This window comes from Bacillus yapensis (assembly GCF_005280205.1).
Taxonomy (GTDB): domain Bacteria; phylum Bacillota; class Bacilli; order Bacillales; family Cytobacillaceae; genus Robertmurraya; species Robertmurraya yapensis.
The window spans coordinates 1-57,671 of sequence record NZ_SUND01000022.1 but is presented as its reverse complement, the minus strand read 5'-3'; the positions used below and the strand labels follow the sequence as shown (position 1 = coordinate 57,671).

At 37.5% G+C, this 57,671-nt stretch carries 50 protein-coding genes (1 of these 50 running past the window's edge); 42 read left to right on the top strand and 8 right to left on the bottom strand.

What is annotated here, in order from left to right; genetic code table 11:
- Positions 1 to 29, bottom strand: the 5' end (the start) of a protein-coding gene (locus FAR12_RS20805) for a hypothetical protein (protein ID WP_126410692.1). 247 nt of this gene lie to the left of the window's left edge; 29 of the gene's 276 nt are visible here — the first part of the coding sequence; it begins with the start codon at positions 27 to 29; its stop codon lies off the left edge, out of view.
- 229 nt (positions 30 to 258) lie between these two features.
- Between FAR12_RS20805 and FAR12_RS20800 the strand changes: the two genes are divergently transcribed.
- The gene (locus FAR12_RS20800) at positions 259 to 1,158 is read left to right on the top strand and encodes a hypothetical protein (protein WP_126410691.1); all 900 of its coding nucleotides are present in this window, start codon (positions 259 to 261) and stop codon (positions 1,156 to 1,158) included.
- A 97-nt stretch (positions 1,159 to 1,255) separates the two neighbouring features.
- Here FAR12_RS20800 and FAR12_RS20795 read toward each other — a convergent pair whose 3' ends face one another.
- The gene (locus tag FAR12_RS20795) at positions 1,256 to 1,714 is read right to left on the bottom strand and encodes an SRPBCC family protein (protein ID WP_126410690.1); all 459 of its coding nucleotides are present in this window, start codon (positions 1,712 to 1,714) and stop codon (positions 1,256 to 1,258) included.
- Positions 1,715 to 2,288: 574 nt separating this feature from the next.
- Between FAR12_RS20795 and FAR12_RS20790 the strand changes: the two genes are divergently transcribed.
- From FAR12_RS20790 to FAR12_RS20765, 6 genes are all read left to right on the top strand, one after another.
- Entirely contained in the window at positions 2,289 to 2,612 is a 324-nt protein-coding gene (locus FAR12_RS20790) for a PadR family transcriptional regulator (RefSeq protein WP_126410689.1), read from the top strand.
- Between the two features lie 2 nt (positions 2,613 to 2,614).
- Entirely contained in the window at positions 2,615 to 2,992 is a 378-nt protein-coding gene (locus FAR12_RS20785; protein ID WP_425456219.1) for a DUF1048 domain-containing protein, read from the top strand.
- Positions 2,993 to 3,009: 17 nt separating this feature from the next.
- Complete coding sequence (locus FAR12_RS20780; protein ID WP_126410687.1) at positions 3,010 to 3,354, top strand: DUF1048 domain-containing protein; 345 nt, start codon at positions 3,010 to 3,012, stop codon at positions 3,352 to 3,354.
- Between the two features lie 142 nt (positions 3,355 to 3,496).
- Complete coding sequence (locus FAR12_RS20775; protein ID WP_126410686.1) at positions 3,497 to 4,258, top strand: ABC transporter ATP-binding protein; 762 nt, start codon at positions 3,497 to 3,499, stop codon at positions 4,256 to 4,258.
- 1 nt (position 4,259) lies between these two features.
- Complete coding sequence (locus tag FAR12_RS20770) at positions 4,260 to 5,009, top strand: ABC transporter permease (RefSeq protein WP_126410685.1); 750 nt, start codon at positions 4,260 to 4,262, stop codon at positions 5,007 to 5,009.
- Between the two features lie 179 nt (positions 5,010 to 5,188).
- Positions 5,189 to 6,397: a translocation protein TolB gene (locus tag FAR12_RS20765; protein ID WP_170972276.1), complete on the top strand. Its 1,209-nt coding sequence runs from the start codon at positions 5,189 to 5,191 to the stop codon at positions 6,395 to 6,397.
- Positions 6,398 to 6,573: 176 nt separating this feature from the next.
- Here FAR12_RS20765 and FAR12_RS20760 read toward each other — a convergent pair whose 3' ends face one another.
- From FAR12_RS20760 to plsY, 4 genes are all read right to left on the bottom strand, one after another.
- Positions 6,574 to 6,882, bottom strand: a complete 309-nt coding sequence (locus tag FAR12_RS20760; protein WP_246010466.1) for a hypothetical protein — start codon at positions 6,880 to 6,882, stop codon at positions 6,574 to 6,576.
- Positions 6,883 to 7,002: 120 nt separating this feature from the next.
- Positions 7,003 to 7,443: a MarR family winged helix-turn-helix transcriptional regulator gene (locus FAR12_RS20755; protein WP_126410684.1), complete on the bottom strand. Its 441-nt coding sequence runs from the start codon at positions 7,441 to 7,443 to the stop codon at positions 7,003 to 7,005.
- A gap of 69 nt (positions 7,444 to 7,512) precedes the next feature.
- A complete protein-coding gene (locus tag FAR12_RS20750; RefSeq protein WP_126410683.1) occupies positions 7,513 to 7,869 on the bottom strand; it encodes a DoxX family protein in 357 nt (118 codons plus the stop codon).
- A 397-nt stretch (positions 7,870 to 8,266) separates the two neighbouring features.
- Entirely contained in the window at positions 8,267 to 8,884 is a 618-nt protein-coding gene (gene plsY, locus FAR12_RS20745; protein ID WP_126410682.1) for a glycerol-3-phosphate 1-O-acyltransferase PlsY, read from the bottom strand.
- Positions 8,885 to 9,062: 178 nt separating this feature from the next.
- Between plsY and FAR12_RS20740 the strand changes: the two genes are divergently transcribed.
- The 6 genes from FAR12_RS20740 to FAR12_RS20715 all read left to right on the top strand — a co-directional run bounded on the left by FAR12_RS20740 (position 9,063) and on the right by FAR12_RS20715 (position 13,854).
- Complete coding sequence (locus FAR12_RS20740; RefSeq protein ID WP_246010467.1) at positions 9,063 to 9,608, top strand: RNA polymerase sigma factor; 546 nt, start codon at positions 9,063 to 9,065, stop codon at positions 9,606 to 9,608.
- Positions 9,605 to 10,048 (top strand): anti-sigma factor, encoded by a 444-nt coding sequence (locus tag FAR12_RS20735; RefSeq protein WP_126410680.1) that lies wholly within the window; start codon positions 9,605 to 9,607, stop codon positions 10,046 to 10,048. Before FAR12_RS20740 ends, FAR12_RS20735 begins: the two co-directional genes overlap by 4 nt.
- Positions 10,048 to 11,133 carry a hypothetical protein gene (locus FAR12_RS20730; protein WP_126410679.1) on the top strand — a complete coding sequence of 362 codons (1,086 nt, stop codon included), beginning with the start codon at positions 10,048 to 10,050 and terminating at the stop codon, positions 11,131 to 11,133. Before FAR12_RS20735 ends, FAR12_RS20730 begins: the two co-directional genes overlap by 1 nt.
- The gene (locus FAR12_RS20725) at positions 11,130 to 12,029 is read left to right on the top strand and encodes a hypothetical protein (RefSeq protein WP_126410678.1); all 900 of its coding nucleotides are present in this window, start codon (positions 11,130 to 11,132) and stop codon (positions 12,027 to 12,029) included. The genes FAR12_RS20730 and FAR12_RS20725 overlap by 4 nt, the downstream gene beginning before the upstream one ends.
- 177 nt (positions 12,030 to 12,206) lie before the next feature.
- Complete coding sequence (locus FAR12_RS20720) at positions 12,207 to 13,121, top strand: diacylglycerol kinase (RefSeq protein ID WP_126410677.1); 915 nt, start codon at positions 12,207 to 12,209, stop codon at positions 13,119 to 13,121.
- Between the two features lie 169 nt (positions 13,122 to 13,290).
- On the top strand, positions 13,291 to 13,854 hold the full coding sequence (locus tag FAR12_RS20715) for a tyrosine-type recombinase/integrase (RefSeq protein ID WP_126410676.1): 564 nt from the start codon (positions 13,291 to 13,293) through the stop codon (positions 13,852 to 13,854).
- Between the two features lie 512 nt (positions 13,855 to 14,366).
- On the opposite strand, the gene FAR12_RS20710 is transcribed toward FAR12_RS20715, so the two are convergent.
- On the bottom strand, positions 14,367 to 15,059 hold the full coding sequence (locus FAR12_RS20710) for a universal stress protein (RefSeq protein WP_126410675.1): 693 nt from the start codon (positions 15,057 to 15,059) through the stop codon (positions 14,367 to 14,369).
- A gap of 143 nt (positions 15,060 to 15,202) precedes the next feature.
- On the opposite strand from FAR12_RS20710, the gene FAR12_RS20705 reads away from it, so the two are divergent.
- The 26 genes from FAR12_RS20705 (at position 15,203) to FAR12_RS20575 (ending at position 51,210) form a co-directional block, all read left to right on the top strand.
- Positions 15,203 to 17,611, top strand: a complete 2,409-nt coding sequence (locus FAR12_RS20705) for a Na+/H+ antiporter subunit A (RefSeq protein ID WP_126410674.1) — start codon at positions 15,203 to 15,205, stop codon at positions 17,609 to 17,611.
- A complete protein-coding gene (locus tag FAR12_RS20700) occupies positions 17,595 to 18,020 on the top strand; it encodes a Na(+)/H(+) antiporter subunit B (RefSeq protein WP_126410673.1) in 426 nt (141 codons plus the stop codon). Before FAR12_RS20705 ends, FAR12_RS20700 begins: the two co-directional genes overlap by 17 nt.
- Positions 18,020 to 18,358, top strand: coding sequence for a Na(+)/H(+) antiporter subunit C (locus tag FAR12_RS20695; protein WP_126410672.1), 339 nt, complete (start codon positions 18,020 to 18,022; stop codon positions 18,356 to 18,358). Before FAR12_RS20700 ends, FAR12_RS20695 begins: the two co-directional genes overlap by 1 nt.
- Positions 18,351 to 19,841: a Na+/H+ antiporter subunit D gene (locus FAR12_RS20690; RefSeq protein ID WP_126410671.1), complete on the top strand. Its 1,491-nt coding sequence runs from the start codon at positions 18,351 to 18,353 to the stop codon at positions 19,839 to 19,841. The genes FAR12_RS20695 and FAR12_RS20690 overlap by 8 nt, the downstream gene beginning before the upstream one ends.
- A gap of 33 nt (positions 19,842 to 19,874) precedes the next feature.
- Positions 19,875 to 20,354, top strand: coding sequence for a Na+/H+ antiporter subunit E (locus tag FAR12_RS20685; RefSeq protein ID WP_126410670.1), 480 nt, complete (start codon positions 19,875 to 19,877; stop codon positions 20,352 to 20,354).
- A complete protein-coding gene (locus tag FAR12_RS20680) occupies positions 20,351 to 20,635 on the top strand; it encodes a Na(+)/H(+) antiporter subunit F1 (protein ID WP_126410669.1) in 285 nt (94 codons plus the stop codon). The genes FAR12_RS20685 and FAR12_RS20680 overlap by 4 nt, the downstream gene beginning before the upstream one ends.
- Positions 20,613 to 20,981: a monovalent cation/H(+) antiporter subunit G gene (gene mnhG, locus FAR12_RS20675; RefSeq protein ID WP_126410668.1), complete on the top strand. Its 369-nt coding sequence runs from the start codon at positions 20,613 to 20,615 to the stop codon at positions 20,979 to 20,981. The genes FAR12_RS20680 and mnhG overlap by 23 nt, the downstream gene beginning before the upstream one ends.
- Before the next feature lie 89 nt (positions 20,982 to 21,070).
- On the top strand, positions 21,071 to 22,456 hold the full coding sequence (gene rlmD, locus FAR12_RS20670; protein WP_126410667.1) for a 23S rRNA (uracil(1939)-C(5))-methyltransferase RlmD: 1,386 nt from the start codon (positions 21,071 to 21,073) through the stop codon (positions 22,454 to 22,456).
- Positions 22,457 to 23,132: 676 nt separating this feature from the next.
- Positions 23,133 to 23,537, top strand: a complete 405-nt coding sequence (locus FAR12_RS20665; RefSeq protein ID WP_126410666.1) for a hypothetical protein — start codon at positions 23,133 to 23,135, stop codon at positions 23,535 to 23,537.
- Positions 23,537 to 24,796, top strand: coding sequence for a hypothetical protein (locus FAR12_RS20660; protein WP_126410665.1), 1,260 nt, complete (start codon positions 23,537 to 23,539; stop codon positions 24,794 to 24,796). Before FAR12_RS20665 ends, FAR12_RS20660 begins: the two co-directional genes overlap by 1 nt.
- Before the next feature lie 1,582 nt (positions 24,797 to 26,378).
- Positions 26,379 to 28,940, top strand: coding sequence for a type I restriction-modification system subunit M (locus tag FAR12_RS20655; RefSeq protein ID WP_126410664.1), 2,562 nt, complete (start codon positions 26,379 to 26,381; stop codon positions 28,938 to 28,940).
- A complete protein-coding gene (locus tag FAR12_RS20650) occupies positions 28,940 to 30,202 on the top strand; it encodes a restriction endonuclease subunit S (protein ID WP_126410663.1) in 1,263 nt (420 codons plus the stop codon). Before FAR12_RS20655 ends, FAR12_RS20650 begins: the two co-directional genes overlap by 1 nt.
- A 15-nt stretch (positions 30,203 to 30,217) precedes the next feature.
- Positions 30,218 to 33,301, top strand: a complete 3,084-nt coding sequence (locus tag FAR12_RS20645; RefSeq protein WP_126410662.1) for a type I restriction endonuclease subunit R, EcoR124 family — start codon at positions 30,218 to 30,220, stop codon at positions 33,299 to 33,301.
- 533 nt (positions 33,302 to 33,834) lie between these two features.
- Positions 33,835 to 35,889: a RecQ family ATP-dependent DNA helicase gene (locus tag FAR12_RS20640; RefSeq protein ID WP_126410661.1), complete on the top strand. Its 2,055-nt coding sequence runs from the start codon at positions 33,835 to 33,837 to the stop codon at positions 35,887 to 35,889.
- Between the two features lie 15 nt (positions 35,890 to 35,904).
- Positions 35,905 to 37,032, top strand: a complete 1,128-nt coding sequence (locus tag FAR12_RS20635; RefSeq protein ID WP_126410660.1) for a DNA-processing protein DprA — start codon at positions 35,905 to 35,907, stop codon at positions 37,030 to 37,032.
- Between the two features lie 481 nt (positions 37,033 to 37,513).
- The gene (locus FAR12_RS20630) at positions 37,514 to 38,068 is read left to right on the top strand and encodes a hypothetical protein (RefSeq protein ID WP_126410659.1); all 555 of its coding nucleotides are present in this window, start codon (positions 37,514 to 37,516) and stop codon (positions 38,066 to 38,068) included.
- Positions 38,069 to 38,766: 698 nt separating this feature from the next.
- A complete protein-coding gene (locus tag FAR12_RS20620) occupies positions 38,767 to 38,955 on the top strand; it encodes a hypothetical protein (RefSeq protein WP_126410658.1) in 189 nt (62 codons plus the stop codon).
- Between the two features lie 96 nt (positions 38,956 to 39,051).
- Complete coding sequence (locus tag FAR12_RS20615; RefSeq protein ID WP_126410657.1) at positions 39,052 to 40,185, top strand: HesA/MoeB/ThiF family protein; 1,134 nt, start codon at positions 39,052 to 39,054, stop codon at positions 40,183 to 40,185.
- Positions 40,172 to 41,263, top strand: coding sequence for a HesA/MoeB/ThiF family protein (locus tag FAR12_RS20610; protein WP_170972275.1), 1,092 nt, complete (start codon positions 40,172 to 40,174; stop codon positions 41,261 to 41,263). The genes FAR12_RS20615 and FAR12_RS20610 overlap by 14 nt, the downstream gene beginning before the upstream one ends.
- A gap of 19 nt (positions 41,264 to 41,282) precedes the next feature.
- A complete protein-coding gene (gene uvrA / locus FAR12_RS20605; RefSeq protein ID WP_170972280.1) occupies positions 41,283 to 43,721 on the top strand; it encodes an excinuclease ABC subunit UvrA in 2,439 nt (812 codons plus the stop codon).
- A gap of 403 nt (positions 43,722 to 44,124) precedes the next feature.
- Entirely contained in the window at positions 44,125 to 45,216 is a 1,092-nt protein-coding gene (locus FAR12_RS20600) for a DNA sulfur modification protein DndB (RefSeq protein ID WP_126410654.1), read from the top strand.
- Positions 45,217 to 45,218: 2 nt separating this feature from the next.
- Positions 45,219 to 46,250: a DNA sulfur modification protein DndB gene (locus tag FAR12_RS20595; protein ID WP_170972274.1), complete on the top strand. Its 1,032-nt coding sequence runs from the start codon at positions 45,219 to 45,221 to the stop codon at positions 46,248 to 46,250.
- 172 nt (positions 46,251 to 46,422) lie between these two features.
- On the top strand, positions 46,423 to 46,986 hold the full coding sequence (locus tag FAR12_RS20590) for a competence protein ComK (RefSeq protein WP_170972273.1): 564 nt from the start codon (positions 46,423 to 46,425) through the stop codon (positions 46,984 to 46,986).
- A gap of 300 nt (positions 46,987 to 47,286) precedes the next feature.
- The gene (locus FAR12_RS20585; protein ID WP_126410651.1) at positions 47,287 to 48,627 is read left to right on the top strand and encodes a DUF262 domain-containing protein; all 1,341 of its coding nucleotides are present in this window, start codon (positions 47,287 to 47,289) and stop codon (positions 48,625 to 48,627) included.
- Positions 48,624 to 50,471, top strand: a complete 1,848-nt coding sequence (locus tag FAR12_RS20580; RefSeq protein ID WP_126410650.1) for a GmrSD restriction endonuclease domain-containing protein — start codon at positions 48,624 to 48,626, stop codon at positions 50,469 to 50,471. Before FAR12_RS20585 ends, FAR12_RS20580 begins: the two co-directional genes overlap by 4 nt.
- A gap of 97 nt (positions 50,472 to 50,568) precedes the next feature.
- Positions 50,569 to 51,210 (top strand): NAD(P)H-binding protein, encoded by a 642-nt coding sequence (locus FAR12_RS20575; protein WP_126410649.1) that lies wholly within the window; start codon positions 50,569 to 50,571, stop codon positions 51,208 to 51,210.
- Positions 51,211 to 51,283: 73 nt separating this feature from the next.
- Here the strand turns inward: FAR12_RS20575 and FAR12_RS20570 are convergent, their stop codons facing one another.
- Positions 51,284 to 52,837 carry an ABC-F family ATP-binding cassette domain-containing protein gene (locus tag FAR12_RS20570; RefSeq protein WP_126410648.1) on the bottom strand — a complete coding sequence of 518 codons (1,554 nt, stop codon included), beginning with the start codon at positions 52,835 to 52,837 and terminating at the stop codon, positions 51,284 to 51,286.
- 480 nt (positions 52,838 to 53,317) lie between these two features.
- On the opposite strand from FAR12_RS20570, the gene FAR12_RS20565 reads away from it, so the two are divergent.
- The 3 genes from FAR12_RS20565 to FAR12_RS20555 all read left to right on the top strand — a co-directional run bounded on the left by FAR12_RS20565 (position 53,318) and on the right by FAR12_RS20555 (position 57,524).
- Positions 53,318 to 54,382, top strand: coding sequence for an HD-GYP domain-containing protein (locus FAR12_RS20565; protein ID WP_126410647.1), 1,065 nt, complete (start codon positions 53,318 to 53,320; stop codon positions 54,380 to 54,382).
- A 63-nt stretch (positions 54,383 to 54,445) separates the two neighbouring features.
- Complete coding sequence (locus FAR12_RS20560; RefSeq protein WP_126410646.1) at positions 54,446 to 55,780, top strand: methyl-accepting chemotaxis protein; 1,335 nt, start codon at positions 54,446 to 54,448, stop codon at positions 55,778 to 55,780.
- Positions 55,781 to 56,255: 475 nt separating this feature from the next.
- On the top strand, positions 56,256 to 57,524 hold the full coding sequence (locus FAR12_RS20555; protein WP_126410645.1) for a mechanosensitive ion channel family protein: 1,269 nt from the start codon (positions 56,256 to 56,258) through the stop codon (positions 57,522 to 57,524).
- Positions 57,525 to 57,671: the final 147 nt, after the last annotated feature.

The following is a 57,671-nucleotide window of genomic DNA, read 5'->3' as shown; positions in this document are numbered from 1 at the left end:
ATAAAGCCACCAATAATGGTTCTCTTCACGAACGTTTCCCCCATTTAATTCTAAGATACGGTACTTCATAAAACGACAAATCAATAAAACATCATTATGAAAAGATTATTTAATTAAATATATTCGATAAATATACCTACTTTCCTTTTAAATCATTTTTCAATTTGCTTTCTTAAATTAAAATTAGATTATTTCAAAAAAACTTTAAACACATTACCATTTTTTGTTAGAATGGATAAGATGAAAGGAGTTTTTGAATTGAAAATCTTTATCTCTATCATTTTATCCGCTGTTTTATTATTGGCTATGTCAGCTTGTGAATCTTCATCTGAGGAAGCAGCGAAGCAAAGTCAGTCACAGCCTGAAACATCAAGCAAAAAAGATAGTGGTTCCAAATCAGATGAAAGCTCAATGTCAAAAACATCGAAAAACACCATTAATGGATCCGACACAGATCATTCATCTGGAAGTACAAATAGCTCAAAGACAAATAGTTCGAACGAAAAGGAAGAAGTTTTTTATGGTCAGTGGCAAATTAATAAAGTCATAGCCTATGGTCCAGCCGGAACTTACAGTAGTGACGACGTCACAAAATTAATGGGTAAACAATTAACGTTTTCAAAAAATAGTGCGACTAGCTTTGGAGACAAAATCGAAGATATGGACGAGAGCGTATCCGATCCAATTTATAAAAAAACTGAGGTTGCTAAAAATGAATTTGCAACTAATTATCGAGTTACATTTGAACAACTAGGTATTGATGGTGACACTGTTACCGAGGTAGATGCAACTAGCACACAAGGAATTGGCACAGTAATCTTCATTACGGACAAAAATAAGCTCATTTTATTTGGTGGTGGTACATTTTTTGAACTAGCAAAAACTGATGAGCCTGCCCAAAACCAATTCACATCCGAAGAAATCAACCAAAATGCAGCTGTTTCCTTAGTTGAAGATTATTTAAGTGATAAAAACGAGTTAGTACAAGACGAGAATCACTTTGTACTATTTGAAGAAATGTATAATGACTACTACATGGTAAGATATTCAACATTAGTATCGGGCCATTCTTCAACCAATGGACGTTATGCAGTAGATATTGAGAACGGGGAAGTCACAGAAATAACGGATGCTGCTGATTTAGACGAATTAAAATAATCCCTATGAATGTAAAAAGCAATGGAGTACAAATTCCATTGCCTTTTACTTTATGAATATAGATTGAAAATCTCAACCTCACAGACAATTCTTTACTTTATACGTGAGCGTCAGGAAACCTATCGGAAACAAGATTCAAGCTAATGTTATGCTCAAGAAGTGCCTTTAAACCAGAGAGAACAATCGTATAACCTCCTGTTGAATCGATCACTTGATTAACGATTTCTTCTGGACTTCCTTTAAATCCTGCGTTAATAATCGTGACAAAAGTGCCTTCTGACCTAGGGATAAAAATCCACTCCACGGTCGTGTCATCGTCAAATTTGATGAGAATTCGATTGTTTTGTTCTACTTCTTTTACATCAAGTTCAGCAGAGACGCCATACATCTCCCAATCCCAACGGATACGTTTCCCTGCTTCTAATCTTCCGCTGCTCTTAGTAAACCAGAATTTTGTCGTAATGGCAGGATCGATAAAAGCATCGAATACCTCTTCAACAGGTTTTCTGATTAACATTTCTACTTTTGAAATTGATACTTCTTCCAGAGTCGTCATTATGCATTCTCCTTTTCATGTTTATATCGATTACAATCAGTGTATACTTTAAATAAAATCACCCTAATAAATTCAAATTATCGGCTTCTTCAGTACAATCATTTCAACAAAAGTAAGCATGAATCCTTCTTAGATTATTACTTAATTTCCATCTTCACATACATAACTGCTGAAAGGGCGACAGGAACTCTCCACCAAGAAAATTGGCTGTATCCAATAGGCGATTACTGATTTTAAAAAAATGAAAAATAGCAGTTGACTATCTCGCTACTGCGTGTTACGATATACCTGTAATAAGTCACACGAAATACCGAAACCACTGAATAGATAAGCAACGAAAATAATTTTTAGAAAAATAGTTGACGCTCTTGCTACTTGGTGATACAATGTACTTGTAATAAGCAATACTGAATAGCCAATGGTTATTCGGTAAAAATTTCACTCGGTACTAAGTTATACTGAATATAAGTCAGACAAAATAGAGGAGGCGTTGAATGTGGAAAGTTTAACTCAGACAAAATAGGGAGGCTCGACATGGAAATTTAAACTCAGACAAAATATGGAGGCAAAGAACATGGAGAATTTAACTGAAATGCTGAAGGGTTCTCTCGAAGGCTGCGTACTGGAAATCATCAGCCGACATGAAACCTATGGCTACGAAATTACTCGTCGCCTAAACGACCTTGGATTCACCGAAGTTGTGGAAGGGACGGTCTACACGATCCTTGTGCGACTAGAAAAGAAGCAACTGGTGAACATTGAAAAGAAACCGTCAGATATGGGGCCACCCCGCAAGTTTTACACACTTAATGAGGCTGGTCGTCAGGAACTTGAATTTTTTTGGAAAAAGTGGGATTTTTTATCTTCGAAAATTAATATGTTAAAAAGGGAGGAATAATGATGAAGAATTTTATAGAGCTAATCGTTGGTGATTTAGAAAGCAAAAAGGAATACAAAGCATTTATGAAAAAAGTAAATTCCCTACCGAAAGATTACGCTTTTGTGTTCAAGAAGATCCAAAAGTATATGTGGAATTTTGGATACGGATTTGGAGAAGAAATCATCAATTTATATGAACTGTTTGAAGCTAGTGCTGCAGAAGGAAAGCATGTGCTAGATGTTACTGGTGAAGACGTGGCAGCATTTGCCGACGAATTGATGGCTCTCTCTAAGCTTGATGGAGAATCGGCGAGTGTAGTAGGAGGGCAAGTCGATTTGAAAAAAGAAATTGATAGTAGAGTGGAACAGCAAGTAAAAATATGGACGAATAAAAAATAAGTAGGAGGTTATAAACAATGGTAAATTTCATCAAAAAGATACTTGACGATAAGAAAGAATACAAGGAAATGATGGCGCGTGTAGAAGCATTACCAGGTGACTACCCGAAGGTCTATAAAGAAATCTGTAACTATATGTGGAGTTTCGCCTCTGGAAGTGGCATGGATATGCTGAGAATCCAGTACGATCTTATAGACTTGTTTGAAGCTGGTGCGGCAGATGGCAAAGACGTATTGGAAGTGACAGGAAAAGACGTGAATTCATTCGCAAATGGACTTATCGACCAAGCGAAAAGATGGGATGATAAGTTACGCAATAATTTGAACAAAAGCATCTTTGATCGTGTAGGTAAGAAAAAATAAAGCAACAACTGACTGAATAGCTAGCTATGTGAAATGCTACCTTCGTTATTCAGTTATATTTTCACCTTAGTAGTAAGTTATACAGATTATCAGTAAGGCTAGATAGTGGGTTAAATGTTTTTATTATAAGGAGGAAGAAAGTATGAGTAATGTAGCCATTTCTGTAAAAGGGTTAAAAAAATCTTTTAAAGACAAAGAAGTATTAAAGGGAGTAGATTTTGATGTGCGGCGTGGCGAAATTTTCGCCCTGCTAGGCTCAAATGGAGCGGGCAAGACGACGACAGTCAATATTCTCTCAACGCTAATGAAGCCCGATGGTGGCGAAGCAAGTATTTGTGGCCATGATGTCCAACGTCAATCAGATCATGTTCGCCAAAGCATCAGCCTGACAGGACAGTTCGCAGCAATAGACGGGATGCATACAGGAAGAGAAAACCTGATTATGATTGCGAAGTTGAGAGGAGTTTCCAAACCAGCTCAAGTCGCTGATGAACTACTTGCGAAATTCAGCCTGACTGATGCGGCCAACCGCCGGGCAGAACAGTATTCCGGTGGGATGAAGCGCAGACTAGACATCGCCATGAGCCTGATCGGGAGTCCAGATGTCATTTTTCTCGACGAACCAACGACAGGACTTGACCCTGAAGCGCGGATTGAAGTCTGGAATACTGTCAAGGAGCTTGCTGGCAGTGGCACGACCATCTTGCTGACGACCCAGTACCTGGAGGAAGCCGAACAATTGGCGGATCGTATCGCCATCCTGCATGGCGGAAAAATCATCACGACTGGTACCCTTGCCGAACTTAAAGAGATGTTCCCGCCAGCGAAAGTGGAATACATTGAGAAGCAGCCGACTTTGGAGGAAATCTTCCTCGCGATCATCGGCAAAAAGGAGGAGATGTAAAATGAAAAGCAGAACAGGAGTATTACTAGGACGTTTAATGCGCAACATCATGCGCAGCCCGGATACAATTATTACGGTGGCGATTACGCCGATTGCAATGATGCTGCTGTTTGTCTACGTATTTGGCGGAGCCATAAATACTGGCACAGGAAACTACGTCAATTATTTATTGCCGGGAATCTTGTTGATGGCGATCGCATCTGGGGTCTCTTACACAGCCTTCCGGTTGTTTGGGGATATAAAGAGCGGGCTGATGGCACGATTCATAACGATGCCAATCAAGCGCTCGTCGATATTGTGGGCTCATGTGTTGACATCACTTGTTTCCAATATGCTGACAGTCGTAGTGGTCATACTTGTTGCGCTCTTGATGGGCTTCCGCTCAAGTGCCGGTATCTTGGAATGGCTTGCGGCAGCTGGGATACTCGGATTGTTTACGCTAGCACTTACATGGTTAGCTATCATTCCTGGATTAACAGCAAAGTCTATGGAAGGGGCAACGGCTTTCTCATACCCGCTAATATTCTTACCGTTTATCAGTTCGGCCTTTGTCCCTACCGAATCCATGCCTAAAATTGTCCGTGCGTTCGCGGAGAACCAGCCCGTGACTTCCATCGTGAATTCAATTCGTGCACTTTTAAATAACGGGACTGTGGGCAATGATATCTGGATCGCACTTGCTTGGTGCGTTGGCATCATGATTATCACTTACTTCATCGCCAGTAAAGTATTTAAGCGGCAGTTAGGGTAAGCATTTCATTATTTGATTGGTCAGATGGATGATGAAAGGTAAGGATAGGAAAACGCATCGTTAATTCGATGCGTTTTTTCTAGCATTTCAGGAACTTAAAAACCACAATTGGAACTGAAGTAACTTCCCTTAATACATTTGACTCCACAAGGCAAATCTAATGAGTAGGAGGGAGTGCTGTGCCAATAAAAATCTTATTACTTATGATGTTTTTCCTTTTCCAATTCGTTCCTGTGACAAAGGCGGAAGCACCGCCTAAGGCTGCCTTTGTTCGTGACCACCAGTTATGGATGAAAGAGGGAGACAAAGAAATTCAACTGACCAAAGATAAATATGTTCATTCACCGGAGTGGTCCTATGATGGTAGATTTATTGCTTACATAGACGGTGATGATAAGGGAGAGAAGTCTAACCTCTGGGTTTATGATACAAAGAGGAAGGAAAACTATGAGCCATACACTTATATACAGACTTCTTATTTTTCATGGTCGCCAGTTGCAAATGAGCTAGCCTATATATCTGGATGGGTCCTTAATGTGACAAAAACAAAGGATGGAAGGCCAGATGGATTTGAAAATGTGGCTTTAGGTGTTAGTGGCTTTGAATGGTATCCAAATGGGAAGGAGTTTATTGTTTCTGCTAGTTCAAATCGCCTCCCCACAGGTTGGGAGCCCATTAAGTTGTATCGTCTACCAAAAGATATGAATCTTGATGAGAACAAATCGAAATTATTGTACTCCATCCCAATCGATGAAAATCGAATATTTGCGGTTACTGTTAGTGACTTTAAGTGGAGTCATGACGGCAAATGGGTTAGTTTTCTTGGTACGCCAACAGCATCTTGGGCGATGGACAGTAATCCGTTATGTGTCTTATCTGCAGATGGAAAAGTGTTCAAGGACATCGGTAGGATGCTAGGATATCGTGACTGGATTAAATGGGCACCACAAGCAAACCAATTAGCTTATATTTCAGGGGAAGGTAGATTCTTTGTTGAAAATAAAATCACAAAAATTGCTGAAATTGAAGCATCCACTAAGCAAAAAGAATATACGCCAAAAGGATATGTAGACTTAGATTTGGAGTGGCTGTCACCCTCAGAAGTAATCGTTGCGCGAGCCCCTGAAAACAAAGAGTGGAAAGAGGGGCCAGTTCCTACAATGTACACCTCTCTATACGCGATCAATTTGGACTCTGGTACTCAGAAACAAATTACATTTCCAAAAGAGAATGAGTTAGATTTAGAGCCGCAGGTTGTTGGCTCTTATCTCACATGGATACGTGGGACAGACGAAATGGGCAAAGGGGATGTGTGGATAAAGCAGGATAAGCAAAAAGAGGCGAATATATGGATAAAAGATGTTGATTTTGCACCTGTTCTATTTTAAAAGTCGGCGTTCGTAGTCTCTATTGAAAGGAATTCCGGAACATTTGCCAACCATTCCGGAAAAATAATATTAATTCCGGAAAACCCACCACTTATTCCAGAAATTCAAAAAAACGAATTTGGGGCAGTTGTTAAGAAAAACTGCCCCTTTTTATAGCTGTATTCCTTTAATTACATCTACTCCTTGTTTTCGTCTTCTAATAAGGGAGTTTCCTCTTCTTTACTTTCCATTTCATAGAGTTCAAACAGCTGAACAAATTCATCAATGACCATGTCAATGGCCTTTAGCTCACCGACTAAGATTGGATTAATGGACTGTAACTCCGGTGTCTCTAATTGTTTCATAAGTGTAGAACGTTTAAGATTCAGAGTTTCTAAAAATGAAATGGCTCTTCCGCGGCGAAATGTTTTTGCACCATGATGGCCCTTATGATGATGACTAGCGCCCTGGTGGTGTCTGTTTTCACCATGACCTCTATTTTTCATAAAAAAGCTCCTTTCGTTGTATACGTTTGTATACGTATTGTTATACTTCAAATGTATACATTTGTATACGGAAAGTCAATAAAAAAAGACATAACATCGAAATGTTATGTCCCTTAAGCTCTAATCTAGATTCTCCGCACCCATGCCTACTCGCTTTAATAATTCAATCAACTGCACTTTTTCATCATCGGTGATAGAAGAAAAGTTTTGAGAAATGGTTGCCACATGTTTTGGAAAAATCTCATCAAAGAGTGTTCGGCCTTCTTCTGTCAAAACAACATTAGAAGCCCTTCGATCATTCGGGTTTGGTTGCCTTGCTACAAGGCTTTTCTTTTCTAACTTATCTACTACATAAGTAATACTTCCGCTAGGAATAGAGAAGATTTCACTAATCTTTTGAACAGGGTGAGGGCCCTTACTATAAAGCAATTCAAGAATCATAAAATTTTCCCGACTAAGATTATGACTTTCAACATCTTTGATGATGTTTTCCATAATCGCTTTTGAAGCCTTCATCCAAACGCGAAACAATCTCAAATCCAAATTACTTTGATCTGGCATGAAACCAACCTCCAAATCATTAAGGTTCTGTCTTAAGAATAATCAACTTCTGTTGGAATCTCAATGGTTTTAGAGGGACAATGAGCCGAAATTAATGATTAATACAACCAATCCTAATACTAATAGAATGATCGGCATCATCATGGCTTTAGCAGGATCCTTAATTTTGATATGTGTAAAAATGGCCCCGATCATCGTTACCACGATCACTAATCCACCCCAAGCAGCTAACGTTTCGTTCCAAATACCTGCAATCACGAGGACAGCTGCAACAACTTCTACTAACCCTGTGAAAATTCTAAACCAGCCTGGATAGCCATAAGTTTTGAAGCCTTCCACCATTTGTTTGGAACCGAATTTCATGGAGCCAAACATTAAGAAACCCACGCCTAATAAAACTTGAAGAATAATAGATAATATCGTCATTTATTTCTCTCTCCCTTTATCCTAATATTATTTATCCTAAATTTAGGACTTATTTATCCTAACATTAGGATAAATTCTCTGTCAACAAAAAAACCAACCCAATTTAAGGTTGAAGCAACTAGAAAAAGGAATATAAGCGGATTTTCTCCGGTTATATTCAGAATGAAAGTCGTTTTGGGATATTTAAACGGAGTTTTTCCGACTATACAAAACAAAACCCTTCATTTTCACGTTTTTTGGGTCGATAAGCGGAATTCCTCCGTCTATATAAGCCTTTTTTTATAAAAAACCCAAAATAAGCGGAAATTTTCCGTCTGTATAACATAAGATCGGTGCGTTCGCCGAGACCAAATCAGTAAATAAAGAAAAGACATATGCAAATGCATACGTCCTTGAATTACGATTTTTTGATCGGGGGAACCCGATCATTTTTCAAATTCTTATCGTTTACCTTTGGTTCCTTATGCGCCCTGAAGTTTCGAATGTTGGACCGGTGTAAAAAAATCAAGAAAAGAATAAATAAGAAAAAAATAAGTTCGTGTTTCCAGCCCGGTTCAAAAAATGCGAAAACAAATAAGGCAACGCCGACAGAAAGGGACCCTAAGAAAACATACTTTGTCCAAAAAATGACGCCAAAAAATGTGAGATAAGCGACCAACAACATCAATGGATTGGCAACAAGTAACGTCCCAGCGGTTGTCGCAATGGCTTTTCCACCTCTGAAGTGAGCGAAAATCGGAAAGCAGTGACCAACGACGGCGACTAGTCCTGTTATCAGTGGGTCTAAATCGACACCAAAGAATATGGGAAGTGCTGCAGCAAGTGCGCCTTTGCCAATATCGACAATCAATACGGCAACACCAGCTCTTTTTCCAAGCACCCGAATCGTATTCGTCGCCCCTGGATTGTTGCTTCCATGCTCGCGTATATCAATTTTGAAAAATAGTTTTCCTACGATTAAGGCTGTTGGAATCGCCCCAATTAAATAAGCCCCTATTAAGAGAATTACATTCATTTTATCCCCCCTTTAAAATTCATGGTAACATGATAATAATATTGAAGAAATAGAGGGTTTTAGACAAACTAATAGCGAATTTTGTCGAATGACCCAAACTTTTTTAAAAAAAGTGTAGGGGTATTGATCAAGGCTTTCGTCTATTGATGTGGAAGCTGCTCGAAAGGGGGAGAGAGTGATTAACGATCAGGTTCTTATTAAAAAGATACTTAGCGGCAATGATCATGCGTTCAGAATACTCGTGGAAACGTATCGGACCGAATTGTTCCGAACGGTTTACGCGGTGCTTCGGAATCAAAAGGACGCTGAAGATGCGACGCAGGAAGTTTTTATGAAGATTTATCATGCTCTCCCCCAGTATGAGAATCAAGGCTTTAAAACTTGGATGAAACGCATTGCTGTTAATCATGCAATTGATATAAAAAGAAAGCAGGAACGACGGCGCGAAGAAATCGTTGAGGTGCTTGAGTATGATGCACTCGTATCGACAAGAGATCATCTTGAGAACAAGGTGATCAAACTCGAGCAACGTAGGCTAGTAAGAGAAAGGTTGGAGGAGCTCCCTGAAAATTATCGGGAGGTCGTACACGACTTTTATATAGCTGAAAAAAGCTATCAGCAAATGGCTGAAGAGCAACAGGTTCAAGTCAAGACGATTGAAACGAAGCTTTATCGGGCACGAAATTGGATGAAGAAGCATTGGAAGGAGGACGATTTTTCATGAATCACGTAGCTTATGAACAATGGATGTTATATGTGAAAAATGAATTAACTGAACAAGTCCGAGAGGGATATGATGACCATTTGTACAGTTGTGACGAATGTTTAGAACTTTACCTTCAAGCGGTGGATGAGGTAGAATCTCAGCTTCCGATTCTAACCAATGCAGATGATTTTACCAATAGCATAATGGCCCAGGTGGCGAAAACAAAAAAACAGAAAACCAAGGTTGCTTTTTATCAAAAAACAGCCTTTCATTACGCGATTGCAGCAGCGATGACGGTTCTCTTTATGTCGTCAGGAGTGTTTCAATCAATTACAAAATATGTTGACGCGGTGCAGGAGCCGACGATTGAAGAACGGAAGCCTTCCGTTACAGAGGGTCTGGTTAACAAGACATTTGCGTTTATGGACAATATGAAAAATAGGGAGGCGAACAAATAATGAATAAAAATCCGGTATTGGCATTTATATTAGCTTTTTTCCCGGGATTGGGTATGCTTTATTTACAAAAAACACTTCGCGGCCTAGCTTATATGGTTGGGGAATTTGGATTAATTGCTCTTTTCGCCATTTTTATGTCAATGTACGAAGGAGATATCGCCATTTTTATCGTGTTCTTAGGTATCATCCTCTATGTTGTAAGCATAATCGACACGGCGATGACCGCATCGAAAACGGTGTATAAAAAAGAACCGTTTATGGCAGATGGTGATACACCAAAGGGTGACACGCTAGAGAAGGAACGTTTTTATACAATTGTTCTATCTTTTTTACCAGGAGTTGGACATTTTCAACTTGGGCTCATGAATAGAGGAATGACTCTATTAACAGCATTTCTCGGCACGATCATCATGGTGTTTTTCGTTACCGTGCTCACATCAAATGATGTGCTCCTCATCTTTTTAGCATTGGTACCTGTGATTTGGGTGTACGGATTCTTTGATGCGATTCAGCAGCTGAACAAAAAACAACGTGGAGAAGAGCTTGTAGACCGTTCCATTTTAGAGGACTTAGAAATGAGAAGAGAAGATGGAAAGAAGAGCAAGTCGATTGCCACTTTCTTATCGATTTTCCCAGGGGCAGGGCATTTGTACCTTGGCTTGCAAAGCCGTGGCCTACAATTGATGGCAGCCTTTCTATTCTCCATCTATATATTAGATGTTCTACGATTAGGAATCTTCCTCTTCTTAATTCCAATCATCTGGTTCTATAGCTTTTTTGATGGATTGCAAAAAGCGTCTCGCTTTGGAAAAGAGGAGCTTGAGGACACGCCGATTATTTCTTATTTGATTAACCACCAAAAGTGGGTTGGAATTGGACTTATCGTGTTAGGATTCTATTATTTGTTAACGAATATTGCACTCCCAGCACTATCACCAATCCTTCGAGAGTTTCTCGATTTTGATTTAAGATTCTGGTTTGACCAGTATTTCCAAACAGGGATTGTGTGCATTCTCTTGATTGGTGGCGGAATTAAATTGCTAATGGGAAGTAAGAAAAAGAAAGTGGAGGGGACAGCGGAATGAGAACATGGCGTGTAGGTACCGTTTCGATGGGAATTTCCCTCCTCCTTCTGGGGATTTTCCTTTTACTATCTGAATTTATCGGTTTGAGTTTATCGAATATCTTGATGTCCTGGTGGCCAATCATATTGGTTGTGCTTGGGGCAGAAATTCTTTTGTATTTATTCTTTTCTCGCTCAGAAAAGCCGCTTTTAAAATATGATTTTCTGAGTATTATCTTTGTTGGCGTACTTGGGATGGTAGGCATTGGCTTTGCGATTATGAGCTCAATGGGCTTAAATGATCTTGTTACTGAAGCGATTGCTCAAGAGGAACAGACCATCGAATTACCCGAGCTAGCACACGTTTTAAAGGAAGATATTCATAGAGTCGTAGTTGATACAGCGGATTATCCGTTCCAGGTGGAAACGACATCTAGTAGTGAGGTATCGATGTTTGGAACGTATCGAGCATCTGTACAAAAAGGGCAAAGCCTTGTGAAAAGTGTAGAAGATTATGTTTCGGTCCACCAAAAAGGGGATACACTATTTTTACAGGTGAAAAAGCTACCTACGGACTTTAGTCCATTTAGTTATGATTATGCGGAAATTGATGCCACTTTATTAGTGCCTGAGAATGTAAAGCTCGAAATTGTGGGACACAGTAATCTAACGTTAAAACCAAGAGCGCAAAAGAGCAACTGGCACATCGAAAATGCCAGTAATGTTGAGCTAATGCTTGGCAAAAATAGTGATGTCACGGTTCATGCGAAAAATGTGGACGAATTAGTAAATGATCATGGACAATGGGAATCAGATGGGGTTTCAGAACAAAATGGTATGTTTAAAATCGGTTCAGGTACACATAGTATAGATATTGTGAATGTCTTTCACGTGGATGTAAGTTTGTTGAATGAATAAGGGTTTAAAGGGATATTCTCGATTCTTGCGAGGATATTTCTTTTTGGATAGAATATACTCTGGGACTAAAATCTTAAATTTTGTCCACCGAGTTGTGATAGTGGCAGTTCCTTTTTTATTAGAGTATGATAGTATATGGAATTATTTTCTAGCAATTTGAAAAGTAGGATGGATGGTATGAAAAGAGCAAGAATTATTTATAATCCAACTTCTGGTCGTGAAATGTTTAAAAAGCATTTGGCAGACGTACTGCAAAAGCTTGAAGCAGCAGGCTATGAAACGTCTTGTCACGCAACAACGGGTGCTGGAGATGCAACTGTGGCTGCGAGAGTAGCAGTTGAAAGAAGGTATGATCTCGTTGTCGCGGTTGGTGGCGATGGAACCATCAATGAAGTCGTAAACGGTTTAGCTGAACAGGAATATCGACCAAAGCTAGGGATTATTCCTGCAGGAACAACGAACGATTTCGCAAGAGCCGTTCATATCCCGCGTGATGTCATGGCAGCAACAGATATTATTGTCCAAGGTGACACGATTCCAGTCGATATCGGTCGGATCAATGATAAATATTTCGTGAATATTGGCGGCGGTGGCCGTTTAACTGAGCTTACATATGAGGTCCCAAGCAAGCTGAAAACGATGCTTGGACAGCTTGCCTACTATTTAAAAGGGATTGAAATGCTACCGTCTTTCAAAGCAACTGAAGTAAGCATTGAATACGATGGAAAGCTATTTGAAGGGGAAGTCATGCTCTTCTTAGTCGGTCTAACCAACTCTGTGGGAGGCTTTGAAAAGCTAGCCCCGAATGCTTCGATCAATGACGGACTGTTCTCCCTCTTGATTTTGAAGAAAACAAACTTGGCTGATTTCATTCGTGTCGCGACGCTTGCGTTACGTGGAGAGCATGTAAACGATCCGAATGTCATTTACACACAAGCCAATCGCATTAAGGTGCAATCACAAGATAAGGTTCAACTCAATCTCGACGGAGAATTCGGCGGACTTTTACCAGCTGAATTCGTGAACCTGTATCGCCATATCGAGGTGTTCGTTCCGATCGATCAGATTCGGGATGAGGACCGACCAGAATAATAATTAAGAATCAGTCACTTTTGAGTGGCTGATTTTTTTTATCAATTTTAGGAAAAAATGAATGAGATTGTCCGTTTTATCTAGGATTGAACGATTTTTGCAGAATTGTTGTCATGTTACTTAGTATATGTTAGCATTAAATTATGTAACATTAGTGGAGGGTTATTCGGTGGAATACGTCGAACCTATAAGAGACATTGAAAAGATTAATGCCATCAAGAGCGTTTTGAAAAAGAGTTCGCAAAGGGATTTGCTGCTATTCGTGTTTGGGATTAACACGGGCATCCGAGTGAATGAATTACTCTTTTTGAAGATTTCTGATGTGTGGGATGGAGCGAAGGTCAAGGAGTTCCTTTATTTGAAGGATGCGGATCGAGAGGAAGAAAAGCCATATTATCTTAACGACCGAATCCAGCGGGAATTGAAGAATTACTTAAGCCAAATCGAGTTTAAGGAATCTGATTACCTGTTTAAGTCGAGGAAAAATGACCAGCCGATTACGCGTCAGCAAGCATACCGAATCATTAATTCCGCAGCTAAAGAAGTGGGCATCACAGAAAAAATCGGGACCCATACGTTGAGGAAGACCTTTGGTTATCATGCTTATCGCAAAGGAATTGCCATTTCATTACTCATGGAAATCTATCATCACCACTCCTCATCCGAAACATTGCGTTATTTAGGAATTGATAAAAGCGAAAAGCGACTGGTGAAGGTGGATGTGAACCTTTGAGAAGTGTATATGAAGACAATGTTACCAGGGTTCTAGAGGATAGAGTCCGCATGAAGCGTTCATAAAGACAATGTTACCAAGGTTCTAGTGGATAGAGTCCGCATGAAGCATTCATGAAGACAATGTGACCAGTTTTTTGGAGGATAGAGTTCGCATGAAGTGTTCATAAAGACAATGTTACCAAGCTTCTAGAGGATAGAGTCCGCAAGAAGCGTTCATGAAGACAATGTTACCAGGGGTTTGGAGGATAGAGTCCGCATGAAGTGTACATGAAGACAATGTTGCCAGGGCTCTAGAGGATAGTGTCCGCATGAAGCGTTCATAAAGACAATGTTACCAGGGCTTTGGAGGATAGAGTCCGCATGAAACGTTCATGAAGACACAATTACAATATTTCTAGAGAAGTATGTCCACATCACACGAACCAATCACCATCACAAAAAGAAGCCGTCCCAAAAAGGGTATCTAAACCCTCCTGAGACAGCTTCCAAAACAAAATCAGCAATATCCAATTACAAAAAATCATCCTTATCATCAACGCTAGTATCCATTTCAACATTGGTTAATGAATGAACAATATCCTCGTTCACTAGTACTTGCACCGTTTCGGTACCAGAGATGAACTTGAAAACACCGTTATTAAAGTCCGTACCAAGCTCTTTGAAGAAAATTCCTTCAAACTCAACATCCTTCGTATGCTTGAAAATAATACGATAATGGTCATCTTCCTTAACTAAATAAGCACGAATTCCTTTTTCATAATGTCTATCTGGATTTTTAAGATAACGGGCAATCGAAATAATATGAAGATCAACAAATGGGATTTCTTTCAGTAAGGCGTTAATGATGGACCCTTTTGCAATTTGTTCCCAAAGACTTTGCGCAGTTTGACCGATGACAATCTGAGTCACATTTTTTTCACGCGCAACCTCAGCAATCACCTTATGAACAGGACGTTTTTCATCGTCTTTTAAAATAAATGCATCAGCACCATGATGTTCAGCGATTTCTTTCCATCTGGCAATATAATTAGTTTTTTCAGCATCTAAATCATCAAATCGTTTTGGGTCTACGGTAAGAATATAAAGGGGACAGTCGAGCATCTTGGCTAGTTTACAGCCTCGTTGAATGAGACGTTCACCGTTTGGACCATAATAAACGCAGACAAGGATGCCTTCATCCATCCGCTCTTTCATTATTTTCATAGTGGTTCACCTCAAAATAGAAATGGAACGTATTAGCTTCACGTCCTAATAAACTATGTATGACTATAACCCATGCTCCCATTGTCAGTCAATGGATATCCGATATCTAACCAAAGTCAACACAAGTAGAGGAGGGACAACACATGTCTTGGCTGCACTTACTAATCTTGGCCCCTTTTATCTTCGCGATATTTGTGCCATTTATTTATAAAAAATTGAATCAGAGGATTCATACAGGCTGGTTCGTGTTATTCATTCCGCTTTTCCTATTTATTTATCTTTTAACCTTTATCCCCAAAACCTCGAGTGGGAATACCCATATAGCCACATTACCTTGGCTTCCGGCCTACGATATTAACTTTACCATCTATATGGACGGGTTAAGTCTATTGTTCGCTCTCATCATTGCAGGAATTGGAGCGCTCGTTGTCCTCTATTCTATTTACTATATGTCAAAGCATCGTGAAGCGTTGCATAACTTTTACGTCTATTTATTAATGTTCATGGGCGCCATGCTTGGTCTTGTCTTTTCTGACAACATCTTCGTCCTCTATGTCTTTTGGGAGCTGACAAGCGTATCCTCGTTCTTGTTAATTGCCTATTGGTATCAGCGTGAAAAATCAAGATACGGGGCGCAAAAGTCGATGCTTATTACGATTTTTGGCGGACTTGCGATGCTAGCGGGGTTCATCATGCTTTCGATGATTGCCGATACGTACAGTGTCCGCACTCTCATAAGTGCCGAAACGCTCAACACGAACACTTTGTTTATCCCAGCAATGATTCTCATCCTAATAGGCGCATTTACAAAATCGGCGCAATTTCCTTTCAGCATTTGGCTCCCAGATGCGATGGAAGCACCAACACCAATCAGTGCGTATCTTCATTCCGCAACGATGGTTAAAGCGGGTATCTACTTGGTCGCTCGATTAACTCCCGTATTTGGTGGGGAGGCTGTATGGTTTTGGCTCGTTTCGGGAATTGGACTCATAACCCTCTTATATGGATCGGTGAACGCCGTCCGACAAACCGACCCAAAAGCATTATTAGCCTATTCGACCATTAGCCAGCTCGGTTTAATCATGAGTCTTCTCGGCATGGGTTCTGGTGCATTGTACTTCGGCTATGGAGACGAATCCTTTGTTTATGCGGTCGCCATTTTTGCTGCGATATTCCATCTCCTGAATCATGCAACCTTCAAAGGCTCGCTGTTTATGGTGGTGGGAATCATTGACCATGAAACTGGAACGCGTGATATCCGAAAGCTTGGCGGCTTAATGCATCTAATGCCAATTACTTTTACCATAACCGTTATTGGTGGCTTTGCGATGGCTGGACTGCCGCCATTTAATGGATTCCTGAGCAAGGAAATGTTCTTCACGGCTGTCCTCAATACAGCAGAAAAGTCCATTTTCAACCTAGATACACTTGGATTCCTATTTCCAATCATTGCTTGGGTCGCGAGTGTCTTTACGTTTATCTACAGCATGATTCTTGTGTTTAAAACATTTAGAAGGAAGCAAAACTTTGTGCGCGTCGATAAGGAAGTGCATGAAGCGCCGATTGGCATGCTACTTTCGCCAATTATCCTCGGCATACTTGTGGTCGCACTCTTCTTTTTCCCAAATGTGGCGTCCAAGTATTTATTAACGCCAGCCTGGGAAAGTGTGTTGCCAACATTAGCAGGGGATTTAAGTGTAAAAATCAGTCCGTGGCACGGCTTCAATGCAGAATTAATGATGACGATTGGCGTCGTTGTCCTTGGAACGGTCATGTATCGCTTTTTGAAAAAATGGTACGGTCTCTATGATTACTACCCAGATTCATTAACCATCAATCATTTTTATAATCTTGGCTTACAATCACTTGAAACCATCTCGGAAAAAACAACGAATCGCTATATGACAGGCTTTATCCGCGATTATCTCGTCTATATCTTTGCCTTCATCATTGTCGTAGTCGGTGGTGCGCTCTGGAAATATGGTGGCGTGACGATTGACCATCCGACCGATGCCGATGTGAACATTTACGAAGCTGGCATTATTGTGGCCATGGTCATTTCTGCTGTTACCGTACTGTTTTCGAATTCCCGCATTACATCGGTGATTGCCGTTGGGGCGTTAGGATTCCTCGTGTCATTCTTATTCGTTCTGTTCCGAGCACCTGACTTGGCTCTTACCCAACTGGTTGTCGAAACGGTCACAACAGTGCTGTTCCTATTATGCTTCTATCATTTGCCTGAGCTACGCAAGGAAATGAGTCGCATTCCATTCAAAATCACCAATGCCCTCATCTCCATTGGAGTAGGCGCAATTGTCACGATTGTCGCTTTGTCAGCGAATGGAACACGCCTGTTTGACTCGATTTCGACCTACTATGAGGATTCTTATAAGTTGGCGGGCGCGCAAAATATCGTCAACGCCATTCTCGTCGACTTCCGCGGCGTCGATACGATGCTCGAAATTCTTGTGTTAACGATGGCGGGCCTTGGCGTCTACACGTTAATCAAACTGAAATCAGAAAGGAGGGGGAAGGATGAAGGAGCCGAATGATATCATTATCCGCAGCGTCGCGAAAGTTGCGGTCGTCATTATTTTCACATTTGCCATCAACTTGTTTATTTCAGGACACCACTATCCAGGTGGGGGATTTATCGGAGGATTGGCATTTGCTTCGGCAGTCATCCTTCTCTTCCTGACCTTTGATATTGAAACTGTTCGAAAAAATATTCCCTTGGATTTTAAAGTGGTCGCAGCTATCGGCGTGTTAATCGCGGTATTAACAGGTGTGGGAAGCTTGCTCTTTGATGTGCCGTTCTTGTCGCAATCCTTTGGCTACTTCAACCTGCCAGTCTTCGGGAAGACCGAGCTTGCGACAGCGGTGCTCTTCGATATCGGGGTGGCGCTTGCCGTCATCGGAACCGCCCTGACGATAATTATGAGTATAGGAGATGATCGCTAATGGAAACGTTAATGTGTCTCCTTGTCGGTGTATTGTTTACGATTGGCACCTATTTGATTTTGACGAAAAGTCTGTTGCGGATCATTCTAGGGACTTCAATCGTTGGACATGGTGTGAATCTACTAATTATTACGATGGGTGGGTTAAAAAAAGGTGGTCCACCCCTTTTAGGATTGAAAAATTTAACCTATACCGATTCGCTCCCGCAAGCGCTCTTATTAACCGCAATCGTGATTAATTTCGCCACTACCGCTCTCTTTTTAGTATTGAGCTACCGTGCTTACATCGTGTTAGGTACGGATGATACCGAGCAATTGAGAGGTAAAGAAGATGAATAATTTCGTAATACTCCCCATCATCATTCCTGTCATCATCGGGATGGTCATGATTATCTTTAGAAAACAAATTAAGTTACAACGCTATCTTAGTCTTGTTGCCATGGCAGCAGTTGGAATCGTCACTATTTATTTGATGCTTCAAATTAAGAGTGAGGGAATCCAAACCCTGCATCTCGGCGGCTGGGTAGCGCCGTTTGGTGTCACAATGGTCGTTGACATGCTCGCGGCCTTATTGATCACCACCACAAGTATCGTCGCCTTTTGTTGCTTGCTTTATGCTTTCCGCACGATAGGAAAAGAACGAGAGCAATTCTATTTTTACCCACTGTTCTTATTCTTAATTACGGGTGTTATTGGCTCGTTCATGACAGGGGACGTCTTCAATCTCTTCGTTTGTTTTGAAGTCATGCTCGTTGCCTCTTATGTGCTCATCTCTTTGGGCGGCACGAAAATTCAGCTAAGAGAGTCGATTAAATACATCTTAATCAACATTTTGTCGTCCTTTCTCTTCTTGGTCGCCATTGCATTCCTTTATGCGATGACAGGAACATTGAACTTCGCCCATCTCTCCCTACGAGTCGCCGAGGTTGGGCAAGGTGGACTGATGACAACAGTCGCGATTCTTTTCTTAATCGTCTTTAGTTTAAAAGCGGGCTTGTTCCTGTTCTTCTGGCTCCCAGGGGCATACAGTGCACCTCCCACAGCCATTTCGGCAATATTCGCAGCCCTTCTCACAAAGGTTGGGATCTATGCGATTGTGCGAATGTTTACGCTCGTGTTCTATCATGAACCAGAGGTTACACACTTATTCATTGGCATTCTCGCAGCAATTACGATGATATTAGGAGCCGTTGGTGCTGTTGCGTTTTGGGACATAAAAAGAATTCTCACCTACAACGTTATTGTCGGAGTCGGATTCATTCTCGCTGGAGTGGCATCTTTTACAACCGTCGGAATGACAGGTGCACTCTATTATTTAATCCACGACATGATTGTGAAAGCACTCATTTTTCTACTAGGAGGCACGGTCATCTATTTGACTGGCACAAGCAATCTGAGAGATTTAAGTGGCTTGATTCGCTTGCATCCTCAACTTGGCTGGATGTTTTTCATCGCTGCCTTGTCGTTGTCCGGAATCCCACCATTAAGTGGCTTTCTCGGGAAGCTCTTTATTTCAGAAGGAACCTTTGAAGCGGGCTACTTTTGGCTAGGAGCAATTGGCCTTTTTACAAGCTTAATGGTCCTGTACTCAATTATGAAAGTGTTCATGAATGCTTTCTGGGGATACACGGTCATTAAGGAAGAAGAGGAGCAGGGCACAACAGCTGGATTACTGCTCCCGATTGGCATTCTAACTGCCCTTACGATAGCCCTGGGGATTGGAATTCAAGCGATTCATGCGTATGTCGATCTAGCGGTCGAAGTATTGATGAATCCGTCCATTTACATTGAAGCGGTGCTCGGATTGAATCCAAAGCCATAAATCGAAGTCGAAAAATGGAAAGGGGTGGTCAAGATGCCCATGCAAGTTCTGATCAACTTAATTATTGGGGTGCTCTGGATGTTTCTCCAGGATCATTGGGGCGTCCTCACATTTTTTAGCGGCTATTTATTTGGCTTACTTGTCCTATATATATTACGTCGATTTCTCAACACGAAATTCTATCCGATTACATTATTGGCCATTATAAAGCTGTTTATCGTCTTTATCTATGAGCTTTTTACCTCAAGTGTTATCGTGATATGGCACGTGATTAGACCAAGAATCAAGATTCAGCCTGGCATCTGCACATTAGAAACCGATCTAGAAGGAGACTTAGAGGTCACATTACTAGCCCTCCTCTTGAATCTAACACCAGGTTCTGTCGTGGTCGAGGTATCTCCTGATAGTAAAAAGTTTTATATTCACGCCATGGATATTCCAGAAGCGAATAAGTCTCTCTCCAAATCGAAAGAACGTTTTGAAATGGCGATAAAGAAGGTGACGCGACCATGATCAAAGGAATGTTAATTGGCTCTCTTATATTTCTCACGTTATCGATACTTGCAATTATGTATCGGCTGGTAAAAGGACCAACGGCCTCTGACCGGGTTCAGGCCCTCGATGCATTAGGCATTAACATCATATCAGGTGTGGCGATTTTCTCCGTCTTAATCAGAAGTACAGGCTTTTTTGAAGTCATTCTCTTGATTGGAATTCTATCCTTTATCGGCACAATCGCGTTTGCCAGATATCTAGAAAGGGGTGTCGTCATTGAACGCAAGCATCCCAAATGAAATCGTACCCGTTCTATTAATCTTAATTGGCACGTTCTTTAGTTTCCTGAGTGCAATTGGATTAGTGAGGCTCCCAGACGTCTACACGCGCTCCCATGCTGCCTCAAAAAGTACAACGATCGGCGTCTTATTTATCCTGGTCGGAACGTTCTTCTTCTTTCTATTAGAAGAGCATTACTTCAGCATTCGCTTATTTCTAGGAATCTTCTTCGTGTTCCTCACAGCACCAGTAGCGTCCCATGTGCTTATTCGCTCGGCCTACCGTTCTGGGGCACAGTTAGCACAGGAATCAGTGCAGGATGATTTGAAAGAAGTTTTGGGTCGAGAGGATAAAGAACATGTATGATGAAGCTAGCCCTGCGCTAGCTTTTTATTTTGCACTCAAGGTATGATACAATCACCTGTATATGAAGGACGAGAAAGAGGAATTAATAAATGAAACGTACATTACCCGTTCAAAAGAATGACTACATAGATGTAATATTTGAAGATTTAACCCATGACGGAGCAGGCGTCGCCAAGGTCGACGGCTACCCAATTTTTGTCCCAAATGGCTTACCTGGTGAAAAGGCAAAGGTCAAGGTCATTAAGGTGAATAAAGGGTACGGCTTTGGCCGTCTAGAAGAACTGTATGAAAAGAGCCCTTACCGTATCGAGATCCCGCGAGAGGATTTGCCTAAATACGGAGGTTGCCAACTTGAACATATTAGCTACGAAGGACAGCTTAAATATAAAGAGAATCAGGTTCGCCAAGTGTTAACTCGTATTGGAAAGCTTGAAGATGTGGTCGTTCACCCCATCCTTGGCATGGACAACCCATGGCATTACCGCAACAAGGCCCAAGTCCCTGTAGGCGAGAAGGATGGCAAACTCATCGCCGGCTTCTTCAAACCAAGAAGCCACGAAATCGTCGATACCGATGAAAGCTTAATTCAGATTCCTGAGATTAACGAAGCTGTTCAGGTCGTAAAAGAGATCTGCGGAAAGCTTGGCATTCCTGCATATAATGAAGAAACACATAAAGGTGTCTTACGACACATCATGGCCCGCTACGGCAAACAAACAGGCGAGCTAATGGTCGTAATCGTCACACGCACAGGAGAAATTCCTTTTGCAGAGAAGATTGTAGAGGAAATTGTGGAGAGACTGCCAAAGGTGAAATCGATTGTTCATAACGTGAACTCAAAGCGCACGAATGTGATCCTTGGCGATAAAACAAAGGTTCTTTGGGGTTCGGAAGTGATTTATGACTATATTGGTGATGTTCGATTTGCGATCTCAGCGTTGTCATTCTATCAGGTGAATCCTGTGCAGACGAAGGTGTTGTATGACAAGGCACTGGAGTATGCTGCATTGACTGGTTCAGAGTCTGTCATTGATGCCTACTGTGGAATTGGGACGATTTCATTGTTCTTAGCTCAGAAAGCACGGAAAGTATTTGGAGTAGAGATTGTTCCAGAAGCTATTGAGGATGCCCGGAAAAATGCTGAGTTGAATGGCTTTACGAATGCAGAATTTGAAGCTGGGGAAGCAGAGGCGGTCATTCCGAAGTGGTATGAGGAAGGCAATAAGGCTGATGTACTGGTTGTGGACCCGCCTCGTAAGGGCTGTGATGAAGCTTTATTGAGGACCATCATCGACATGAAGCCGAAGAAGGTTGTGTACGTGTCTTGTAACCCTGCAACATTAGCCCGTGATTTACGAATTTTAGAAGATGGGGGATACAAGACGGTAGAAGTGCAGCCGGTGGATATGTTTCCGCATACTACGCATTGTGAAGCGGTGGCGAGGATAGTTTTGAATGAAGAAGTAGAAAAATGAGTGCGGTTCTTTTCTTAATTTTTGGGATTATTGGAATCTGACAGAGCTCTGGGTAAACCATCAATTTGTTTAACATTAAGCAGGGTAAACCGTAACATAAATAAGGGTAAAAGCTTGAGGGAGGTCAGTACTTCCCTCATAAAAATTCTTTATATGAAAGGAGCTCTCATAAAGGATAATTCAACTGGTTCTGCACAATTTAATACACAGATTTGGTTCATTAGTACACCAGTGCGTCCTTGAAAAGCCTCCATTGTAAAGTCAAACATTAGGGTAATGGTTATAATTTGACGTCTTTCCTTAACAAAAACCTTATGCTAGTTCTGGTGCTTCTCCAAGCGATGGAATTTAATATTAAAGTAAGTCCTAAGAGAAGATGAAGGCATTGATGTTTTAGCATATAAAGTGCCTTTTTATTTGAAGAGCCTACTATAAAGGTACAAGTAAGACATTGAAAATCTTCGGTTGGTTTACCTGAAATTCAACAGTTTCTAATTCAATTTATGCTAATAATTGATATGTAAAATGGGATGAAAATATACCTTATGATATAAGAACATTATTACCTTTGCAAAAAAATGTATGTACCTGAGTAAACTATAAAGCTATAATTATTTATAGGTAAATTGTGGTACTTACTTTTAGTTTACTGACATAAATTGTAGAGGTAAAAATAATGCTAAAAAAAGATATGAGGATTATAGAATTTTTTAAAATTAAATATAAGGATGTAGTAATTTTAAAAGGTTCTGAAAATAATGAAATTAAGAGATACCTTGAAGCTGTAAGGGCAGAGGCATCCGCTTCAATGGATTTGGATGGAACAATTACGATAATGATAAACGATGAAAATTACACTAAATCTGCACTATATGAAGAGATGGCTCATGCTATACAATATAAAAAGCGCGGTAACGTAACAGCACCTTCAGTGGATTATTACGAGCGAGAAATTGAAGTAGCTGAATGTTTAATTGAAAACCACGATAGACTAGGTTTAAGAGATGAGGAAAAAGAGCAAACTAATATTAATCTTATAAAGTATAAAGCTCTTTGTAATGATTTGAGAGGGGGATTGTAATGAATGGCATATATGGATATGTGGATAATGCAATACAATCTCCCATTAATAACTCTCAGATATTATTTGGAAGTTGGTCTCCATTTAAGATGGAACCATCTGAGAAAAAAAGTTTAATTCAATATAGAGATTTTTCTATTGTTGGTGTATGGCATATTCAGTCAGTATCATCATTCTCTAGCAGTGAAACAAGAACGCAATTTGGAATCTCTGTTATCCCTGAGTCATGCGATTTAAGTATAGAAAGTGGAGACTTATTTTTTTCGGAAGAATTATTTGTAACTTTTAAAAGAGTTAATACAACGAAAAATGAATATGGGTTTGAGTTAGGTACATATAAAGATTATGTAAATAAATTAGAATACGGTCTAATCTTGTTTACAAATGGAAAAGAAGAGTTTTTAGCTATTACATCTGATGAACATATTGAGTCCTTTGATTATAAATTCAAATTCAAAAGTATAGATCACAATACTCTAGAAATAAAAGAGATAGAAATTAATGATGTAGAAGAGCTTTTTGTTATTAATAAAGAAAATCCTCTTGAGGTTAAGTTCGACTTTGAAGGTGGTTTATCTTTAAAAGATTTTATGGACACTATGCAGCCAATTAGGAGTTTTATTGTGGATTCTGGTAATGAATACTTTTACAACAAAAAAGGGAAACGTCAAAAAACAAGAAAAGTATTTGAACCTGAATTAGCTCTAAAGGCTGGTAGTGTAAGAGCATTTATATCACCAATGGAAGAAGAAAAAGAGCAATTAGATTTATTTGTTAATCCAACTTTCTCATATGAACTATTATATTCGGTTTTAGAGTATGCAGAGAAAAGGGACTCAAAAGCAATTCTTAAGTTCTTAAGTTCGAATAAATTGACTAATCTAAAGCAATATCTAAATAATCTTCTAAAAATATCCAAAGTATTTAAAAGAGAAGGTAAGTTCTATATTAAATACAATCATTTAAAACCTTTAATTCTCACTTCTAATTCATTTAAAAATATTGAAAAGGCTATTTCAGAAGTAGAGCATAGGGAAGTAACTGTAGTTGGAGAATTATATGCGATAGATACAAGAAGAAACTGGTTAAAAGTATATGATGAAGATAATGGGGTAGATTGGAAGTTTATATACGATTCACATGTTTACCAAAGTAATATCTTTAAAGTTAATCAGTTCGTCAGTGTTATGGGTACAACTGAAGCCCCTGTTGACATTACTAGAGGCACAGCACATCTTAAAGATATAAAATTGAAATAGTTAAAAGTAGAGGACAAAGAAATTAATAGTGTTTTATCTTTTAAATGCATAATTCCGAGGCTTATCAACCAAAGTGTGTAATTTATTCTTAATACTTTATCACCTGATATTTAAGATGGTTATGGACGAATAGTTAATTCATCACAATAGCGCATTGTTGAATATGGCTACTATTCCATTTGATTACTAATTCTTTTGTCAAAAAAATAAAACTTTTAATAGGGTATTCTCATTAGAGAATGCTCTTTTTGTGTGCCGGGCATGTTCACTAGCTAGGGGGGAAAGACCACTATAGGCGTTGGGATATAGCAAGAAAATTCATCGAAGATCTATCAACTTCGTTGTAGATATAGAGCTAGAGAAATTCTTGACCGAGTGAATCATTACAAACTCTTGTCACTACTAGCTAAATCAATAACAGATAAAAATACTCTGAAGTTAATTAGAAGATACCTCAAGCAAGTGCCATGGAAGATGGTCTAGTTAAACAGAATAATGAGGTAATCCTCAAGGTAGACCACTAAGTCCGATACTAAGTAACATCGTACTTAACGAATTTAATAAAGAACTAGAGAAATGAGGTCATAAATTTGTGAGATACTCAGATGCCTATAGTATTTTCTTTAAAAATTTAAGAGCGGGAGAATGTGTCAAAGAAGGGGTCACTCAGTTTATAGAAAGAAAGCTGAAGCGTTAAAGTAAATCAGGAGAAAAGCGCCTGGGGAAAGCCGAAAGCACGAGTATTCTTAGGAATAAGTTTCTACCAGAGAAGAGGTAAAACTAGAGTACTCGTGCCGAAACAGAGAAAGAAAAGGCTTGAAGAGAAGCTAAAGGAAATGTCTAAGCGAAACTGTGGAGTAAGTATGGAATACCGCATCATGAATATAATGTAACTTATTCAAGGTTGGGGGAACTATTTTGGATGCTCTTTAATAAACACTTGGGCTACTGCCCCTATTATACAGCCCTTTTATGATTAAATTAGAAAATTCCCCCTGAAATTGTTAATATAGACATACCTAATAGAGAGGGGAAATAATGTGCTAAGAGTATTTTTACTTTTCTTAAGGAAGAGTGAAGAAATTTTAAAGAAAAACCAATACCAGAATTTATAGAATATTTTAATCCCTACTTTTCTTCAACACATTAAACCGTCCAATAACTGACGGTATACGAAAGCTCTGCTACTTAGATGATGGTGTAACAAATTGTCAATATACTTTAGTAATTTTTAATCTCCGTTCATTATCTATATTGATTCTTTCATCGAATTTATTAATAGACTGGTATAATGTCAATGAGGAAAAGTCAGTTAATAAAGCTGGTACATGGGTTAACTAGAAAAAATAGAGAAAAAGGGATCCCTGTGGTCAAAGCGAAGCACTAGTATGGCTGAAGGAGTAATGTAAATTCTAAAAATTAATTTGAACTATAATGAGAAGTAAGATCTAATACAGTTTTTTTAAATGCTCTATAAGAAAAAATCATCAGATTTTTTCACGGCAGATAAGTTTGATACTTAATGTTGATATAGGTTATATTAGTTGGCTGAGAAAATAAAAAAATCAATGGAGGATACGAAGTGATTACATCAGAAGAAATTAAACGTAGATTATGGGACGGGGCAAATGAACTGCGTGGTTCAATGGATGCCAGCCGTTACAAAGATTATATGCTTGGGTTGATGTTCTACAAGTTTTTGAGTGATAAGACTTTAGAAACATTCAAAGTGACCAGCGGTTTAAGACAAATGACTGAATCCGAATTGGTTGAGGAGTACACAAAAGCAAAAGCAGAATACGGCGAGCAGCTAGATAAAATGATTCAAAATGTACTCGGTTATTACATTTCTCCTGAGTATCTCTATCAGACTTGGTTAAAAGACATCAATTCAGGGGATTTTGAAGTCCAAAAAGTAACGGATAGTTTGAATAACTTCGAACGTACGATTGCCGTGTCTGGTGATTCGGATGACTTCAAAGGATTGTTCTCAAGTTCTACGCTTGATTTAACTGATACTGCTTTAGGTAGCAACTTAAACGAACGTAGCAAAAATATTAAGTCACTAATTTTGCTGTTTGCAGATTTGAACATGGTGGCATTGCAAAAAGGTGATGTACTGGGTGATGCGTATGAGTACCTCATCGGTCAGTTTGCCATGGAGTCTGGGAAGAAAGCAGGGGAATTCTATACACCACGACAAGTCAGTGAAGTCATGGCTCAAATTGCAGCGAAAACCTCAGACATCAAGTCAATCTATGACCCGACTGTCGGTTCTGGTTCACTACTTTTAACGCTTAAAAAGCATTTAGATAAAGATGTTCAAAAGAACTTGAGCTATTATGGGCAAGAAAAAAATACAGCAACCTATAACTTAACTCGTATGAATTTGTTGCTTCATGGTGTTCGTCCAGAAAAGATGACCATTAAAAATGGTGACACACTTTCTCAAGACTGGCCAGAAGATCCAGACCGTCCAAATGAAGGGGTACAATTTGATGCGGTGGTTATGAATCCGCCATACTCTGCGAAGAATTGGAACAAAGCAGGGTTAAAAGTCAGCGACCCTCGTTTTGAAGTTGCTGGGGTGATGCCACCAGACTCTAAGGGGGATTTTGCTTTCCTATTACATGGATTATTCCACTTAGGCCAAAACGGCACGATGGCGATTGTCTTGCCTCACGGGGTTCTGTTCCGAGGTTCAGCTGAAGGTGTGATTCGCAAACGATTGCTTGATAAAAATTATATTGATACCATTATCGGCTTGCCAAGCAATTTATTTACCAATACAGGTATTCCAGTAGTTGTAATTATATTGAAGAAAAACCGAAAAATCGGGGAGCCTGTTTTAATTATTGATGCTTCTCGTAGCTTTATCAAAGTAGGAAAACAAAATATCCTACAAGAAAAAGATATCGCAAAAATTGTGGATACCTATGTGGAGCGTAGGAAAGAGAAAGGGTACAGTCATCTAGCGACACGTGAGGTAATCTTACAAAATGATTACAACCTGAATATTCCTCGCTATATTGAGGCGATTGACGAAGAAATTCCTCAAGATGTAGATGCTCACCTGCTCGGTGGGATTCCGCAAAAGAATATTGACGACTTGAAGATTTTACAGTCAACAGTGTCAGATGTTTTGGGACAATCTGTAAAAGAAATACGTGAAGGTTATGTTGAGCTTTCAAAACCAATTGAAGAAATTTCAAATGATATATTAAGCGATTCCCGTATAGTTAGAATATCAAAAGGAATTGAAAACAAAGCTAAATCTTACACTGATAAGTACTTTGACATTATACGAAATGTAGGCAAGAATAGTAATTTAACTCAGTTGATGGAGGAAATGCTTGTTGAAATCAAGGAGATCCTTTCAGAGTTCCACTATATTGATGTTTATGACGGGTATCAAATTGTGGCTGAAATTTGGAAGAATACACTCATACATGATACGGAAATAGTTTCGTTAAGGGATTTCTATACTGCAGGCCGCACTCGTGAGCCTAATATGGTAACTAAAGGAACTGGTAATAACAAGCGAGAAGAGCAAGACGGCTGGGTCGGCAGTATCGTGCCAAATGAATTGATTGAGAAACATTTATACAGTGCCGAAATAGAAGAAATTGAATCAAAGAGGGACCGGATTCAAGAGATTGAAAAGGAGCTGTCTGACCTGGTTGAGGCTGCGAAAGTTGAAGACAGCGATGAAGCCAATGCCTTAGGTGGAATTTTGAATGAAACCGGTGAGGCTTTCGAAACCAAATTAGTAAAAGCAGAGTTGAAAAATGCAAGCAAGGGAACGGCTGAATATAACCTGCTGAAAAAATTGGAGAAGTTATTTGCAGATAAATCAGAGCTTAGTAAGGCCGTGAGAGCGGATGAAAAAGCCCTCAAAGAAGCTGTGCAAGAACGTATCTTAATTTTGACAAACGAAGAAATCGACAGCTTAATGTATGAAAAATGGTTCGGTAATATAGTGCATGCTATGATTGATTTGGTAGAGGTACCACTAAAAAAAGAGTTGAGCATATTACAAATGTTGCACAATCGTTATACCGATACCTTGTCAGCGATCGACGAAGAAAGTCGTGACTTAGAATCAGCGTTTGAAGCATTGATGAGTGAATTGGTGGTGAGGTAATGACGGAACAAATAAATTTAGTACCAAAAAGGAGATTTAAAGAATTTCAAAACACTCCCGATTGGGAACAGCGGAAGCTGAAAGAAATTGTTGATCTATTAAAAGATGGCACACATGGGACCCATAAAGATGGGAACGATGCATTCTTGCTCAGTGCAAAAAATATAAAGAATGGTCAAATAATAATAGATGAATTAATCGATAGAAAAATATCATCTGAAGATTACAATTCAATTTTTAAGAATTATAAGTTGGTGGATCAAGATTTATTAATTACAATTGTAGGGACTATTGGCCAAACAGCTCTGTACATGGATACCACATCTAAATTAGCTTTTCAGCGTTCAGTGGCAATTATACGTGGTAATCAAGATGTGAACCAGAATTTTTTGAAATCAACAGTTGATTCCAATTATGTTCAAAAACAATTGAAACAATCAGCATCAATGTCTGCGCAAGCTGGAGTTTATCTTGGAGACTTGGAAAAATTGACAATAACTATCCCGGAATTGTCTGAGCAAATCAAAATTGGTAACTTTTTTAAACAACTCGACCGTTACATCACCCTTCATCAGCGTAAGTTAGAAAAGACGGAAGCATTAAAATCTGCGTATCTTTCTGAAATGTTTCCTGCTGAAGGTGAGAATGAGCCGAAGCGGAGATTTGCAGGATTTACTCAAGCTTGGGAACAGCGTAAGTTGGGAGATGTGATAGATGGATTATATAATGGACAAACTCCATCAAGATTCCGAGATGACTTTTGGAATGGCAATATCAACTGGTTATCAAGCGGAGAATTGAATCGCTCGATCGTCAAAACGGCAAGTGAACAGATAACGGAGGCTGGGCAGGCTGACGCAAATTTACGCATTGTTCCTAAAAATACCTTTGTTATGGCAATAACTGGACTAGAGGCTGCTGGTACTCGTGGGAACTGTGGAATTCTTGGAATTGATACAACGTTGAATCAGTCCTGTATGGCGATATTTCCTAATAAGAAATTGCTAAGTACTCAGTTCTTATTTCAATGGTATAAGATGGTAGGAGAAGACTATGGTATTCGATTTACACAGGGGACCAAGCAACAAAGTTATAACGCTGAAATTATTAAAGATCTCGATATATGTTTACCAAAAGTAGAAGAACAATTGAAAATCAGTCAATTCCTTTCAGAAATGGATAACCTTATTAATCTTCAACAGCGCAAGTTAGAAAAACTACAAAATATAAAAAAAGCATACCTAAATGAGATGTTTGTCTAGAGGGGAGATTAGGTCATGAGCAATGCACCAAAAAGTGCAGCAGAGAAAACCTTTCAACAAAATTTTGTTAAAGAACTGCAAAAATATAAATGGGAAGCACCTGATTTCTTAGACGGCAATAAGCTAAAAGTAACCGTTGCTGATTTGGTTTCTCATTGGCGTAGTGAACTTAACCGTATTAATGCTGACCAGCTTGAAGGTGTGGAATTAACGGATAATGAATTCCGTCAAGTTATGGCGAAAGTGAATCAAATCAGCAATAGCTACGAAGCAGCGAAGATTTTAGCCATTGAAGAGTCAAAAGGAAAGATTGATGGCATTTACCGTGACGACAATCCAAAAATCACAAGAAAACAAATGACTTTGACGATTTTCAAAAAGGCTGAAGTACGTGGTGGGGACTCAAGCTATAGGATTGCAAGAGAAGTACAGACCCCAAACAACAACCGTTTTGATATTGTCTTACTCATCAACGGCTTGCCTTTAATCAATATCGAGATGAAACGCACAGACAAAACTCTAGACGAGGCATTTGGACAGTTTATGCGATACTACCGTGATGGCGAATACAGTAATAATTTCATGGCCTTTTCGCAAATGATGGTCATCACTTCTGAGATAGCCACTCGATATTTCGCTACTCCAAAAACAGCAGGAGATTTCAACCCAAGCTTCGTTTTTCATTGGTCGGATAATAACAATAAACCGATTAACGACTGGAAAAAGGTAATTGATAGTTTTTTGATGATTCCAATGGCTCATCAAATGGTGGGAGATTACTTGGTGATTGACGAAGATAAGGAAGAAGAAAATAGGCGACATTTGTTATTACGTCCGTATCAAGTGTATGCTCTACAAGCTATTGAAGGTGCTGCTTTCGGTTGGGACAATGATGAAAAAGTTCCTCACGGTGGCTTTGTTTGGCATACTACTGGCTCAGGGAAAACCATCACGAGTTTCAAGACAGCTTTATTTTTATCAACTAGGGGAGGATTTGATAAAGTCGTTTTCCTTGTTGATAGACGTGAGCTAGATAAAAATACTCGTGAAAAGTTTAAAGCATACGCTGTTTACGAATCAGTTTCCGTTGATGAAACGAAATTCACCTACCAGCTAAAAAAGAAACTGAAGTCTGCTCAAAATGGAATTGTGGTAACGACAACATTCAAACTGAATTCCCTAGTTAAAGAAATGGAAGAAGCTTATGATGCTAGTTTAGCAGATAAGAAAATCGTTTTTATTATCGATGAAGCTCACCGTACGACAATGGGGCAGATGATGGGAACCATTAAGAGCTATTTTAAGAATAACGGACTCTTCTTTGGCTTTACTGGAACACCTTTATTTGATGAAAATAAGATTAAAGGAAAATTCAATGAAAAAAGCGAAGTCATTAACACAACTGAAAAGCTATTCGGACCCAAGTTACACCAATATACGATTGATGAGGCGATTGCGGATAAAAACGTATTAGGTTTTCACGTTGATTATATCAACACTGGAGAATTCAAGAGTTATGATGATTTAAGAGAGCAATTGGCAGAGAAAATTAAAGAAGAACATCCTGAGTTGACGGACAGAGAAATTGAACGCCAAGTTCAAGAGATGTCAGAGGTTGAAGTTGAAATGCAAGCTAAAAAACAAGGACTGCTTATATACCAAGATGAAACGCATATCCCTCGGGTAGTTGAAGAAATTCTGAATAACTGGGAATCGCAATCACAGGGTAGAGAGTTTAATGCGATATTGACAGTTGCCTATAAAAATCGTGTGATTGCCTATTATAATGAATTTAAGAAACAACTGGCTGACCGCGGAGAAAAGTTGAATGTGGCTATGACGTTTAGTTTCGGTAACGAAAATGATCCAACGCTACTAGATCCTATAATTGCTAAAGATATGTTTAAGGACTACGCTAAATTTACTGGTATTGAGTTTGTTGCTGGTGATAAAAAACACGGTGAGGATGCTTACTTTGAAGATGTCGTGGAGCGTGCCACTCGAGGCGGTAGTAGGCGAAATCCTAAGAATATAGACCTTGTGATAGTAGCAGACCAACTGCTGACAGGTTATGACTCTAAGCGTCTTAATACGCTTTATGTAGACCGTTCGCTTGAACTTCAAGGTTTAATCCAGGCCTATTCCCGAACAAATCGTGTGTTTGGCTCAAATAAAGAGTTTGGAACGATTATCAACTTCCAATATCCACGGATTACCGAAGAAATCGTGAATAAAGCTTTGAAGCTTTATGGAAGCGGTGGTAAGAGCAGTAAGGCAATTGTTGATACCTATGAAACTGCAGTACAGAAATTAGCAATAAAAGTTACTGAAATGATTCCGAATTTACCTGACCCTACTGAATGGCAGACAATTGAACATATTGAGGACGAAAAAGAAGCATTTACACTAGCTTTTAAAGATGCTGCTGAGCAATTGAATTTGGTGGAACAATACTATCAATTTAAGTGGGATGATGTATCTTTTGGTATTGATGAGCATTCTTGGTTGCAATATGTTGGTGCGTATAAAAACTTAACCTGGAAGCCAGGAACTCCACCACAGCCAACACCGATTAATCCACTTGTAGGAAAAACGAAGTTGGCTGGAACACAAGTAATCGATGCACATCACATTCTTAGTTTGATTGGTTCAAAGATTACCTCACCGTACGGTATACAAACGGTGGATATTGAAACTCTCCGTATTATTTATGAACAAATTCAAGAGTTAAGTAACATGGGGGAGCATGAGCAAGCACAGTTATTGAAAGAATTTGTGGATACTCAGCTCGTGCCTGGTAACTTATCGAACGATTTAGACTTTGATGAGGCTTATGAGATTTGGAAAGGAGATAAGCTGAAGGATACGGTTATTAGTTTTTCTTCAGAGTGGGGATTAGATAGTGAATTGCTTTTAAAATCAGTGAATTCCTATTCTACTTCACAGCCTGATATAGTTCCTTACATTAATGAACTCATTAGTAGTATTGATTTTAACAAGGCAACTAATCAATCGGCTGTCAATTTATTAAGGCATAATATGGCGCTAACCGTCAAACTTCCAGAGTGGATTGCTGAAACAAAGCAAAAATACAGTTAACTTTATTATGGCATTGAAGTGATATTAAGAACGAAGAATAACTAGTGAAACAGAATAAGTTTAAAATGTAAGAGTCGAGGAGATACATTCCTTGGCTCTTCTTTTTTAAAATATGCATCTTGAATTAGTCTTGAAAACTTTAGGATTTTATTGACTATACTGACTATTAAAAATGATGTAAAATATTACAAAATGTATTAATGTGTTTGATTTTCTGTTAACTATGGAGGGTGAATAATGAATTGGCAAGATTAGTTTCCTAAGGAGTATCCAATCGGTGCAGCGGGCGAGGATTTAGAAGTTTATGGATTTGTAGATAATGAGCTTCCTATATAATCAGATTTTATACATAACAATATATCACAACCGGGGGAGAATTCAGACAGAACAGAACATGACTTATTTGAGTGAATTAAAGAGATGGAGGCTTTAGCTTTTACACTTTTAATTAAGTGCACGGAGAGTTTATTACTTTTTAAGTAGTAGAGACGAGTTAATACTAATACAGGGTCATCTGAGAAAGGGAGAAGAAAATGTACTTACAGGAATTACAAAATGTGTTTGGAGCTAATGCAACTTTTCGTGATGGTCAGGAGACAGCAATTAACAGTATTTTAAACAAAAAACGTGTCCTTGTTGTTCAAAAAACAGGTTGGGGAAAAAGTTTAGTTTATTTCCTTGCAACGAAGATTTTGCGGCAACGTGGAGAAGGTGTTACGCTCATTATTAGTCCCTTGTTAGCCTTGACTAGAAATCAAATTGATAGTACAGAAAAGTATGGAATTGTTGCAGAATGTATTAACAGTCAAATTAACAAGACAAAAGAAGAAAGGGCCGATGTTGTTAATCGATGTAATGATGGAGAATGTGATGTCCTTTTTATTACACCAGAGCAACTACAAAATGAAGATTTTGTTAGGCTTTTATCACAACTTGAAATAGGCTTATTCGTTGTTGATGAAGCACATTGTATATCAGATTGGGGACATGATTTTAGACCAGACTATAGGCGGATTCATCACCTTCTTGAAATATTACCAGAAAATATTGCAGTTTTAGCTACTACGGCAACAGCAAATAATCGAGTCATTGAGGATATAGCGGCACAACTAGGTGAATGTGAGATTGTTCGTGGAGATTTACAAAGAGAATCTTTATATCTACACAAGGTATTTCTACCGACTGCAGAAGAAAAGTATGCATGGATAGCGAAGAACTTAGAATGGCTAGAAGGGTCAGGGATTATCTATGCTACAACAATTAAAGAGTGCGAACGTCTTGCGATATGGCTTCGACAAAATGCAATTAATGCTAGTGCCTATCATAGTGGTCTTAATGAAGAAGTAAAAATTGATCTTGAAAATAGACTAAGTAGTAACGAGCTTCGAGTCCTAGTCTGCACTATTGCACTTGGTATGGGTTATGATAAGGAGGATATTAGCTTTGTCATTCATTATTACACACCAAAATCTGTTGTTGAGCATTATCAGCAAATTGGTCGAGCAGGGCGAGGTATAGATCAAGCTGTTTGTGTACTTCTTTATGGTGGAGAGGAAGAAAATAAAATTAATGAATATTTTATATATAATTCCTTCCCTAAGCAAGAACATATTAATCAGGTGCTCCATTTCTTAAACCAAAACGATGAGGTTAAGAAGTCATCGCTTGAACAAGAGATGAATATCAAGTCGTCTACTCTAGACCAAATTTTGAAATTATTATTAATTGAAGGATTTATTGGAAAGGATTCGAGGTCCAGATATTTCAGAACATTAAAACCTTATATTTCGCAACAGAGCTACTATAATTCTGTTATTGATATGAAGGTTCGTGAATATCAAGAATTACTCGATTTTCAACAAACAAAGGAATGTCAAATGGCTTATTTAACAAGTGCACTGGATGACCCTAATTCCAAAAGTTGTGGAAAATGTAGTACATGCCTTGGAGGTGCTTGGGATTTAACTAATGACGTTCTTGTTAGCGATGATATTGCTAAGGTTTCTCAGTTTTTCGATAAGAATTATATTTTAATTGAACCTCGTAAAAGATCCGCAGTAACAAATAAGAAACTAGAGTTTATACATGAAGAGGGGCTGGCTTTAAGTTATTATCACGAACAACTTGGGCAGGAGGCGCGTCGTGGTAAATACGTTAACAACAAATTCTCTGATGTACTTGTCAATGCATCAGCCGATAAGTTAAGACGCTTCTTAAGAGAAAAAGAAATTGATATAAAAGAATTAGTAATAGTTCCAATTCCTTCGAACCGAAGACCAAAACTTGTTCCAGAGTTTGCAGAACGACTTGCAAACACTTTACAATGTAAGTATATTGAAATTCTTGCTAAAAGAATAAATGAACCAGAGCAAAAATCACTTCTAAATAGTCGTCTACAAGAGCAAAGTATTCGGGATCATTTATATATACAGAACCATGTAAACATAAATAATAAGGATATACTCTTAGTAGACGATTTTGTAGATTCAAGATGGACTTTTTCAATTGCCACAGATTTACTTGGTGAAGTGTATGAAGATATTACTATAACGCCGTTTGCCCTAGCGGATACAAGTGGTAGTGATTAAAAAGAGGTGTGCATAATGCAATTTACAAATAACGAAATTGCTACTTATTTATTTTGTGCGCAATTGGCACAGACAAAGACAACTCCACTAACAATAATAGAATGGAACACAGTTGTAAAATCATTAAGTGAGCAAAAAATGCAGCCAGAGGTATTGTTTAAAATAACGCCTAGTGAATTACTAAAGGCTTTAACAAAAGCAACAGAAGCACAAAAAATTAAAATTGTTAAAAAAATAGCAGCTCGACAAAAGCTTGGTATTTCAATGTTAGAACTAAAGGAAATTGTCCATCAGGGATATGGAATTATGTTTCGAGCTCAGATGCCAATTTCTTTAAAAAAGTTGACCCAAAACTTTATACCAGCCTTTTTCTATTATGTAGGAGACACAACAATACTATCGCATCCTATATTAGGCGTTGTAGGAGCTAGAGATGCAAATGCTGATGAACTATCTCAGACAGCTGAGATTGCAAAAAAAGCAGTTTCAAATGGAGTAGTAATAATATCAGGCGGGGCAAAAGGTGTCGATACAACAGCAGTAGAAGCATCATTAGAAAACGGTGGAAAAGCCATAGTCTTTCCTGCAGAAGGGCTTGCGAAATGGGTTAAAAAGAGTACGATTCGAAATTATATTTCTAATGGCCAACTGCTTTTAATGTCTGCTCAAAGGCTTGATGCACCATTTTCTGGATCTTATGCAATGCAGCGTAATAAATTTATCCATGCACCATCTAATGCTGTACTCGTAACTTCATCAAAAATATCAGGAAAGAAATTAAGTGGTACCTGGGAAGGTGTATTGGAAAATATTAAACATCAATGGTCGCCTCTATTTGTTTTAGGTAACAGTGAAGGGGTAGAAAAATTGAAAGTTGATGGGAATGCAAAACAATTCTCGTCATTTGAAGAAATATTTAAGCAGAGTGACTCTACCAAAATGAAGACTCAATCAGAGATTGATGAGAAGATAGTTTCACTTGTTCAACTTGCTATTGCAAAAGGTATGGAGAAAGAAGTGATAGAAAAAAAGTTTCTTGAAATATCAGCTAAGTACTACAAGAACTATGAAGGATCTAGACTTGATAATCAACGTACATTACAAGATTCTTTGGCACAAGAGCAGTTAGAAATGAAACTTTGAATATTCGAAAAATGAAATCACTATTACATTATAGCAGGACTCTGGAGAAGGCTCCATTTGTCAGTGGTCAACCAAGAAAGAAGCTCTCCTCAATTAGAAACTTAAGAATTGAATAATCATAAATACTATATCATTGAGGCAAGTCAGAAGCACTTGTCAAGAATGGAATTAATTATTAGTGATAAGGAGCGTATAAAATAGACAATTTCAGATATTTATTAGAGCACTTTGAGGATAGAAAAGATTTAGTTGAAGGGAAAGCAAGGATTGCTACCATTCTCCTGAAAAAACAGCCTATTCAATTTGTAAAGAGCTTATATAGCAGGGTTCTGACTGGTAGGATAAGGTCAAAATTGCTATGATGGTAAACTATTTATAACCTGGAGAGTTAGCTGCTGTAGTTGGAAATAGAGAGGTCTGATTCTTTTTAAAGGATCAGACCATTTTTATAGTCAAACTTAAATACTGAGGAAGTGAATCGGTGTTAACATTAAATCAAGAAATAATAAGTGAATCTCTAAACAAAGTTGGACCCGGGCTAGAAAAATATATAAGAATCCAAACAATGTTTTATAATGTTAACGTTAATAAAAGTGAGGAATTTCAAAGAATCTATAATGGATATTATAGGATGAGACAAAGGCCAAGGGCTTTCTATGATACATATTATGAATTTTTAGAGAAGAGTAAAGTTACAGAACCCTCTTTTGAGAGTACACTAAAGTACTTATATAATGAATTGGGGAGAGTAGAAGCATCATTCGCTAGTAAATTGGTTGCGACCGTTAATCCATCAAAGCCTGTCTGGGATTCAGTGGTATTAAAGAACTTAAGAATTAGTCCTCCTTCATATTATGATAAAAATAGAATGAAGAAGATTATTGATAAATATAACAGCATAGAGGAATGGTACATCACCTTTTTAACCTCCGAAGAAGGGAGATTAGCAGTAAAGTTATTCGATGAGAAATTTAATAATAAAGAATTAACTTCATTAAAGAAATTGGATTTAATTTTATGGCAAATTAGGTCTTAATAAAGGAGTTTTTATAGAAAAAGAGTTTGCATATATTCAGTATCGATATGAGGATGTTACATGATTTATTTATTAAATCTTTAAGATTTGAAGAATAATGGACGAGATTTCAAGTAGAAATTCAATTAAGTTGGAGGGTTTGTAGGAATGAATCATTCTTACTATGAATTTGGCGGTAACAAGAGAATAGAAGCAATTGGGGAGAGAATAAGAGAGTTTGAAGGAGCGGTTTCAAACAGATAAGGGGTGGTGAGTTCTATTATACAACTAAAAGTAATCAGTTAAAGTTAAATAGAACAAATCGATCTATTTTAAAAGGTGAAATTGAGAAAGCTTTAAAATATGTGCATCTAGAAAATACAGTTCCATTACAAAATCTGCAAGCACCTTTATATATATTTGCAATTCTTATAGACAAGAGAATTAGGAAGAATGATTGGTAACTTGTATCCTTATTAAATGTGGCCTATTGTTGATGATGAAATACATGATGGGAGAAAAAGATTAGCTATTTCTTTCGACATTGGCGCAACTTAGTACATGTCAAGAAAATTCATAGCAAGGCGTTGTTTGTAGAGTGCGAAAAAAGACCTGAAATAACAATCAGAAAATGTTGAAAAGTGTAACTAATTATCATATTATGGAATTGTAACTATTTACCTATTAGTCTATATCTATTCTTCCGGAGGTGTTTTATTTTGTTAAAAGCAGAGGATTTCTTGTTTGAGGAGATCGAAGAATCATTAGTATTAACTAAATATAGTGATGGTTGTTCTGGTAATCGTTCCGATTGCTGTACACGTGTTTGTACACGTAATAACCAAGTGGCAACCGAAGAAGAATGGGGAGCATTTTTGGAAGTTAACTCTGGGGTTGTTCAATACTAAAATTGATGTATAAGAAGCCTTTTGTAATAATACAAAAGGCTTTTTATATATTTAAATTGAAATCGGTTGTAACTTTATGGGAGGAAATTGCAACATATGATAAATCAAACAGATATATATAAAATTAGAGATGGTATAGATGTATATTTGATTGGTGAAGAGATTCTTCAAATATACTTTATGAATACAAGAAAACAAATTCAGTTTAAAGCTAATAAGTTTACGGTGTTATTAATTGAATGTATAGATGGAAAAAAATCGATATTGGATATTAAGAAAAAACTTGAAGAAAGAATTGAAAAGATAATAGACATTGATGCTATTAAACAAGTTCTTTTACTCTTAGTTCAAAAAGGAATTATTGTAGAAAATAAACAAAATGTTCACAGTTCATATATATCTGATGAGTCAAAAGAACGATATGATAGACAAATTAACTTTTTTGGTGATTTTTTACCTGGGGTTGTTCGAAAGTATGAAGCACAGAGAGAAATTGAAAATTCCTGCATTTTGATTTTTGGTTGTGGTGCTGTGGGAGGGTGGATTGCCACTGAGCTAGCAATGTGTGGAGTCAGAAATTTTATATTATTTGACGGTGATGTTGTCGAAAAGTCAGACATTACTCGCCATATATACTATAAAGAAGAATTTGCTGGTATTCCAAAGCTTGATGCTCTTGAGGCATCTTTAGCTAAAATCAATCCAAAAATTAATATAACGAAATATTATCAATACTTAACGCCAGAAACATTAATTACGAATGTAATTGATAAGGCGGATTTCATTATTAATACTGCAGATGAGCCGTATATTGGTCATACTTCACTAAAAATTTCTCGTGAATGTATTAGTCAAAAAAAGGCCCATTATATAGCTGGTGGATTTGATGCTCACCTTGCAAGTACTGGAGAGCTGATTATTCCTGGGTTAACTCCTTGTGTAGATTGTTATGCAGACTATTTTAAAGAAGCTCTAAAAGATTGGAAACCTAGTCCACACCCAGTTAAGGAACGTCATCTGGAAATTGGTGGACTGTCTAGTATGTCATTGCTTTCTGCGAGTTATGCTGTTATCGAAATTATCAAGTATATTGCTGGACTAACAGATTTTACAAATTATAGTAAATCGAGGGGAGAATTCTTATTTGATACTCTTGATATCAATTATTTAGATGTGAAGAGAGATGAAAATTGCAAAACATGTGGAGAGATTGTATATGAAAAAGCCTAAAGTTAGATCATCTGTTTCCTCAGTCGTACATGATATTAATACAATTGAATTTTTTCTGACTAATACGCGGAGACAAGTAATAATGAAGGTACCAAATCAGAATGTTATTAACCTTATTTTGTCTTTGGATGGAACAAGAGGTATTGATGAAATTTGCCAAGAATATGAATTGGATATTTTAGCAAAAAAAAACATGATCAATATGTTGAAATTTTTGGAAAGAAAAAATGTTATTATTGATGCCGATAAAGAATGGTACAAAGAAGATTATCAGCGCTTTAGACGAGTATTAAATTTTATTGAGGATTATGTCTCAGTGTATGATGAAAAAATTCATGCTTGGAATAACATAAGAAGTTCTCATGTTGTAATTGTGGGTCTAGGTGCTGTTGGAACTTGGGTTACTTATCAACTTGCACAGTCTGGAGTAAAAAAATTTACATTAATAGATGCTGATATTGTCGAAATTACAAATTTACATCGACAAATAGGTTTTACTCTGGATGATGTAGGTGAGAATAAAATCGATATCGTACAAAGAAATTTACATGAGATTGATTCGGAAATTTCTGTAGAAAAGGTCTATAAATACATTAACGAATCTGGAATTGAAGAATTTGCAAAAGAAGCTAGTTTAGTTATTAACTGTGCAGATAAACCAACTGTTGATCAAACGACATTATGGATAGGTGAAAGTTGTATGAAGTATGGTGTACCGCATATTATTGCTGGAGGTTATAATTTGCACTTATCTTTAATAGGCCAAACGATTCTTCCGTTTCAATCCGCTTGTGTAAAGTGTTTTGAAACAAAGCTGAATGAAATTAATAAAATTGATATTTCAAATATAAGAAAATTACATATAGAAAATCGGAAAATAGGAAGCTTTGGTCCCCTGTGTGCTATATCTGCTAGTATAGCTGCAATGGAAGCAATTAAGGTTTTAAGTAAAGTAATTTTGCCAGCTAATATTAATAGACGTGGAGAGTTTGATATTTATTCTATGAATATTAGTTATATGGACATTTCCCATGATGATAATTGTGAATGGTGTGGTGTTAACGGAAAATTCTGCTGAAAAGAGGTTAGTTAAGGTGATTGATAATGATTTTATTCAAATTACAGGTGCAAGAACAAATAACCTAAAAAATATCAGTGTGAAAATACCTAAAAATAAATTAACAGTCATTACAGGGGTATCAGGTGCAGGTAAATCATCTTTGGCTTTTGACACTATTTTTGCAGAAGGACAAAGGAAATTTATTGAGGCATTGTCATTTAATAATAGACAAGCATTTGATCAACTACCAAAACCAGATGTCGATTCTATTAAAGGTCTGTCGCCTGCTATTTCGCTAAGTCAAAATAACACAAATAGAAATCCAAACTCTACTGTTGCTACTATGTCAGAAATTCACAATTATATAAGGCTTCTTTTTGCAAGAATTGGTAAAGACAAGAATGGGAATAAAACAATACTAGAACCTAAACATTTTTCTTTTAATAGCCCGTATGGTATTTGTGAATATTGTAAAGGAAAAGGAACGATTTTAGAAATTGAGCCCGAGCTCTTACTGAACAGAAGGCTTTCCTTAATGGATGGTGCGGTTTTACCTTGGCGAGAAGAAAAAAGTCAATACTATACGAAATTAATAGAAAAAGTTAGTCTAGATTTTAACATTGATTTACATAAACCACTTGAAAATTTGGATGAAAATTTCATACAAAAACTTCTTTATGGGATTTCTGAGAAGAAATTTAAGATCACTTATAAAAATTATCAGGGTAAAACTAGAACACGCTCTGTTAGTTTTGAAGGAGTCGTAAAAGATATAAGCAATATGTATAGTGAAACTCCGTCTGAGAGTAAGAGAGAGAATCTAAAAAAATATATGCTTGAAAAAAATTGTTCAAATTGTAATGGATTCAAATTAAGAAAAGATAGTTTAGAGGTTTTAGTCTTTGGCTTAAATATTGGAGAAATAACTCGGCAATCAGTGGGAGATGCACTTGTTTTTTTTAACCAACAATTTTTAGAAAAATTGAATGAGGCTGAAAAACAAGTAGGTTCTTTAATAGTTGACGAAATTATTAAAAGACTCTATTTTTTGAAAGAAAGCGGCCTTTCTTATTTAACATTGGATAGGTCAGTTGTTACGTTATCAGGTGGTGAGATCCAACGCTTGAGGTTAGCTAGTCAAATCAGTTCCGATATGTCAGGTGTTCTATATGTATTAGATGAGCCATCCATAGGTTTACATGAAAGGGACAATAAGAGACTTATCCAATTGTTAAGAAGGTTAGTAGACGGTGGTAATACAGTTGTTGTAGTAGAACATGATGCGGAAATAATTATGGCTTCAGATTACCTTGTAGATATAGGACCAAAACCTGGAATTGACGGTGGGGAAATACTAGCAATGGGAACTCCGAATGAAGTCAGGTATAATAAAAATTCACTGACTGGTCAGTATTTATCAGGGAAGAAAACTATAGAAGTTCCTAGGAATAGAAGAAAGTTAAGAGATAAAGTTACTATTTATAATTGTAAAGAAAATAATCTAAAAGGTATTGATGTGAATTTCCCTTTAGGGATTTTTACAGCGGTTACGGGTGTGTCAGGATCAGGAAAGAGTACACTTGTTAATGAAATATTATATAAAGCATTAAGTGATAAAAATAAAGAGAATTCCAAGGTGGGTCTAAGCCCGTACAGTAGAATTGAGGGCACAGAAAAAGTAAAAAGAGTTGTACGAGTAACTCAAACACCTATTGGAAGAACTCCTCGCTCCACACCATCAACATACATAGGTGTATTTGATGATATCCGTGAATTATTTGAACAAGTTTCTAAAGCTAATAAAAAGCCTTTTAAGAAAAGCGACTTTAGCTTTAATGTTGAAGGTGGTCGATGTGAGGAATGTAAAGGTGAAGGTTATATAAAGTTTGACATGGGTTTTATTTCTGATCTATACGTTAAATGTCCACAATGTAAGGGAAAGCGATATAAAGAAGACATCCTTCAATTAAAATTTAGAGGGAAGTCCATTGCTGATGTTTTAGAAATGTCGTCAGAGGAATCGTTAAAGTTTTTTGAAGGTGAAGTGAAAATCGTAAGGAAGCTTAAAGCTCTTGTTGATGTTGGACTGGGCTATATTAAATTAGGGCAGCCCTCCACTACGCTATCCGGAGGAGAAGCCCAAAGAGTAAAACTGGCAAGCTATCTTTATCAACAGGATTCTGGAAATGATGTATTTATATTTGATGAACCGACCACTGGTCTGCATTTTGATGATATAAAAAGATTGATTTCGATTTTTGATAAAATAGTTAATAAGGGAAATACGGTTATCGTGATCGAGCATAATTTGGATTTGATCAAGTGTGCAGATTACATTATTGATCTTGGACCTGAAGGTGGTTCTGCTGGCGGAAATATCGTAGCTGAGGGTACTCCAGAAGACATTGTTAAGATTAAGGAATCTTTAACAGGGATTTGCTTACATACTTACGTGAATTTCAGACCTAATATCTAATAATTTGTGGGTTGTATCTTTTCTAAAGATAATTTTAAAGATGCTGTAAAGCCTGTGTTATACCTATAGGTAGATGGAGTACTTGAATTCGAAGAATAGAAGACATGATTATTATGAAGCTTCTGTGAATTTTGTCAAAAAATGTTCGGAAATAGCGATTAATCCTATGTTAGTAGGATTAAATCGCTATTTTTTTGCCAGATTTTTAGGTGAATCGAGCCAATTGAGCTATTTTTTGAAAAGAAATATTAAATTTTACCCTTGTAATAAAAGGCATGTCAATATTGTGGAGAAAACGGGATGAAAAATCAAATCGATGAATAGTGTTACGTGTACGCAACACAAAAGAATAGCATTTACATTCATATTTGGAAAAAATTATAATGTTCTTGAGGTGAGAATCGTGTCGAATATTGACTTTAAATCAATCATTGATGGAATCGGTTATAATCAATTTGGCAAAAGAGTATTAGCGACCCAACTCCGTTTCGCTACACTTGACTCCATATTTGAAGTAGACCCTGAAGTGCAACGAAATTTGGACCCAATTCGAAGAGGGGAAATAAGACAATTTATTTTAGATTCATTGAAATCTATGGAGTTTTACTTTTCACCTTTTATCTTTTCAGCTAGGGGAGCAATTAAACAAACTGACCGTGGCTGGGAGATGGAACCGGGAAGTAAGCTGTTCATCCTAGATGGCCAGCATCGTGCGGCTGCCTTAAAGTCTGCTTTAAGCCATTTACAATCACAAAAAGAAGCATCTGAAGAAGTTGGAGATGTGATAGAAGCCCAGACCATTCAAGAGTACATAGAAAAGTTAAGAGATTATCCAGTAGCGATGCAGGTGTATTTGGATCTCACTACGGAAAATGAGAAGCAGATGTTTACGGACATTAATACGGAGCGAAAAGAAGCACATAGTGGACTTATTATGAAATACGATCATCGCGATAGCTATACGGAATTGACGAGAAAAGTTGCGAATCAACTGGAGAATCATTTTGAAATTGAACAAGAGTTATCTAGACTAACACATCAGAATTCGGCAGTTACTTCACTTACGATAATGAAAAGATGCCTGCTCGCCCTATTTGAAGGATATATTAGTGTCAAAAAAGGGGAACCGAATTTTGGTAACTATAAACCGGTTGAAGTAATGAACATCTCGTTGGCTTTCTTTGAATCATGGGTGAAGTTATTCCCAAAACAAATGGCCAACCGCAAAAAATATGTGACAGGCTTGACCGGAATTCAGGTTGCATTGGCCCTTACAGTCCATGAACTCAACAAGAAACATGGTATTCCTCACCTAGAAGCCATTCAGCAGCTTCAGAATCTTAAACCATACTGCAAGTGGCAACATGATGACCCACTCTTTTCCCATATTTACGACGCATCAAAAAGAAGAATCACACATCACTCATCGTCGACTTCAATCCAAAGAACAGTTGTGAGATTTTTAGGCATTTTAACTAAAGAAAGGATTGGATGAACGTGATCCTCAACGATGTTTTTACGAAAAGACAGTTGATTACAACGTATTCGATAACTGAGCTAGCAGCTTTAGTTCATGATGGGCAAGTGAAATTACGCCATCTAAACAAACTGCATGTAAGAGCTATTAAGAAATATATATTGGAAAATGTAGTGAATGAACAAATCTATTTTCCACCAATGGTCGCGAATGTAGCTAGTCTTGGGACAAAGAAACCTTTGGAATTCACGATAGTTGATGGCAATCAAAGACTAGCCGCCCTTTGTCAAATTGAAGAATTGGGTTATAGGGCGGCAAAAAGTGACAATCCTGAAGAAATGAAAAAAGGATATAAGTTGCTTCATTTTATCCAACATACGGAAGTGGCCATTCAAATTTTTGAAGGGTTATCAGAAGAGGAATTGGATCAACTATATATCGATCTGAATACAAAAGGAAAAAAGGTAGCACTATCCAAACGGATAGCCTTTGATTCGAGAAGTGAACTGAACATTATCACCAACACTATTTTGAAAGCGAATACACAGTTAAAATTAGCTGGTGTTGAAATTGAGAAAGTGGCAGTCGTAAGACCTAAGAACAAAAAGCTCCTTTCTTTGACACATCTGCGTCAAATTGTGGGAACCTTTATAACTGGAAATATGACTATTAATACGAGTGAGAATGAGAAGTTTGAAACGTTTCTAGTGGCAGAAGAGTATGTTGAATTAATTAATGTTTGGTTTCATGAATTATTCCGACTCTATCCACCGGAACGAATCGGAGATATTCAGGTATCAATGTTGGCGAATCATCCATTGCTACTGAGTGTTGCCCTTTTTGCGAATAAAGGCTTGGGGAAATATCCATTTGAAGAGCGAAAAAAAGAAATGGTTAAGAGAATGCGTAGATTGAAAGATATCAATTTTAGTAGTGAGAATACAATTTGGAAAGAGTTTAAAGGCTCAACTAGAGGCGGTTACTACTATTTGGCAAATGACAAAGCAAATCTAGTAAAAATCGTGCGTTGGCTTGAGGTACAAGGGAGGTGAGTGGAATGTGAAGAATAAAATAAAAACCCCATAGGTAACACCGTCCGGGAAGACAGTACCTATGGGATTCGTCAGTTGGGTATACCAACCTTAAGTTAGTATACCCTTTTTCGTAAAAAAATTATAGATCTAAGATGTGATGAAAAACAAACAAACGAAAGAGGGAACTAAAATGGTGATTAGAGAAAACTATTTGATTAATGCAAAGACTGTCCTATTCTACGGAATCTATTATGAAAATGGAGTGCTATTCACATTTGTGATTGAAGGTAATGATAAATTCTTGGTTGCAATGTCCCCACTTAAACTCATTGATAATACACTGACTAGCTATGGCTCAAGCTTTAAGGGGGCACTTGAAAGTTCACGGAAGCTATTAGGTCGAAATAGAAAAATGTACCCAATCAAAATTGATGCTTCATTGGACATCTGGATATTTCCTTCAAAGTCATATAAAAAAGAGAACTGCGTATGGTTTGTGTTAAATCATGTAGAGAATACGAAACTACTAAGTCTTAAGGACACGAAGGTGTTCTTGAAATATGGGCATGAGATTGATATCAAAATGCGGGAATCTTCTTTTCGGAACAAACGTGGGTGTGCTGCGGATTTGAGGGATATGATTTTGCGGAACACCAAGGGAGCATTGAAATATGATCAAGTGCCTGAGGAACGCTGGGTCATTGTGGAAGAGATGGGGAAGTATGAGTGTAGAGGTAGTGAAGAGGAGAGATAAGAAAAATAGTATCTTTCTATTAAATAAGGATGCTGAATTATGCTAGTAAGATGTTATATTTTGGCTAGAGAAACCACGCCCTCATGGTAGCCCATGAGGGCGTGGTTCTGTATATACACAACTACACATGTTGGGACGGTAGCACCACTCGTCAGAGAATAGAAACAAATATTCTTAAATACGCTGTATAATCAGTGTTTTCGAGGGTCTAGTTTTTTTTGAAGGAAACTCAACAACTTAAACTATTTTGAATTTGATATAATCTGAAATATATAATTTGCTTTAAAGGAAGGTAGCTGAATGAGCCAACAAGTAAAAACTTCCGTAATAAACATAAAGGAATTGTTAGAATTTAATTTGTTTATTCCAGAATATCAAAGACCATACACATGGACCGCAAAGAATGTTGTCCAGCTTCTAGATGATGTCGTCAAGTTCTCTAAGTATCCTGAATATCGAATAGGAACCATCATTTTACATAAGAATGAGAAATTAGATATTGTTGATGGGCAACAACGGATTATCACGAGCCTGCTTATTTCTAGATTTTTAAAGTCTAAGGATACCCATAAACTAATTAAACTGGAAATTCCAAAGCACGAAAAAACAATGGAAAATGTCAAAAATAATTTCAAAATCATTGCAGAATATTTCGAGCGAAATCCTAAAGTAAAAGATATTCTTGAAGACTATTTTTTAGAGAATTGTACAGTTTTAGTTTTGGAATTGAATAAATTGGACGAGGCATTTCAATTATTTGACTCATCCAATAACCGTGGGAAAGCCTTGTATCCTACTGATTTATTAAAGGCCTATCATTTGCGAGAATTAACAGGAAACGAAGAGAAAAAATTAGAGATGGTTGCGTTATGGGAAAACATTAAACCTGAGCATATCTACATCCTATTTTCTGATTATTTCTTTCGGATTAAACAGTGGTCAAGAAATAAAACTGTTAAAGATGCAGGTTTCACGAATAATGATATTGATTTGTTCAAGGGTGTAAGTGAAGCTGATGATAACAAACATAATAATTGGTCAAAATCGCTATTAATGGCTAAGAATTTTGTAGATATGTATAATAGGCAAAATCAAACGATGATTAAATTTAATGCGATGCCTCCTTTGAACTATCCTTTCCAGATTGATCAGCCAATGATTAATGGGGAGTACTTCTTTAAATTTGTAGACTATTATTATTCGTTAGCTAAACGTTTAGGATGTCTAGAAGGGGAAAAACAAAGTGCAACAGAAGCAACTGAGATTGTTCAGTTGATCAACCGTTTGGATAAAAGTAAGTATTTCCGATATGTAAATTCTTTGTTTAAGACCACTTTGTTATATTTAGTAGATAAATTTTCTTATAAAGAACTAGAGTCGATTGAAAAAATAAGTTTTAAATATGCGTTTTATCCCCGTTTCAATTTCGAGCAAGTGCAAAAGAAAACGATTAATAAATTTGTACTTGATAGTGAGTCGGGAGTTGCTAACTTTTTTAATCACATAAATGAATCGTATTCCATTAGCGATGTCCTTCATTTTGAAATATCGGCAAGTCGAGAAAAACTTAAGAATGCAAATAAATTGAAAGATAAATATGGGGAAGTACATAGCTTATACTTTAAAGGTGGTAACGAATGAAAGATTTTAGTATTAGGGATATATTTACCGGGAACTACAGCATTCCTATCTATCAAAGAGCATACGCATGGAGCGATAAGGAAATAGAAACTCTTGTAGATGACATTTATGATTATTCTCTTGATAGTAATCACAATTATTATATTGGTTCACTTGTCGTTCACAAAGATCATGATGATTTGGAAAACGTCATTGATGGGCAGCAACGATTAACAACATTGTCATTACTCATCTGTTATCTAAAAAATGAATCTAACTATAAAGATTTAGTTGAGGACATTCACGTTAATCTTCATTTTGAAAGTCGGAAACGCTCAACTGATATTTTTCGGCAGTTAAAAAAGAATAATGAGAAAGTATTCGATGAATCGAATGAATTAGTCGATGGATATCGAATCTTGAAAAAGAAGTTAAATAACGAAAAATATAACGAACGATATTTTCGGTACTTGATCGATAATGTGATTCTGATCAAAAATGAATTGCCAAAAGATACGGATCTTAACCATTATTTTGAGATCATGAATAACCGTGGGGAGCAACTTGAAAAGCATGAAATTGTGAAAGCTCATTTGTTAGGAAGACTAGATGGAGCGGATGAAATGGGTCGAAAGGTTATTGCTGAAGTCTGGAACGCCTGTCAGCGATTAGATAAATATGTACAAATTGGCTTTAACCCAATTATTCGTGAGAAGATTTTTGGCGAAAAATGGGACGATTTTATTCCAAAGGATTATTTTTCAATAAAAAAAGTATTTGAAGAAGTCAACGAAAACGATAACTCGTTCTCAGGCTCTATAACAATTGATGATATTATTCATTTGGGAGATTCAGACAAAGGCCAAAATAAGAAATCACAAAAAGATGACGATGATACTGGAAGATACCATTCCATTATTAATTTTCCTAACTTCCTGTTGCATGTGTTGAAATTGTTCAATGTTGAAGGGTTTAAATGGGAAAATGAGTCTAAGGGAATCTCTCTGGATGACAAGAAGTTAGTTGAACAGTTCGAAACACATATTAAGGACGCTAAAGATGTTGAAGGTTTTGTATACATGCTGTTGAAAACACGGTATGTTTTTGATAATTATGTCATCAAAACGGATAATTTAAATGATGCTACAGATGATGACTCCAATTGGAGTTTGCATAAACCGTATAAATTGCCAAGCAAAAGTGGTAATAAATTATCACCACGTAATACTTTTCATGGGGATGAGGCTACGCAAGAAATTGTGGTCAAAATTGAGTCCATGTTTCAAGTGACAGATCCGCGCCAAATCTATAAAAGCTTCCTTTTTGGTATTTTAAGAATTTTGAACTCATGGATTGATAATAAAGATGATGAGAAACAGCTTGTAAATCAATTGCTTGATTTCGCAAAAGAGCGGTTTAGAGCTGTGACTGTTGACGGTACATTTTTTGATAAAGGTGTTCATACGCCAAACTATGTTTTTAATTTCTTAGATTTTGTACTTTGGTATCAACAAGTAATTGAGGGCAAGAAACATCGAATTAAAGCGAGTGACTTTGAATTTAAGTATCGAAATTCAGTCGAACACTTTTACCCTCAAAATCCTAATCAGGCTGAAAATCATGAACGACTCGATGATGAATCTCTTAATAACTTTGGCAACCTTTGTATCATGGCAAGGGGACATAACTCACTTCGTTCAAATCTAATGCCAATCGCAAAAATCAAAGAATTCAGCTCAACGAGTCAGAGTTTGAAATTTGAGTTAATGGAAAAACTGGCTAAGCTAAATGACGATTGGAATGTAAAGGAAATAACGGATCATGGTGATGAGATGAAAAAACTGTTATTAGAATTTATTTCTTAGGAGCTAGCGATCCTTCCTAATTGTTTTCCCATCCCTGAGGCTAGGCAAGCCATCGAACAAGTAGGGATTATTGTGAGAGGAGGAGAAAGTTGTTAAGATGAAAAAAGCTGTCATTTTTGGAGCGAGTGGGTTTTTAGGATCTAATCTTCTGGAACAATTGTTGATGAATGATGAATATTTGCAAGTAACGGCCATTGTTCGTAGGAACTTGCCTGTCCACCATCCAAAGCTAAAGATACTAATCGGGGATTTTAATACTTTGCCTGACTTGAAGGATCAGATTGAGGCGGATGAAGTGTTCATTACTCTTGGTGGGACAACACCACAGATTGATCATGATTATCCGGTTCTTGCTGCACAAATCGCCAAAGAAAAGGGTGCGAAATCCGTATTCGTGGTTACTGCAGTAGGTGCTAGCATACATTCACGAATGTCCTATGTGAAAATCAAAGGTGAAATTGAGCGAGATTTGATTGCATTGGATTTTGAGCATACCCATATCTTCCGTCCATCCATGATTATGGGGAACCGCGGGGAGTTTCATCTGGTAGAAAAAATCATGATGGCATTATGGAGAGTGCTTAACCCATTTTTCATAGGAAGAGTAAGCCGTTATAAAGGGCTGGAAGCAAAAAACATTGCAAGAGCAATGATCTACGCAGCAAAAAATCCATTTGGTAAAGTAAAGGTATATCATTGGAAAGATATGAATGATTTATTGCTGAACAATAAGGGATAATTTTGTAATACTGCAATGCAAAAAAGGGGTGCCCAAGTGAAATTTTATTCATTGGGTACCCCTCAGTAATTATTTAAAATACTTTCGTTGTCCAATCCTCACAATTCCAAATATCGGTTGCAATTTCACGATAGAAATCAGGTTCGTGGGATACCATTAAGATACTTCCGCGATATGCCTTTAAAGCACGCTTTAATTCTTCTTTTGCGTCCACATCTAAGTGGTTGGTAGGCTCATCTAGAATTAATATATTGGTTTCTGTGTTAATAATTTTACACAAACGAACTTTGGCTTTTTCTCCACCAGAAAGGACTTCGACTTTGCTTTCAATATGTTTCGTCGTTAATCCACATTTTGCAAGAGCAGCGCGGACTTCAGCCTGATTCATACTAGGGAACTCGCTCCAAATCTCTTCGATACAAGTGTTGTAGTTAGACTCTTTCACTTCCTGTTCGAAGTAACCGATGTGTTGATATTCACCGCGTTCCACTTTCCCTGAAATCGGTTTAATCAACCCGAGAATACTTTTTAAAAGAGTAGACTTACCAATACCGTTTGCCCCAACAAATGCAATCTTTTGTCCGCGTTCCATTTTCAAATTTAAAGGACGAGAAAGTGGTTCGTTATAACCAATAACCAGATCTTCAGCCTCGAAAATATAACGGCTTGCTGCACGAGCTTCTTTGAAGTTAAATTCTGGTTTCGGCTTCTCTTTCCCCAATTCAATAACTTCCATTTTGTCGAGCTTCTTCTGACGGGACATTGCCATGTTACGAGTTGCAACACTTGCCTTGTTACGAGCAACGAAATCTTTCAAATCAGCGATTTCTTGTTGCTGACGCTTGTAAGCAGACTCTAGTTGTTGTTTCTTCATTTCATGTATTTTTACGAAGTTATCATAGTCACCAGCATAACGATTCAACTCTTGGTTTTCCATGTGGTAGATCAAGTTAACAACATTATTCAAGAATGGAATATCATGTGAAATTAAGATAAATGCATTCTCATATTCCTGTAAATAGCGCTTCAGCCATTCGATATGCTGTTCATCCAAATAGTTCGTAGGCTCATCTAGTAAAAGAATTTCGGGCTTTTCAAGCAAAAGCTTAGCTAGTAATACCTTCGTACGTTGACCACCGCTAAGATCATCTACATCTCGATCGAGTCCAACAGCATCTAATCCTAGACCACGAGCAACTTCTTCCACTTTTGAATTAATTTGATAAAAATCATTACTGTCTAGCGTTTCTTGTAGCTCTCCAACTTCAGCAAGTAAGGCATCGATATCTGCGCCTTCATCACCCATTTTTCCATAAAGTTCATTGATTTCTGATTCAGCATCAAAAAGATATTGGAAAGCAGAACTCAAAGCATCACGCATCGTAGTCCCTTTTTGAAGTACAGCATGCTGATCTAAGTAACCAACACGAACTTTTCGTGACCACTCCACTTTTCCTTCGTCGGGTTGCAGCTTCCCAGTAACGATATTCATGAAAGTAGACTTACCTTCACCATTTGCACCGACTAGTCCAACGTGCTCTCCTTTTAAAAGTCGAAAAGACACATTATTAAAAATTGCACGGTCACCGAAACCGTGACTTAAATTTTGTACGTTTAATACGCTCATTTTCTTAACCCCTTATCTATTGTCACATGTGGATATCTTACTAGATTTAGACTGTTTTTTCTATCCTGAAGTTATTTATTTTGTGAAAATGCAATTCGGTTTTTGGAGGTAATGGATTTCCGCCTCTTTTAAATGGTGTATCACAATAGCCTAAGTCAATTATACAACTGAACCAGGATGTAAGATATGAGGTTTTCCTAAGTGGGAATAGTTGTACAAAAGATGAAAGAAATGGTTGAGTTCTTGATTAAAAAGCGTTAACTCATCAACATGCCATGTGCTGCCTTATAGACTTGACACATATGGAATGCATAGCAGTGAAGGAAGGAAAAGTTCTTGGAATAATATTATTGGAATATTTGTTATTAAAATTGTAAATATTATTAAAATTTAATTCTTTCAATCATATTACTAAAGTACTATACTAAAATTATAAAATATTGGAATTTTGAGCTTACATTACCAATTGCGGAGGATAACATGCGACTTGTTTCTCTTAATAATTGTGAAGAAGGCCTGATCCTTGCTAGGCCTATTTTTGATGAAAATAATCGGGTTTTGCTTAATGAGGGAAGCACTCTTTCAAATTCTTTTATTCGAAGGCTGAAAGAGAAAAAAATCAATCATCTTTATGTTAAATCTGAGATTACGGACGACATCGGAGAGGTAAATGATAACATTTCACCCCAGCTTCGTTTTGAAACAACAAAAAAACTGAACGATGTTTTTACTGCTATTAAAGAGAACAAGATAGGAAAGAACACAAATATTGCTCGAGCGACCACTATTAGAAATCTTACCAGTGTCTTTGATCGAATCATGAAAGAATTGATGGATTCAAAATATTTATTGAATATGCTCAGCCATATGCAAACAACAAGTGATGAATTTTTCGAGCATAGCATCAATACCAGTCTTTATTCAATTTGCATGGGAAAATATTTAGGTTTAAAACAGGATGAAATAGAAGTATTAGGAATTGGTGCACTTTTTCATGACATTGGAAAAACACAGACAGAGAGTGAAGGTTCATGGGAAGCGCATCCGGAGACCGGCTTTCATTTACTTCGAAGAGAGCCGGAGTTCAACCTACTTATCGCTCACTGTGCCTATCAGCACCATGAAAACGTGGATGGAACTGGTTTTCCAAGAGGGATAAAAGGGAGTGAAATTCACCGTTTTGCGAAAATTATCAGTGTAGCTGAAGCCTTCGATCATCTAGTTACAAAAAAGTTTTTGCTCCCCCATGAAGCAATGGAAGTGATTTTAGCCAGAACATTTACTCGTTATGATGAAGCTGTGGTAGATGCCTTTAAAAACTCTGTGGCCATTTATCCAATAGGGGTTACTGTCATTCTTAATTCGGGAGAGACAGGGGTAGTGGTGGGCCATAATAAGCTACATCCACAACGACCAAAAGTAAGGATTTTTATAAATGGCAATGGGAAAAAGCTAAGCAAAGAAGAGTTTTATGATATAGATTTAATGGAATTTCTCAATGTTATGATCGTAAAATGTGATGCAGTAATAGAGAGAAGTAAATAGTGTAGGTCTTTAGAGAACAGGATTTATCTTATTGAAAACTTACCTAATATCGTTGGCATCAGGATGAAAGGAAACAACTACATACAACTTCCGATTTTAAATTCATTCAATAAAGGAGATAACATGAAAACGGATAATAAAAAAGTAAATGTAAAATACTTTATTACGACTTTGGTAACCGTATTTATTGGAGTGGGGCTGATATCATTTCTAACAGTCACTTTAGTTGGGTTAACTGGGAAGGATGCTGCCACGGTTTACATTTTGAATATTAGTCTCGGAATGGTGGTTGGTATTATTTCATCAACTCGCAATTACGCGAAGTACCTCAAACCGATTCAAACGATTAATGAACATATTGAAAAACTAAATCAGAAGGATCTTACTTATCAAACGGATGAAAAGAAGGCTGGTAGCCTATCTTCCATTGCTTCATCTTTAAATAATCTTTCAACAAGTTGGTTAACTATTATTGAAGAAACGAAAGTATATTCAGAATACCTAAGTGAGTCCTCCCTACATGCAGAGAAAGCTGTAGTGGAAACAAACAAAGGGTCTGAACAAATTTTTGAAGTGGTTAAACATGTCAATCAGTCCATGACTACCCAAATGCAAAATTCATTAGAAACAACAAGTGCCATTGAAGAGATGGCTGCTGGTATTTCGAAAGTAGCAGATTCCACATCTTCTATTGCTGAAAATAGCCAGCTTACCCTTATAGAGTCAAATGAAGGTAAAAAGGTAATTCAACAATTAAAAAACCAAATGGAATCTATTTCGTCATCTATGTATGAATTAAATCAATCTATCAAAGAATTACAAAGTGACTCTACTTCCATTGGGCAAATTGTTCATACAATTAAACAAATTGCAGAACAAACTAACTTACTTTCTTTAAATGCTTCTATCGAGGCCGCCCGAGCGGGAGAACAGGGAAGAGGATTTGCTGTAGTGGCAAATGAAGTAGGGAAACTGGCGCAGGAAACATCTAGCTCTGCAGAAAAAATAACCACGTTGGTTAGTAAAATCCAGACTCAAACGAATCAAACGGTTTCTTCAATGGAGACAAGTCAAACAGAAGTAGCAGAGGGTACGAGAATAGTAGATACGACATCGGATAGTTTTGATAAAATCACCATCCTGATTGATAAAATTACAAGTGAAATTGAAGAGATTTCTGCGATTGCTGAAGAAATAGCAGCAGGAAGTGAGGAAGTATCCGCGAGTATACATGAGGTTTCCTCGAATTCTAATGTCTTAGCAGATGAAACAAATGATATCTTTACACTTATGAATACGCAAAAAGAAACTTTGGAAATTCTTGAAAAGGTCGGATCTGACAATACGATGGCTATACAGCAAATCGATCAACAAGTAAATAAGTTCAAACTAAGTTAATGATAGTATAAAAGATTTGTATTTATTAACATGAACTAGCTTGGTGGATTGGATGAGAATTTTGTTTTGTGTTATATAGACGGAGAAGACCCCGTACCGAAAGTTGAGTATGAGGATTTAAACAAAATCAAAGGCGAGAGATAAGTATCGGTCTCTTGTCTATTTTTTGTTTCTTAAATAACTATGGTAGACCTTGCCATAGCTTATGGTTGCCACATCAAGATTGTCTATTTCAGGCAGTCTACAGATGTGGCGCACTCGTTTATTAAAAGGGAATTAATTTTCATGGGATGCTGCCTTTTTAGCGTTTTCTGCCATGCAGGCGCACTTCTATTTTCCTAATCCTAGCGAACGAAATCGTTGCAACTCAGGGGCTAATGATTCATTTTTTCGTGATTGATAAAGTAGGAATTGACAGTCTAGATATTTTCTTCGTAAAGTTGCTTATGATGCAAGTGAAAACGGAGGAGTACAAATGCAATTCATTAATAATATGTTGTTAGATATGGAATTAGATCCTAAATTAGTAGAATATCTTGCGATTATCATCAAGATCATACTAATCGGGCTTATCTGTTTCGTAGCCAATTTTATTTCAAAGAAAATCGTGATTAGGATCATCACTCGTATTGTGACAAGGTCCAAGGTCAAATGGGGTCAAATCATTTTGGATAGACAAGTATTCCGAAAGCTATCCCATATTGTTCCTTCGATTATTATTTATTCCTTTGCTTCAACTTTTCCAACCTATCAATCAACCATTGAGAAATTGGCGATTGCCTATACAATCATTGTTGGATTAGTGTTTTTACAGAGTTTACTAAATGCGTTTAATGATATATATCAAACCTTTGAAATCTCCAAGGTTAAGCCGATTAAAGGATATATTCAGGTAGTTAACATTATTATTATGACGATCGGGTTTATCCTAGTAATCTCGAACCTAATAGGAAAGAGTCCTCTTATTCTATTAAGTGGTATTGGGGCTCTCTCAGCCGTTTTGATGTTAGTCTTTAAGGATTCCTTATTAGGACTAGTGGCAGGAATTCAGTTGACGGCCAATGATATGGTTCGAGTGGGTGACTGGATCGAAATGCCAAAATATGGAGCCGATGGGGATGTTATTGATATTTCTTTGAACACCGTAAAGGTTCAAAATTTCGATAAAACAATTACGATGATACCCAGTTATGCGCTTACTTCCGATTCTTTTAAAAACTGGAGAGGGATGCAAAGCTCAGGAGGCCGACGAATCAAGCGCTCTTTGTATATAGATACCAGTAGTATCACGTTTTGCAGCGAGGAAATGATTGAGAAGTTTTTAAAAGTTCATTACCTTTCTGACTACATTATTCAGAAGGAAAGAGAAATTACCGAGTACAATGCCAAAAATCAAATCAATCGAGATAATCCTGTGAACGGTAGGGCCCTTACCAATATCGGTGTATTTAGAGCGTATATCAGCCATTACCTCAAAAATCACCAAGGAATCAATCAGAATATGGGCTTAATCGTTAGACAGTTGGAACATAGTGAACACGGGTTGCCTATGGAAATCTATGCATTTACCAATTCCGTCGAGTGGGCAGTGTATGAAGCTGTGCAATCTGATATCTTCGACCATCTTTTTGCAGTGGCGCCTGAGTTTGGACTTAGAGTGTTCCAGAATCCATCTGGGGCTGATTTAAGAAAAATGGTGGAAGAACCGAATAACAAAGACTTGGTTGAAGAAAGAAGCTATTAAAATCGAAAGAAAACCGACTGTTTAGCTGAACTATACCCCGGATATCGGACACTGATAAAAAAGTGCCCCCTATCCGGGGTTTTTGTGTTTCAATAGATTTAATGAATATGGGCGGAGGATTATTATGAGTAAGAATATATATAATGA

Excerpts from the sequence above, each read along its gene's own strand:
- FAR12_RS20795 (WP_126410690.1), bottom strand. The coding sequence starts at position 1,714 with ATGACGACTCTGGAAGAAGTATCAATTTCAAAAGTAGAAATGTTAATC.
- FAR12_RS20790 (WP_126410689.1), top strand. The coding sequence starts at position 2,289 with ATGGAGAATTTAACTGAAATGCTGAAGGGTTCTCTCGAAGGCTGCGTA.
- FAR12_RS20785 (WP_425456219.1), top strand. The coding sequence starts at position 2,615 with ATGAAGAATTTTATAGAGCTAATCGTTGGTGATTTAGAAAGCAAAAAG.
- FAR12_RS20780 (WP_126410687.1), top strand. The coding sequence starts at position 3,010 with ATGGTAAATTTCATCAAAAAGATACTTGACGATAAGAAAGAATACAAG.
- FAR12_RS20775 (WP_126410686.1), top strand. The coding sequence starts at position 3,497 with ATGAGTAATGTAGCCATTTCTGTAAAAGGGTTAAAAAAATCTTTTAAA.
- FAR12_RS20770 (WP_126410685.1), top strand. The coding sequence starts at position 4,260 with ATGAAAAGCAGAACAGGAGTATTACTAGGACGTTTAATGCGCAACATC.
- FAR12_RS20760 (WP_246010466.1), bottom strand. The coding sequence starts at position 6,882 with ATGAAAAATAGAGGTCATGGTGAAAACAGACACCACCAGGGCGCTAGT.
- FAR12_RS20755 (WP_126410684.1), bottom strand. The coding sequence starts at position 7,443 with ATGCCAGATCAAAGTAATTTGGATTTGAGATTGTTTCGCGTTTGGATG.
- FAR12_RS20750 (WP_126410683.1), bottom strand. The coding sequence starts at position 7,869 with ATGACGATATTATCTATTATTCTTCAAGTTTTATTAGGCGTGGGTTTC.
- plsY (WP_126410682.1), bottom strand. The coding sequence starts at position 8,884 with ATGAATGTAATTCTCTTAATAGGGGCTTATTTAATTGGGGCGATTCCA.
- FAR12_RS20735 (WP_126410680.1), top strand. The coding sequence starts at position 9,605 with ATGAATCACGTAGCTTATGAACAATGGATGTTATATGTGAAAAATGAA.
- FAR12_RS20730 (WP_126410679.1), top strand. The coding sequence starts at position 10,048 with ATGAATAAAAATCCGGTATTGGCATTTATATTAGCTTTTTTCCCGGGA.
- FAR12_RS20725 (WP_126410678.1), top strand. The coding sequence starts at position 11,130 with ATGAGAACATGGCGTGTAGGTACCGTTTCGATGGGAATTTCCCTCCTC.
- FAR12_RS20720 (WP_126410677.1), top strand. The coding sequence starts at position 12,207 with ATGAAAAGAGCAAGAATTATTTATAATCCAACTTCTGGTCGTGAAATG.
- FAR12_RS20710 (WP_126410675.1), bottom strand. The coding sequence starts at position 15,059 with ATGAAAATAATGAAAGAGCGGATGGATGAAGGCATCCTTGTCTGCGTT.
- FAR12_RS20705 (WP_126410674.1), top strand. The coding sequence starts at position 15,203 with ATGTCTTGGCTGCACTTACTAATCTTGGCCCCTTTTATCTTCGCGATA.
- FAR12_RS20700 (WP_126410673.1), top strand. The coding sequence starts at position 17,595 with ATGAAGGAGCCGAATGATATCATTATCCGCAGCGTCGCGAAAGTTGCG.
- FAR12_RS20695 (WP_126410672.1), top strand. The coding sequence starts at position 18,020 with ATGGAAACGTTAATGTGTCTCCTTGTCGGTGTATTGTTTACGATTGGC.
- FAR12_RS20690 (WP_126410671.1), top strand. The coding sequence starts at position 18,351 with ATGAATAATTTCGTAATACTCCCCATCATCATTCCTGTCATCATCGGG.
- FAR12_RS20685 (WP_126410670.1), top strand. The coding sequence starts at position 19,875 with ATGCCCATGCAAGTTCTGATCAACTTAATTATTGGGGTGCTCTGGATG.
- FAR12_RS20680 (WP_126410669.1), top strand. The coding sequence starts at position 20,351 with ATGATCAAAGGAATGTTAATTGGCTCTCTTATATTTCTCACGTTATCG.
- rlmD (WP_126410667.1), top strand. The coding sequence starts at position 21,071 with ATGAAACGTACATTACCCGTTCAAAAGAATGACTACATAGATGTAATA.
- FAR12_RS20665 (WP_126410666.1), top strand. The coding sequence starts at position 23,133 with ATGCTAAAAAAAGATATGAGGATTATAGAATTTTTTAAAATTAAATAT.
- FAR12_RS20660 (WP_126410665.1), top strand. The coding sequence starts at position 23,537 with ATGAATGGCATATATGGATATGTGGATAATGCAATACAATCTCCCATT.
- FAR12_RS20650 (WP_126410663.1), top strand. The coding sequence starts at position 28,940 with ATGACGGAACAAATAAATTTAGTACCAAAAAGGAGATTTAAAGAATTT.
- FAR12_RS20645 (WP_126410662.1), top strand. The coding sequence starts at position 30,218 with ATGAGCAATGCACCAAAAAGTGCAGCAGAGAAAACCTTTCAACAAAAT.
- FAR12_RS20640 (WP_126410661.1), top strand. The coding sequence starts at position 33,835 with ATGTACTTACAGGAATTACAAAATGTGTTTGGAGCTAATGCAACTTTT.
- FAR12_RS20635 (WP_126410660.1), top strand. The coding sequence starts at position 35,905 with ATGCAATTTACAAATAACGAAATTGCTACTTATTTATTTTGTGCGCAA.
- FAR12_RS20615 (WP_126410657.1), top strand. The coding sequence starts at position 39,052 with ATGATAAATCAAACAGATATATATAAAATTAGAGATGGTATAGATGTA.
- FAR12_RS20610 (WP_170972275.1), top strand. The coding sequence starts at position 40,172 with ATGAAAAAGCCTAAAGTTAGATCATCTGTTTCCTCAGTCGTACATGAT.
- FAR12_RS20590 (WP_170972273.1), top strand. The coding sequence starts at position 46,423 with ATGGTGATTAGAGAAAACTATTTGATTAATGCAAAGACTGTCCTATTC.
- FAR12_RS20585 (WP_126410651.1), top strand. The coding sequence starts at position 47,287 with ATGAGCCAACAAGTAAAAACTTCCGTAATAAACATAAAGGAATTGTTA.
- FAR12_RS20580 (WP_126410650.1), top strand. The coding sequence starts at position 48,624 with ATGAAAGATTTTAGTATTAGGGATATATTTACCGGGAACTACAGCATT.
- FAR12_RS20575 (WP_126410649.1), top strand. The coding sequence starts at position 50,569 with ATGAAAAAAGCTGTCATTTTTGGAGCGAGTGGGTTTTTAGGATCTAAT.
- FAR12_RS20570 (WP_126410648.1), bottom strand. The coding sequence starts at position 52,837 with ATGAGCGTATTAAACGTACAAAATTTAAGTCACGGTTTCGGTGACCGT.
- FAR12_RS20565 (WP_126410647.1), top strand. The coding sequence starts at position 53,318 with ATGCGACTTGTTTCTCTTAATAATTGTGAAGAAGGCCTGATCCTTGCT.
- FAR12_RS20560 (WP_126410646.1), top strand. The coding sequence starts at position 54,446 with ATGAAAGGAAACAACTACATACAACTTCCGATTTTAAATTCATTCAAT.
- FAR12_RS20555 (WP_126410645.1), top strand. The coding sequence starts at position 56,256 with ATGCAATTCATTAATAATATGTTGTTAGATATGGAATTAGATCCTAAA.